Source organism: Rhodococcus sp. NPDC057135, from assembly GCF_042670865.1.
GTDB lineage: Bacteria > Actinomycetota > Actinomycetes > Mycobacteriales > Mycobacteriaceae > Rhodococcus_F.
In genome coordinates this window covers 323251-379784 of record NZ_JBHUUU010000003.1, presented here as the reverse complement: position 1 = coordinate 379784, position 56534 = coordinate 323251, and the positions used below count along the sequence as shown (strand labels likewise).

Genomic DNA, 56534 nt, shown 5'->3' with positions numbered 1-56534 from the left:
TGCTGGGACGAGTGGTTTCCCGAGGTCGCTCGTGCGTACTCCCTCGCCGGTGCACAGGTTCTGGTGTATCCGACGGCGATCGGTTCGGAGCCTGATCACCCGAACTTCGACACCCAGCCACTGTGGCAGCAGGTGATCGTCGGAAACGGGATCGCGAACGGCACGTTCATGGTTGTCCCCAATCGCCACGGCAGTGAAGGCCTCATCACCTTCTATGGTTCTTCCTTCATCTCGGACCCGTACGGACGCATCCTCGTTCAGGCTCCCCGCGACGAATCCGCCGTGCTGGTCGCCGATCTCGACCTGCAGCACCGTGAAGACTGGCTGGCACTGTTCCCATTCCTGGCAACGCGTCGTCCGGACACCTACTCGACTCTGACCGCACCGGTGAACACTGCGGGAGCCAAGCGATGACCTGGCGCATGCCCGCGGAAAGCGAACCGCACGAACGTACCTGGATGGCGTACCCCAGCGCCGGATACTCCCTCGGGGACACCGCGGAAGAACAACACGAAGCTCGCTCGACGTGGGCTGCAGTTGCACACGCCGTCGCCGAATTCGAGCCGGTCACCGTCGTCGTCGATCCCGCCGAGGTCGAAGAAGCGCGAAAGTACCTGTCCGAGAAGGTAGACATCGTCGAGGCGCCTCTCGACGACGCATGGATGCGCGACATCGGGCCGACGTTCGTTCTATCCGACGAGGGCCGCCTCGGCGGAGTCGACTGGGTGTTCAACGGGTGGGGCGCACAGGATTGGGCGCAGTGGGACAAGGACTCGAAGATCGGCAGGTTTGTCGTCGAGCAGTCCGGGGCCCAGTTGGTCGACTCACCAATCGTCAACGAGGGCGGCGGAATTCAGGTCGACGGCCTCGGCACTGTACTGGTCACCGAAACCGTCCAACTCGATCCGGGACGAAACCCCGAACTGACGAAGGCGGAGATCGAAGCCGAACTCGCCCGCACCATCGGAGCCAAGCACGTTATCTGGCTTCCCCGCGGATTGACCCGCGATCAGGAGACCTACGGAACCCGCGGACACGTCGACATCGTCGCGGCAATCTCTTCCCCCGGAGTGGTACTCGTCCACGACCAACGCAATCCGGTGCACCCCGACTACGCCGTCAGCAAGACAATCATCGAGTTGTTCGAACGCTCGACCGACGTCGGCGGCCGGCCGTGGAAGGTCATCCGGGTACCTGCGCCCGAGATCCTGCGCGACGACGAGGGATTCGTCGACTACAGCTACATCAACCATCTCGTGGTGAATCGCGGAGTGATCGCCTGCAGCTTCGGCGATCCTGCCGATGCCGAAGCGGCCCGGATCCTGTCAGCCGCTTACCCCGGGCGCACCGTCGTCACCGTCGACGCGAGGCCGCTGTTCGAACGTGGCGGCGGCATCCACTGCATCACCCAGCATCAGCCCGCTGAACAGAACTAGCGGCGACCTCGCATGTAGTCACTCACGACGGCAGCGCCGAGGCCGTCCAGGTCCGGCGCGATGACGCGCCCACCCACGCGGTGCGCCATCCGGTCGACCACCTTGGCCAGGCCTGGATCGTCACCGAGCCGGAAGAACGTGACCTTGGCGCCCAGCCTGGCCACCGCGTCGAGTGCTCGAACCGTCAAACCGAGGGTTCGCGCACTCGGCGGGTAGTCGAACCTGGCTTCTCCGTCCGCTTCGAGGTGAGCCGTCGGCTCACCGTCGGTGACGATCAGTACCACCGGCTGTGCGTTGGAGTGGCGTCGAAGATGCCTGGCCGCCAACAAGAGTGCATGATGCAGGTTGGTTCCCTGGTCCCACGCGCCGTCCAAACCGGCGAGCTCAGACGGAGTCAGTACGTGCGCGTGGCGTCCGAAGGCGATCAACTGCAGCTCGTCGCTACGAAATCGCGTACTCACCAGGTGATTGAGCGCCAGAGCGGTTCGCTTCATCGGAACCCAGCGATCCTCCATGACCATCGAGAACGACGTGTCCACCAATAGAGCCACGGCAGCCTGACTACGCTGTTCGGTTTCGGCCACCTCGACATCGACGACGCTCAGCCGCACCGGCATTCGGCCCGGGTCACGCAGGACGGCGTTGGTGATCGTTCTCGTGACGTCCCACGGTTCGGTGTCCCCGAATTCCCATTCGCGGGAAGCTCCGGTCGGTTCACCCATCGCACCGGCCCGACGAGTATCGCGTTGACCGGTTCGTGACGACAGTTGCCCGGCGACGTCGCGCAGAGCAGTCTGCCCGAGCTGCCGCATGGCCTTGGGCGACAGGCGCCATTGACCGTCCGGTGCGCGATCGAAGAAACCCTGTTCCTGCAAAGCCTTTTCGAGATCGGCCAGAGTGCGGGCGTCAGCGGCGGCTTCGTCGCCGAGTTGCCGCGCGAGCAGTTCGGGGTCGATGTCGTCGAGCGCTGCGCCTGCGTACTGCTGCGACAGTTGGTCCGCCAACGATTCCAGCTCGGCAATGTCCTGCAGCGCGCCGGTTCCCTCACCCAAACCCATTCCGTTGTCGCCACGGAACTGTTGCGAGCCTTCCCAGTCCTCACCCGGTCGAGCTGCCTGAAGGTACTGGTCGAGTTGCCCCAGTTCACTCATCAGGCTCGGATCACCGAAAGCCTGCTGTGCCAACGCATCCAACTCGTCGCGCTGCTCCTGCGAGAGCGAGTTCCGTAATCGTTGTGCGGCCGCGGCGCGCTGCGCCAACGAATCCAGAAGTTCCTCGACGTTGCGGGGGTTGTCCGGGAAGTACTGCCCGTGCTTGTCCATGAACTCTGCAAACTGCTCCGGAGTGTCGACGCCCCGAGAGTGCGCGTCCAGCAGTTGATTCAGATCTGCCAGCATCTGACGAATCTGCTCGCGATCCTCGTCGGTGGCACCCTCGAGCGCCTGCTTCATGCCTGAGAATCGCTGATCGAGGACCTCGCGTCCGAGCAGATCACGGATCTTCTCGTAATCCGCGCGAGCCTGTTCGCTGCGCCAGTTGTAATCGGCCAGATCTTGCACGGCCTGAGCTGTCGACGGTGGCAACTCCTCGATCCGCATTTCGTTGAACCGTGCGTCGTCGTCGAGAGCACGTGCCAGTTCCTTGCGCTCTTCGAGCACCGCCTTGTCGAGAAGCCTACGAACCTCGTCGAGAGTTCCGTCGAGGTTGTTGCGACGCAGCAACTCACGTCGACGCCGGTTCGCCTGGGCGGCAAGGTCGTCGAGCCCGCGCATGTCACGATTACCTCGCCGCAGCAGCTCCCGCAGGGCATGGCGCGGCGACGTGCCGGACAGGACGTCGTCGCCGATTGCTGCCAAGGCATCGCGCAGATCTACCGGAGGCGCCAGCGGATCGGGACCGCCGTCGTACGGCCCGTACCGCGGATTGTGAATCATCACTGCCCCTTACGAATACACCGAGCGGCCGCCCGGGCCTTGATCTTTGGAGATCCGGCGCGCGAGGTAAAGCCCTTCGAGGGCAAGTTCGGCACCGGCGGCACGCTCACCGTCGGATTGCGCGCCGAGACGTTCGGCTACTTCGTCCAGTACTTCGAGGTCCGGAAGTTCGTCGAGAAATGCCTTGGCCGTGACAGATTCACCGGTGACGATCGTATTGCCCATCTCCACAGCAGCAACCAGCATTCCCAGGTCGATTCCGCCGAGACGCACCCGAACGGTATCGGCCGTCGCGCGACGCAACAGGTGCTCGAGCACCTCCAGTTCGCGGCCCTCTTCGCCGGATTCGAACTCCACCTTGCCGCGAAGAACCTCGACCACGGACTCGAGATCGACCGGCCGTGCAACAGGATCAGCTTCGCCTAGCACCGCCGCGCGTCGTACCGCAGCCGCACTGACGGTTTCTGCGCCGGCGACGGCAAATCGTGCCGACACACCAGATCGCTGGTCCACCGAGGTGGATTCACGAAGCAGGCGTGTGAATCTGGCAAGAATTTCGAGGAGATAGTCGGGCACCTCGGCGGCCAGATGCGCTTCCTGCTCGATCACCGCGATCTCGCCCTCCAGTTCGACCGGATAGTGAGTGCGGATCTCGGCGCCGAAGCGGTCCTTGAGCGGTGTGATGATGCGTCCACGGTTGGTGTAGTCCTCGGGGTTCGCGCTCGCGACCAGCAGGACGTCCAACGGAAGCCGAAGTGTGTATCCGCGGACCTGGATGTCTCGCTCCTCCATCACGTTGAGCAGCGAGACCTGGATGCGCTCGGCTAGGTCGGGAAGCTCGTTGATGGCCACGATTCCGCGATGCGCGCGAGGGACCAGACCGAAGTGAATGGTCTCCGGATCGCCGAGGCTCCGACCCTCGGCAACCTTGACGGGGTCGACGTCGCCGATCAGGTCGGCGACCGAGGTGTCCGGCGTTGCCAGTTTCTCGGAGTACCGCTCGCTGCGGTGGCGCCAGGCGATCGGGAGGTCGTCACCCAGTTCCTTGGCTCGACGTATCGAAGCCGGGGTGATCGGCTCGTACGGGTGCTCCCCCAGTTCCGAGCCTTCGATGACGGGCGTCCACTCGTCGAGCAGGAGCCCGAGAGTGCGAAGCAACCTCGTCTTTCCCTGACCTCTTTCGCCGAGCAGAACCACGTCGTGGCCGGCGATCAGCGCCCGCTCGAGTTGTGGAGCGACCGTGTCCTCGAACCCGACTATCCCGGGCCAGGGGTCACGGCCGTCCCGCAACGCGGCGAGAAGGTTCTCTCGTAGTTCTTCCTTGACACTTCGCTGTACGTGTCCGGAGGCGCGTAGCTCTCCGAGGGTTTTTGCGACAGTCACCACTCCACGCTACGAGTGTTTGCGGGGTTTCGCCTCTCGCCGAGGAAGTTCGGTCGCTCAGCCCTCGATGTTCTCGGGGTTCATCCAGACGATTTCCCAGATGTGGCCGTCGGGATCCTGGAAGCTGCGGCTGTACATGAAGCCGTGATCCTGCGTCGCGTTTCCTTCGGAACCGCCGCTCGCGAGCGCCTTGTCGACGATGGTGTCGACGGCCTCACGGGTCTCGGCCGAGAGTCCGAGCAGCGCCTCCGTCGACGTCGAGGTGTCGGCGATGCCCTTGGTGGTGAAGGTCTTGAAGAAGGGCTCGGCCAACAGCATCACGACGATGGTGTCACTGATGACCATCGACGACGCGTTCTCGTCGGAGAACTGCGTGTTCTTGGAGTATCCGAGGGCCTCGTAGAAGGTGGTGGCCTTGCCCAGGTCCCTGACGGGCAGGTTGAGGAAGAACATCGGCTGCGGGTTTGTCGCCATGGAAGGTCCTTTCCGAGTGCTTGCTGTGCGCCTTTATTAACCGCCGGCGGTTAATAAAGGCGCACAGTAGACCTAAACTCCACCCATGGATACCTGGGTGTTGCCCGCCATGCTCGGCCTTGGACTCGCCGCAGCGTCCGGAATGCGAACCTTCCTGCCGCTGTTGATGCTGAGCGCTGCGGTGCATTTCGAACTGTTCGGGGTCACCGTCGGCGAGTCGATGCGGTGGATCGGATCCACCGGCGCACTGGTGGCATTGGCGATCGCCGCAGTGGTCGAACTGGGTGCCGACCTCATTCCCTTCGTGGACAACGCGTTGTCGGTGATCGGGAACGTCACCGGACCCGTCGCCGGAGTGATCGCTGCCTGGGCGGCTTTCAGCCATCTCGATCCTGCGATAGCCGCGCTCGCAGGCATCATCGTCGGCGCACCGACGGCTTTGACGTTCAGCGCCGCCCAGACCGGAACTCGCGCGGTCAGTACGGCCACTACCGGTGGGCTGGCAAATCCTGTCGTTTCCGTCATCGAGGACGTACTGACTTTCTTCACCTCGTTGATCGCGATGATCTTGCCGTTCCTGATCATTCCGCTGCTCGCCGCACTCTTGTGGTTCAGTTGGCGCGGCTGGCGCCGTGTACGGAGTCTGCGCACCGCCTGAACGTGCGGACCTGGTAGACAAGTCGTCATGTCCGACACCGAGATCTCGTTCCAATCCGGCGACGTCACCCTGTACGGGAGTCTTCGCCTGGCCGCCTCACCCGACGCCCCTGCCCCGGCCGCACTGATTCTGGCCGGCAGCGGCCCCACCGATCGCAACGGCGACAGCGCGCTCCTCGAAGGTGATATCGGAACCCTCCGCTTCATCGCGGATCTCCTTGAGAATCAGGGCATTTCAAGTCTGCGTTACGACAAGCTCGGCAGCGGCGAAACCGCACTCGGCGACTACGAGATCGAAGACATCGCCGATCTCGGCTTCAACACGTTTGTCGACGCCGCCTCCGACGGACTGGACTACCTCGCCGGGCAACCCGGTGTCGATCCCGAGCGCTTGTTCGTGGTCGGACACAGCGACGGTGCCGTCGTCGCGCTGGCTCTCGCCACTGCGAAGGAGGGCACCAGAGTCAGCGCCCTCGCACTCCTCGAGCCACTGAGCGTCAGGCTTCTCGATCTACTCACGACGCAGATTCACCGCCAGCTCGACGCCGTCGTCGGCGCTGGTCAGTTGCCGGTCGAACTGGCTGACGAACTGCGCGTCGCGCTCGCCGACGCCGTCGAGTCGCTGCGATCCGAGGGCACAGTTCCGGATGACCTGCCCGAGCCGCTGCAGAATGCGGGACTCGTTCACGCCAACGCCAAGGCACTCGCCGAGGAAGACGCATTGGACCCGGTTGCGCTCGTGGCGGCGCTGCCGGCGGGCATGCCCGTTCTCACCAGCTGCTCGGACAAGGACATCCAAGTCATTCCCGCCGATGTCGCAGCACTGGATGCCGCGCTCTCACATACAGCGCTGACTTCCGTGCGGATGCGCAACGCCAACTTCGTACTCAAGGACATCGGCGACGAACAGTCCACCGGTGCCGACTACGTCGCGCCGCTTCCGTACTCGGCAGAGTTCTCGGAGCCCTTCACAGCGTGGGTCCGTTCGTTCTCCTGATCACGTACAGACCGAACGTCCTTTTTTTCAGGTAGAAAGTTCCCTCCGCGAAGCATCGCGGAGGGACTTTCGCTTTCTACGCCTGACCTGCAACAGAGGCGCTTTCAATCCCACAAATCCGGGGACAGAAGTCACCCCGTGTTTACGTTCGCGGCGCTTTTTATTGGTGCGAACCCTCGGTCGGTGCTGTACGGTCATCCATTAACCAGCAACGCCACCGAGAAAGGAACGGACATCATGTCGCTACACCCGAACGTCGTATCCGTACTTTCGTGGCGCAGCTGCACCGCAGACAAGCACATTTTTTCGGCCGCAATGTCGGCCGAGCACATGGGCAACAAGCGCGGTGTACCCCGAGAATGATCCCCAGTTTCACCGGATTCGTTCTCGGGCACCCAGGGCAAACGCCTCGGGTGCCTTTTCTTTTACCTTTCACACGCAGGAGCACCACATGAAACTTCGAGTCAACCAACTGTCCATCGCGCCGCCGTATGTCGATCTGCCCGGTGACCTCACCGGATACGCCGTCACCCTGGATCTTTCGCACTCCGACGCTGCCCACGAAGCCACCCTCGGCGCACTGATCAGCGAGATCCGCAGTCGCGGAGCCTCACGCGTCGTCATCACCGGCTCACCCCGCGAACTCCAGGGCACCCACAGCAGCGCTGCCTGAAAGAACCGGGCTGCCTGAAAGAACCGGGCCACCTGAAAGCAGAACGGGCCCCGACAACCTACGAAGAGGAAGTCGAGGCCCGCCAGCGAAGCAGGAATCAGTGCGCGAAGTGACGCGCACCGGTCAGATAGAGAGTGACGCCGGCTTCCTTGGCCGCAGCAATCACTTCGTTGTCACGAACCGATCCACCCGGCTGCACAACAGCCTTGACGCCGGCGTTGAGAAGTACCTGCAGGCCGTCAGGGAACGGGAAGAACGCATCCGAGGCCGCAACCGAACCTACGACGCGGTCACCGGCGCGCTGAACAGCAAGATGCGCTGCATCGACGCGGTTGACCTGGCCCATGCCGACGCCGACGGACGCGCCGCCGGAGGCCAGCAGGATCGCATTGGACTTCACCGAACGGCTGGCGCGCCAAGCAAATTCGAGGTCTGCGAGGGTCTCGGCATCGGCAGCCTCACCGTTGGCGAGAGTCCAGTTGGCCGGGTTGTCCCCGTCAGCGTCGAGGACGTCGCGCTGCTGGAGCAGAGTACCGCCCGAGATCGGACGCAGTTCGATGCCGGTAGCGGTGGGAGCGGCAGCCTTCAGAACACGAATGTTCTTCTTACGCTGCAGAACCTCGACAGCTCCGTCTTCGTACGAGGGCGCGATGACGACCTCGGTGAAGATATCGGCGATCTGCTCGGCCAGTTCGACAGTGACCTCTCGGTTGGCTGCGATCACGCCACCGAAAGCACTGACCGGATCGCATGCGTGCGCCTTGCGGTGAGCGTCGGCGATGTCGGTGCCGATGGCGATGCCACACGGGTTGGCGTGCTTGATGATTGCCACTGCCGGATCAGTGAAGTCGTACGCTGCGCGCCACGCGGCGTCGGAGTCCGTGTAGTTGTTGTACGACATCTCCTTGCCGTGCAACTGCTCTGCCTGAGCCAAACCTGCAGGCGCTGCGGGGTTTTCGTACAGCGCGGCGTCCTGGTGCGGGTTCTCGCCGTAGCGCAGGACAGCGCTGCGGTTCCACGTGGCACCGACCCAGGCCGGGAACTGCGAACCGTCTTCGTCGGCGGCAATCGTGCTCGTCATCCAGCTTGCAACAGCGACGTCGTACGACGCAGTGTGCTGGAACGCCTGCGCCGCAAGCACAGTGCGCTCACGCAGAGTGAATCCGCCACCGGCAACGGCAGTCAGAACGTCGGCGTAGCGAGCCGGATCGACCACGACGGCAACCGACGGATGGTTCTTGGCTGCAGCACGCACCATCGACGGGCCGCCGATGTCGATCTGCTCGACGCACTCGTCCGGGCTGGCGCCCGAGGCAACCGTCTCCGTGAAGGGGTACAGATTCACGACGACCAATTCGAAAGTCGCGATTCCGAGTTCCTCGAGCTGAGCGAGGTGATCCGGCTTGCGGGTATCGGCGAGAACGCCGGCGTGGACGCGCGGATGCAGCGTCTTCACACGGCCTTCGAGGCATTCCGGGAATCCGGTCAGAGCCTCGACCGGGGTCACGGGGATTCCGGCATCGGCGATCTTCGACGCGGTCGAACCGGTCGAGACCAACTCGACACCGGCCTCGTGCAGGCCCGTGGCCAGCTCGATCAGACCACTCTTGTCGTAGACGCTGACAAGTGCACGGCGCACAGCCTTGCGTTCACTCACTGGGGATCACGGCCTTTCGTCCATCGGAAACCACTCCGCGCGTAGCAACAGCGGCGATGACGTCCGCCAACAACCGTCGCTCCACAATTTTGATGCGTTCATGCAACGACGACTCGGTGTCGTCGTCATGCACCGGCACAGCTTCCTGTGCCAAGATCGGCCCGGTATCAACTCCGCCGTCGACGAGATGCACCGTGGAACCGGTGACCTTCACGCCGTACGCCAGAGCGTCGGGAACCGCGTGCGCGCCGGGGAAGGCAGGCAGCAACGCGGGATGAGTGTTGATGATTCGGCCGCCGAAACGCGCGAGAAAGGTGGGGCCGAGGATCTTCATGAAACCGGCACTGACCACCAGGTCGGGTTCGTGCTCGGCCACCGCTGCCGTCAGCGCGTCGTCCCAGGTGGCGCGATCTTCGTAGGCCTTGATCGACACCTTGAAGGACGGAATCTTCGAATCCGCGGCGTGCTCGGCGGCGAGGCAGTCACGATCTACACCGACGGCAACGATCTCGGCCGGGTATCCGTCGGCATGCGAAGCGTCGATCAGCGCGGTCAACAGGGTTCCCGCGCCGGAAGCGAGTACGACTACCCGCGCGATCGAGTCGCGAAATTGGACCCTGTCGGGCATTGTCGGCTGCGGATTGTCGGCCGAGGCAGTCAGCGCACTACTCCTGAGAACTGGAAGATGATGCGGCCGGAGTATCGGCCGCATGACAGCCTAGTCGCTGGACTCCTGCGGCTTCGAGGGCAGGTCGGTCTCCGGCCCGGACTCTGTCTCGGGTCCGGCAGCGGGGTCGGTCTCGGGTGCCGCGACAACTTCGGCGTCGACTACTTCGATCTCGACGGTTTCCTCTGTCACGACCTGCACAGGTTCGCCTGATTCCTCGACGATTTCAGCTTCGACGACCTTGGTGACAACTACCGCAGATTCCTGGGCGAGCACTTCGTCGGTGTTCTCGTCTGCCTCTTCCGGGGTGGCCGCGGCCGTGATCGCGAGTTCTGGCTCGGATGTTCGAGCCGGTTCAGCCTCCGGCGGCGCAACCTCGTCCTTCATGTGTCCGCGATGCGAGAACCACATCGCGAACAGCGCCGAGACGGTTCCGAACAATCCCAGCCACGCAAAAGTCAGAAGACCGAAGCCCCACCACAGGACCTCGACGGTGCCGAACTGCCCGAGGTCTCCCCCGGCAGCAAGGGCAAGCAGAGCCATGACGACGCCGGCACCGGCAGCTGCCGTCAGCACCGCGAGCACACTGTCCTGCCCGGCGATGCGTCGAGCGCAATCGCGGCCGAGCATCACTCCCACCGCCGCCGGAACGATCAACAAGATCGGCCAGATTCCGCCGGCGACGCCTTCCGGAATGGCTCCGAGAAGGGGCAGCGGTGGCAGATCTCCGCCGATGTTGCCGAACACACTGATGGAGACGTTGCCGAAATCGGCCGTCGATCCTGTCATCACCGCGGCAGCGCCGACCACGAGATTCGGAAGATAGAGGAGCGACAACACCGTCAATCCCAGAACGCCGACAAACCCGTTGCCGCGCGCGAGCAGGTCACCGACAGTCGACCACGACACGAGCAGTGACACTACGACGGCCACGGCGCCTGCGGCCAACAGCGCTGCCGACGCGGCCGTTGCCGGGCGGACAGCGGCAGATGCCCACGGCGGAATCTCGGCGACGACACGATCCCAGTGCGCAGCAGCAATACCGACGGACGCGGCGATCAGGTGAATCCCGGCGACCCAGCCGAAAGCAGCCAACGTGTTGGGGCTCGACAGCGGAATCGCCGCGGAAGCGTCGGCGACCACTGCGAGCGCGATCGCCGTGATCGTCAACGGTCCGGCGATCGCGGCCCCCACCAGGCGGAGTGTGTCGTCGCGGGAGTCGGTGTGCACCGCAGTCGACGCGCATCGGCGTGCGACCACCCACATCATGACCGCCGTCGGAAGCAGTGGCAGTACACCGAGTTGGACGCCGCTGATAGTCGCCGGCACTTGGTGGATGACCAACCATGTAGTGGCAATGGCGCCGAAGGTTCCGGTCAGATCGCTGCTCGCCGATACCAAGGTGACCACAACAACGGCCGCGATCAGCAGCATCGTCAGGCCCGACGGCCGGAACGCGACAGTCAGCAACTTGCGTGCCAGGTCCGGGTTGGGTGCCGGGCGACCGCCGCCGACGCGGCCGCCGCCAGTACGACCACGTCCGGGTCGTGCGGACGCGGGACGGGACCGGGTGCCATCAATCAAAGAACTCATCCCCTCGAGGGTTTCACTCGATAGTGCGCCGCGCACTCAGGCGCGCCGTCGGGCTCACGGAATGTGGCCTCCACCCGCAGCGGGTCGGAGGCCACATTCATGCTCGTGAAACGAAGAAGTACTACTGCTGACGCTCGTCAGGGTTCTGGGAACCGAAGACCTTGGTCTCGGCCGCAGAATCGCTGCTGCCCTGCTCAGGTTCCGCGGGCGGCGTCGGTGATTCGAACGTCGGGGGCTCGAAAGTCGGGGGCTCGAAGCCCGTCGGCTGCTCGGTCGAGCCAGTCTGCTGCTGGTTGTACGGCTGGCCGTAACCACGCGGAGCGGTGAACTGGTCCGACGAGTAGCTCGGGTTCGGCTGGCCACCGGGCTGCGAGGTCAGCGGATAGTAAGACGACGTCGTTGCGGACGACGACGAGTCGGCCTGGGTCTGCGTGGGATTCTGCACCGGGTTCTGGCCGTAGGGCGATGCGCTCTGCCCATAAGGCTGCTGCGAAGCAGTCGGGTCGGCGGGGGCGGCGTGCGCTCCCCCGTATCCCTGCTGCTGCGCCTGCCCGTACTGCGGATTCTGCTGGTACTGACCCTGCTGAGGCTGCTGCTGAGCCTGCTGGGGCTGACCGTACTGCCCCTGTCCGTAGCCCTGGGGCTGCCCCGGCTGTTGACCCTGCTGCTGACCGTAACCCTGCGGCTGACCGTACTGCTGGGCTACCGGACGCGGCGCGGGAGCCTTCAGGATTCCGATCTCGAACAGCAAGGCAGCAACTGCGACGACGGTCTGCACGAACGAGAGAATCAGCACGATGATCAGGCCCCAACCGAGCCCGATCTCGACGTAGTCGCTGGTACCGACGGAGAACGCGGCGAACACCAAAGCAAAGAAACCCGTGAGTGAGAGCGCTGCGGCAATGCCTGCGTACGACTGCTTCGGGAGCAGCGAGACGCCCGCGACAACGCCGCCGGCGAAGATGAATCCGAGGCCGTAGATGCTCGACTCGAAGAAGCTCGAACTGGTGTCCAGATCGCTGCCGATTCCGCTGCTGCTTCCACTGATCGTGGTGAAGGGCGCAAAACCGAGTAGGAAGTTGATCAGGCCGAGCGCCGCGACGGCGATGAGCAGGATGAATCCGAGATTCTTGGTTCCACCGCCCGCTGCCGGCTGATTCGGTGGCCCGAAGTTGGGCCCTTGCGGCGTGAACGTCATGACTTCTCCTCGTAGACGGTCTTCGATGGTTACCAGCGTATGTGTCTCGACTTCGCACGCTAACACCGACGGGAGACAATGGGCAGATGCCCTTCACCCTCGCGCCCGGCGCCGACCATGTCGTCGAAACCGAGGTGAAGCACTCACGATTCATCGCCGCGCTTCGCCGGATCGACGACACCGAAGCCGCCATGTCGTTCGTCGCGGAGCAGAAGTCGCTGTATCCCGATGCGCGCCACCATTGTTCGGCTTTCGTGATCGGATACGACGCGAACTCGCGCGTCGAGCGTGCACACGACGACGGCGAACCGGGCGGCACTGCGGGAGTGCCGATGCTTCAGGTTCTCAAGTCTCGAGATCTGGTCGATGTGATTGTGGTCGTCACGCGCTATTTCGGCGGAATCAAGCTCGGCGCCGGCGGATTGGTTCGCGCGTATTCGGGAGCGGTCTCGGTTGCTCTCGATTCGGCCGAGTTGGTGGCCAGGGAGCGGAAAATCCTGCGCACTTTGGCGATCCGGCACTCAGAGGCCGGTCGAGTGGAAGCAGAACTGAGAGCGCGGGGCGTCTCGGTGCTCGGAACTACCTATGGATCGAAGGCGGTCATGACACTCGCCGCCCGTGATGCCGACGATCTCGAATCGGTCGTCGCATCCATCACATCCGGCGCCGGGCAGTTGGAACCCGCCGGATCGATGTGGGTCGATACCACTGTGCGTGGTTAAGGAGTCCGGAAACTCCCTAACCACGCACGGGGGGCGAAGCCCCTTACAGGGACTGAAGGATCTCGCGAGCGAGAGCAGCAGTGGCGGACGGCGTCTTGCCGACCTTCACGCCTGCAGCTTCGAGAGCTTCCTGCTTGGCCTGAGCCGTTCCCGAGGAACCGGAGACGATGGCGCCGGCGTGGCCCATGGTCTTGCCTTCGGGAGCGGTGAAGCCTGCCACGTAGCCGACGACCGGCTTGGTGACGTTGGCCTTGATGTAATCGGCTGCACGCTCTTCGGCGTCGCCACCGATTTCACCGATCATCACGATGACCTTGGTCTCGGGATCCTTCTCGAACGCCTCGATGGCGTCGATGTGGGTGGTGCCGATGACCGGGTCGCCGCCGATGCCGATGGCGGTGGAGAAGCCGAAGTCACGGAGTTCGTACATCATCTGGTAGGTCAGGGTGCCCGACTTGGAGACCAGGCCGATGGGGCCGGTGCCTGCAATGTTGGCGGGCGTGATGCCGACGAGGGCCTCACCCGGGGTGATGATGCCGGGGCAGTTCGGTCCGATGATGCGGGTCTTCTTGCCCTTGGACTCGTTGTACGCCCAAGCGTAAGCGGAGTCCTGAACCGGGATGCCCTCGGTGATGACCACGAGGAGCGGGATCTCCGCGTCGATGGCCTCGACGATGGCGTCCTTCGAGAAGGCCGGGGGAACGAATGCGATGGAGACGTCTGCGCCGGTCTCCTTGATTGCCTCTTCGACCGTCGCGAAGACGGGGAGCTCGACAGGGGAACCGTCAGCAGCAACGTGCGAGACCGTGGTGCCGGCCTTGCGTGCGTTGACGCCGCCGACGACCTGGGTGCCGGCCTTGAGCATCAGAGCGGTGTGCTTGGTGCCCTCGCCGCCGGTGATGCCCTGGACGATGACCTTTGAATCCTTGGTGAGGAAGATTGCCATTGTTCTGTGAGTCCCTTACTTCGCTGCGTGAGCGAGTTCGGCGGCCTTGTCGGCGGCCTCGTCCATGGTTGCGACGACCGTGACCAGCGGGTGGTTGGCCTCGGCGAGGATGCGACGACCCTCTTCGACGTTGTTTCCGTCCAGGCGAACGACGAGCGGCTTGTTGGCCTCGTCGCCCAGGGTCTTCAGTGCGCCGACGATGCCGTTGGCAACTGCGTCACACGCGGTGATGCCGCCGAAGACGTTGACGAACACGCTCTTGACCTGTGCGTCGTTGAGGATGACGTCGAGGCCGGCTGCCATGACTGCAGCGGAAGCTCCGCCGCCGATGTCGAGGAAGTTGGCGGGCTTGACGCCACCGTGGTTCTCGCCGGCGTATGCGACGACGTCCAGCGTGGACATGACAAGGCCCGCGCCGTTGCCGATGATTCCGACCTCACCGTCGAGCTTGACGTAGTTAAGGTCGTTTTCCTTGGCCTTGAGCTCGAGGGGATCGGTTGCGTCGCGATCCTCGAATGCCTCGTGGCCGGGCTGACGGAACGCTGCGTTCTCGTCGAGGGTGACCTTGCCGTCGAGGGCGAGGATCTCGTCGGAAGGCGTGCGAACGAGGGGGTTGACCTCGACGAGGAGTGCGTCCTCGTTGATGAAGACCTCCCACAGCTTCTGGATCGTGACGGCCGCTGCGTCGAGCACCTCTGCGGGCAGCTTTCCTGCCTCGGCGATGCTGCGCGCGAACGCGAGGTCGACGCCCTTGACTGCGTCGACGGGGATCTTCGCGAGAGCGTCGGGGTTCTCCTCGGCGGTGACCTCGATCTCGACGCCACCCTCTACCGAGCACATGGCCAGGTAGGTGCGGTTGGTGCGGTCGAGCAGGAAGGAGATGTAGTACTCCTCGGCAATGTCACTTGCCTCTGCGACCAGCAGCTTCTTGACGACATGGCCCTTGATGTCCAGGCCCAGGATTGCCTCGGCGTTTGCCACTGCGGCATCCACGTCGGGCGAGTACTTGACGCCACCGGCCTTGCCGCGGCCGCCTACCTTGACCTGTGCCTTCACCATCACGGGCTTACCGATTTCTTCGGCAATCTCGCGTGCGCCGGCGACTGTGTCTGTAACACGTCCAGCCGAAGTCGGCACTCCGTGCTTGGCGAAGAGTTCCTTCGCCTGGTATTCGAAGAGATCCATCTGCTCACCGTCTCGTCTGCGTTGTCACCCGCTCGAGGGGTAGGAGCGGGTCTGTTCTGGACTTTAACCAGTTGCCGCGTTCGGTTTGCGCCCGCATTGATGCTATGTGGCCCAAGTCACGCGCAATTGCCCAATGAGGCACGCCTCACCGATTCGGCAAGGTGGCCACACCGAATTTGTCAAGCATCAGTCTCACTGATTCTTGCGCTCGAGAACGCTGCAACGAGAAGCAACACTATGCCCGTGGCTGCTGTGATCGCACCCACCCCCACCGTTGCGTCCGATATGCGCGATGACGTGAGCGGCCACTCACTGACGTACACCAGAGCTGCCACGGCAGATCCGATCAGCAGTACTACGCCCTGCGCCGGCCGCGCAGACGCGGCGATCACCGCGGCGATCACGACGGCGACGCCGACGAGCAGTTGCCCCCAGACGTCAATTCCCCACGGCCACTCCAGAACTGACGCCGCCCTGTACGCGTCGCCTTGATAGAGCGGAAGCGCGGTTCCGATCAGGACCGCGACGCCGCCGATCCCTCCGACGAGAAGTACCAGCCCTCTCGAACCGCCGCCTACCGACGTGTCGACGTCCTCACGTTCGGCGCTTCCTGCCAACCAGACGAGCAGTCCCGTCGCCGCAGCGAGGAGTGCTGCCCCGCAGAGGACGAAGGCTCCGGCTCCCAACCCGACGCCCGGTACGTCCGTCGCGATGACTGCCGACTGCATGACCGCGGCGACTCCCATCACGACCGTTGTCCACAACACTCCGACGGCCGGACGCACCACGGCGGCGCGGCCCGGAACGAAGAGACCCAGCGCGGCGACCAGCAGTACGGCAGCGGCGAGCAGGACAAGTCGAGACGAAAGAATCGACGGTTCCGGGATTCCCTCCGGCAACGACAGAACCGGAAGGACCGCGCCCAAGGCTGCCACTGCTGCCGTGACAACTGCGCCGATTCCGGCCACGCGGTGGAGTCGGTTCACCCGTGCCTGCGCTGCCCGGGACTGAGCCACCATGACTGCTTTGAGCGCCCCCTTCGTCGTCTTCGCGGGAGCGCGGTCCGCACTGGCGGCGGGAATCGCATCAGCTTCGCGTCTGGACGCCAGATAGTGCGCCGAAACTCCGATGACGACGATGACTACCGCTGCCAGCGCCCCGACGACGGAACCCGAGCCGACCCCGATCCGATCACCGGCCGCGAAACCCGCCACCACCCTGGTGCCGCTGACTGCCAGTGCGCCGAGACCGACACCGATCAGCGCGCCGCAGCCAACCGGCAGCGAGATGGACGTCAAAGCCGCCGCGACCGCCACGAGTACCGCGACGCCGACCAATCCCGTACCGACAGCGGTGGCCGCCGCCGAGTCGACGAGTGGTTTCACCAGGAAGATCGGATCCTGCGAACTGAAGGAAGGACCGAACAGGGAGAGCACGAACACCACTGCGGCCAGAATCAGCAGCGCTGTCGGCCACCCGCCGATCCGCCCGCCAACCGATCGCCCGTCGAATTCTGCGGCGCGCGCACTGCCGTATCCGTCTCGTTCCGATTCACGATGGACGACCATGAGCCCGAGAACACCGGCCAAGACAAGAAGTCCGTGGCCGACGAGCGCGAGGTAGGCACCCGGACCCGCATCGATCGAACCCGCAGAAATCGGACGGAAAAGGTCCAAGCGGTTTGCATCGATTGCGTCGACGAACAACTGGACGTCCAGAATTGCCGCCCCGAGCGCCACCGCGCCGATACCTGCCAGGAGTCCACCGGCAAAGGCGGGTCTGCGTCCGGAAGCAAGCACTGCAACCAACGGCACGATGATCGTGCAGACAGCGGCGAAGAGAGCTGCAGAAGCAAGAGCCCCCGTCGTGTCGATCCCTCGGCCACTCCCGACTCCGACGACGGGACCGGCCGCGACTGCGAGGGCTCCGAGCAATCCGGTTGCCGCCGCGAGGGGCGCACCGGACTTCATTCGGGGGTCGTCGAAACGCGCCTGCGACGTAGTTCCAGGTGTTGTGGACACTCGATCGACGGTAGTGCCTGGGTGGACCGGTGATCCGGTTGTGACACGCTTGATCACGAAACGAGATGATTCGTCCGTTTTGCCCGAATCGACATATTCCCAGGTCAAGCTGTGAGGCACGTCACATAATCGGACAGGTTTCCGCTACGGCTTGCGCCCATCGCAATCATTTCGTTACCGTCAGTCGGTCTAAGTCACGGGCTGATCACGAACTCGAGGAGAGAACCGGCATATGCATCACCGCAGCCAGTTCACCGCTAGTAGGTTCTCGAACCCAGCACATGACGAGGTCACGACCACTTATCCAACGCACTCGGCCAGGCGTTACACCGAGACTAAAAGTTCTGAGATCTCTACCGATATGTTCATTCGAAATTCATCCTCCACGTCGTCAGAATCCGACTCTCACGAGTTCGTCGAGTCCGACGTGATCAGCGCTCCCACTTACTCCTCCTCCGCACCGACAGTCGATGTCGAATCTCCGGTTCGCCGCAGCGGTGCCCACCGACTCCCCACTCCTCCCTCCGCCCTCAAGGGCCGCGCCGCCGTTCTGGCCGTTGCAGCCGGCGCAGTTGTCGCTGCGGGCCAGGCAGTCATCAACGACGGTTCCTCTTCCGCCGCCGACCACTCGGAAGTTGCACTCGCCAACGAGTCCTCCGCGATCGGCACCACCGCAGAACCGCAGGCCGCTCAATTCGCTCCGGCCACCTCCACGGCAGCCACCACCGAAGCCGACGCTCCCCAGGTCCTCAACGTCGCAGCGCCGACCGATCTTTCCCAGTTCAGCAACCTGCTTGCCAAGGGCCAGCGTTTCAGTGACGAGCGCGCCGCACGCGAAGCCGCTGCCCGTCGCCCGCTGTTCGTCCTGCCCGCAGTCGGAACCTTCACGTCCAACTTCGGTACCCGCTGGGGCACCCTGCACGCGGGCGTCGACATCGCTGCCCCGATCGGGACGCCCATCGTCGCCGTCGCCGACGGCAAGGTCATCGATTCGGGCCCGGCTTCCGGATTCGGCATGTGGGTCCGTCTGCAGCATGCGGACGGAACGATCACCGTCTACGGCCACATCGACACGTCGACCGTCACCGTCGGTCAGCAGGTCATGGCCGGCGACCAGATCGCCACTGTCGGCAACCGCGGCTTCTCCACCGGCCCGCACCTTCACTTCGAGGTTCACCTCGCCGGCGAGAACAAGATCGATCCCCTCCCCTGGCTCGCCTCGCGCGGCATCAGCCTCGGTATCGAGCAGGACTGATCGCGAACCCATCACTTCTGAAAAAAACTTCCGGCCCGCACCTTTTCAGGTGCGGGCCGGAAGTTTTCGTCTGCCTTCTACAGCTTCACCATCGGCACACCGCCGATGAGCATCAACCGCACCTTGCCCGCGCTACCGAAGTCGATGGTGACCGTCGCGGTGGGTCCGGTGCCCTTGGTTTCGAGAACGGTACCCAGACCGTACTTGTCGTGACTGACGCGATCACCCGTGGTGAGGACCAGAACGTTGTTGCGGCCACGCGCGGCTCCGAAACTGGGAGTCGACGCAGCCTTGCCTGACCCTCCCCCATAACCCTGTCCGCCGCCGTAACCCTGGCCACCCTGGCTGCCGTAGCGGCTTCCGCTGCCGTAACCCGGCCTGCCACTACCGAATCCACCACCGGTGCCCGGATCCTCGCGGCGCCAGTTGATCAGGTCCTCCGGGATCTCCTGAATGAACCGTGACGCCGGGTTCTGGATCGGTTGCCCCCATGCCGAACGCATGATCGCGCGCGTCAGGTACAGGCGCTGCCTGGCTCGGGTGATGCCGACGTAGGCAAGTCGACGCTCTTCGGACAGCTCTGCAGGATCGCCGAGGGCGCGCATGTGCGGGAACTGCCCGTCCTCCCAGCCGGTGACGAAGACGACCGGGAACTCGAGGCCCTTGGCGGTGTGAAGCGTCATCATGGTCACGACGCCGTCGTCGGAGTCCGGTAGTTGATCGGCGTCGGCGACAAGCGATACGCGTTCGAGGAACGCGGCGAGCGAACCCGGATCGGGTTCACCTTCGCGCATGGCTGCCGTTTCCTCGTCGTCCGGATCTATCAGCCCCGCCGCGTTTCGTGCGTCGGAACTGAATTCTCTTGCCACACTGACGAGTTCGTTCAAGTTGTCGAGCCGAGCGCCGTCCTGCGGATCGCTGCTCGCCGCCAGTTCGGCGCGATAGCCGGTTCGCTCGAGCACCGCCTCGGCGACCTCACCGATGTCACCGAGCTCGAAGGGTTCGTCCTCGTCGGCCGCTGCTGTCGGCAGCAGGGCCCGCAGTCCGTCCATCATCTCGAGGAACGACGCGATGGCCTTCTGTGAACGCGTATTGAGCAGCGCCACTTTGCCTTCCGCGCCGTCGCGCAGTGCGGCGGCGAAGCTGATGTTGCGGTGCTCGGAGTGCACGGCGACGCAGGCTTCGGCTCGATCACCGATACCGCGTCGTGGTGTGTTGAGAATGCGTCGCAGGCTCACGGTGTCGTCTTCGTTGGCGAGGACGCGCAGGTACGCGACGATGTCCCGAACTTCCTTGCGTTCGTAGAAGCGAACGCCGCCGACCACCTTGTACGGCACACCGAGTCGGATGAAGATTTCCTCGAGCGCACGTGAGGAGTTGTTGGTCCGGTAGAAGACCGCGATGTCGGCGAACTTGGTCTCGCCCTGGTCCACCAGACGATCGATCTCCGAGGCGACGAACGATGCTTCGTCGTGCTCGTTGTCTGCAACGTAACCGACGATCAGTTCGCCCTCACCGGAATCGGTCCACAGGCGCTTTTCTCGTCGTCCGGTGTTCTTGGAGATCACGGAGTTGGCTGCCGAGAGGATGTTCTGCGTCGAGCGGTAGTTCTGTTCGAGCAGGATGGTTCGGGCGTCCGGGTAGTCGCGTTCGAACTCTTCGATGTTGCGGATGGTGGCTCCGCGGAATGCGTAGATCGACTGATCGGCGTCACCGACGACACACAGCTCGGCCGGTGCAACAGCGTGGTCGGACTCACCGGCTCCACCGACCAGTTCACGCACCAGCATGTACTGCGCGTGGTTGGTGTCCTGGTACTCGTCGACGAGTACGTGACGGAAGCGGCGACGGTAGTACTCGGCGATCTGCGGAAACGCCTGCAAGAGCGCAACGGTCTCGCCGATGAGGTCGTCGAAGTCGAGTGCGTTCGCAGCACGCAGTCGCTGTTGGTAGTGGCCGTAGACCTTGGCGATCAGTCGCGGCAGTTCCGCCGGATCCTGATCGGCCGCGACAACGGCTTCTTCCGGTCCGACGAGTTCGTTCTTGAGGTTGGAGATGTGCGTGGCGAGAAGCCGCGCGGAGAATCGTTTGGTGTCGAGCTCGAGGTCCTTCGAGATCATCGTCAGCAGTCGACGCGAGTCGTCGGAATCGTAGATCGAGAAATTCGAGTTGAGACCGGGCAGGAGCGCCGCCTGTGCCCGCAGGATGCGAACACAACTCGAGTGGAACGTCGATACCCACATGGCGTTTGCGCGCGGTCCGACAAGCGCGGCCACACGCTCACGCATCTCGGCCGCAGCCTTGTTGGTGAAGGTGATGGCCAGGATCTGACCGGGAGTGATACCCCGTTCGGCCAACAGATAGGCGATGCGACGCGTCAGCACTGCCGTCTTGCCCGAGCCGGCACCCGCAACGATCAGCAACGGCGAACCGGTATGGACCACGGCCTCGCGTTGCTGCGGGTTGAGCCCCTCGAGGAGGGCGTCCGAACCCGCGTCGTGTCCCCGCGCGCCGCCCCCGTCGTGATGGGAATGTCCGTCGTGCTCACCGAGTGCTGGGTACGTGTTCATCGCCTGTCCACGCTACCGGCGTCCACCGACACGGTCGTCAGTGCGTCCACCTGCTGGTAGAGGCACTTGGATTCCTTGTGTCGAACATGGCAAACTGGACGCTATGTTCAGCATTTCCGTTCGCGACAACGCGGCCGACCCCGTCGGTCCGCTGTGGCGTTACTTTACGTGCCCCGGACTTCGGTGCACGTGATCTGAACAGCTCACCCGCCCCTGGTCCGAATCGGATCCGGGGCATTTTCGTCAGTGTGCCTGGATCGGTAACGACCCGAGCCGAGACCACGATCCACGCAGTAGGAAGAGGAGACGAATAGCAATGAGCACCCAGGCTGCAGCACCCAATGGAAATACTGTAAATACTGTAAATACTGCTCCGACGGACGTCGAGATCCCCCAGAGTGAGGCGGAGATCGACGAACTACGGAAAGAAATCGACCGTCTCGACGCCGAGATCCTCGCGGCCATCAAACGCCGCTCCGAGGTCTCCCAGATCATCGGCCGCACCCGGATGGCATCGGGTGGTCCGCGTCTGGTGCACAGCCGGGAGATGAAGGTCCTCGAACGGTTCAACGAGCTAGGCCAGGAAGGCCATACCCTCGCGATGCTGCTCCTGCGTCTGGGCCGAGGACGCCTGGGCCACTAGCGCACACGCCGATCATTCACGAACGGCCACATCGGATTGCCTCTGGCAGTCCCGATGTGGCCGTTCGCGTGTGTATCAGCTCTCGAGCGCGATGTACTTCGTGTCGAGGTACTCCTCGATCCCCTCGGTCCCGCCCTCGCGGCCGAATCCGGATTCCTTCACACCACCGAACGGCGCTGCCGCGTCCGAGATCACTCCGCGGTTGACGCCGATCATTCCTGATTCCAGAGCGTCGGAAACTCGAAGTGCACGGTCGAGATCCTTCGTGAAGATGTACGCGGCCAATCCGAATTCGGTGTCGTTGGCGGCCGCTATTCCCTCGGCTTCGGTATCGAAGCCCGTGATTGCGGCGACGGGTCCGAACACTTCTTCCTTCAGAATCCGTGCACTCGCCGGAACGTCGGCCAGCACCGTGGCGGGATAGAAGTACCCTTCACCACCTGGCGCTTCGCCGCCCAGTCGCACCTTTGCCCCGGCATTCACCGCGTCTGCGACCAGCTCTGCGACGGTGTCGAGCTGATTCTGGTTGATCAACGGCCCGAGCTTGGTCTCCGGGTCGGTACCGGGTCCCATCGTGAAAGCCGCCATCTTCTCGGTCAGTTTGGTGGTGAACTCTTCACGCACCGCATTGGCGACGTGGAACCGGTTGGCGGCGGTGCAGGCTTCGCCCCCGTTGCGGAGCTTGGCCAGGACCGCACCCTCGACGGCCTTGTCGACGTCCGCGTCGTCGAACACCACGAAGGGTGCGTTGCCGCCCAGTTCCATCGACGTGCGGAGCAACCGCTTCGCGGACTTCTCCACGAGCATCTTGCCGACGCCGGTGGACCCGGTGAAGGTGAGCTTGCGCAATCGCGGATCGTCGATGAGCGGGCCGGTCACTTCACCGGATTTCGACGTCGGCAACACCGAGAGGACACCGTCGGGTAGCCCTGCCTCGGCCATGAGCTGGGCGAGCAGCAGCATCGTCAACGGGGTCTCCGAGGCGGGCTTGACGATGATCGTGCATCCGGCAGCCAAGGCCGGTCCGATCTTCCGGGTACCCATCGCCAACGGGAAATTCCAGGGCGTGATGGCCAGACACGGTCCGACCGGCGCCTTGGTGACGAGGATCCGGCCGTTGCCCGCCGGCGCCGGTGTGTAGCGCCCGCCGATGCGAACGGCCTCCTCGCTGAACCACCGGAAGAACTCCGCCCCGTACTTCACCTCGGCGCGACTTTCGGCGAGTGCCTTGCCCATTTCGAGGGTCATCAGCAGCGCCACGTCCTCGGCGCGCTCGGTGATCTTCTCGAAGACGGCTCGCAGGATTTCTCCACGCTCGCGCGCAGGTGTGCTCGCCCATTTCGGGGAGACGGCCACTGCTTCGTCGAGGGCGCGCAGCGCGTCCGCGGGGCTCGCATCGGCGACATCGGTCAACGGTTTCCCGGTCGACGGATCCGACACCGGGAAGGTCGCGTTGTTCTCCGCGGGCACGAACCGGCCGCCGACGAACAACTGGGTGGGAACTGATCGAATGAATTCGAATGTGTCCATGGGTTCCATGATGCTCGCCGGAGCCGCCTACGTCTGCGGGCGAGTAAGACTCGCGAGGAAGTTTCCAGCCGGTGCCACTAAAGTCGATGATCGTGAGCACTGATATCACCGGAACCTCAGCCTGGCAGAAACTGCGCGCTCATTACGCCGACATCGAAGGCGTTCACCTGCGAGAACTCTTCCAGGACGATCCAGCCCGAGGGCGAGAGCTGACGATCGACGCCGGTGATCTTCACATCGACTACAGCAAGCATCGTGTCAGCCGCGAGACTCTCGCGCTGCTCGTCGACCTTGCCCGCGAAGCCGGCGTCGAAGCACGACGCGACGCGATGTTCGCGGGCGATCACATCAACACTTCGGAAGACCGCGCCGTGCTTCACACAGCGCTGCGTCTGCCGAAGGATTCTGGTCTGACCGTCGACGGTCAGGACGTCGTCGCGGACGTTCACGAGGTTCTGGACGCGATGGGCGCTTTCGCGGATCGCGTGCGCAGTGGCGAGTGGACCGGCGCCACCGGCAAGCGAATCCGCACCATCGTCAACATCGGCATCGGTGGTTCCGACCTCGGGCCCGTGATGGTTTATCGCGCGCTACGGCATTACGCCGACGCCGGAATCAGCGTCCGGTTCGTCTCCAACATCGACCCTGTCGATCTGGTCGGGCAGCTCGACGACCTCGATCCGGAGACGACGCTCTTCATCGTCGCGTCCAAGACCTTCTCCACCCTCGAGACGCTCACCAACGCGACCGCGGCAAAGCGTTGGCTGTTCGCCGGCCTGGGCAGCGAAGACGTCTCTGCCGTAGCCAAGCATTTCGTCGCAGTCTCCACCCACGGTGACCGCGTGGCGGAGTTCGGCATCGACACCGCGAACATGTTCGGTTTCTGGGATTGGGTCGGCGGGCGCTACTCGGTCGACTCGGCAATCGGCTTGTCGGTCATGTGCGCTGTCGGACCCGTTCGTTTTGCGGAGTTCCTCGACGGTTTCCACCAGATCGACACGCATTTCCGAAACCAACCGCTCGAGCAGAACGCGCCGGTCCTCCTCGGACTCATCGGGCTCTGGTACTCCAACTTCTTCGGCGCTCAGTCCCGCGCAGTTCTGCCGTACTCCAACGACTTGTTGCGCTTTCCCGCGTACCTGCAGCAGCTGACCATGGAATCCAACGGCAAGTCGGTGCGCGCCGACGGCTCACCGGTAACCACGTCCACCGGTGAGATCTTCTGGGGCGAGCCTGGAACCAACGGGCAGCACGCGTTCTATCAGCTCCTGCATCAGGGCACCTGGCTCGTGCCTGCCGATTTCATCGGGTTCGCGGAATCCACCGACGATCTACCGACGGCGGACGGCACGGGATCCATGCACGATCTGCTCATGAGTAACTTCTTCGCTCAGACCAAGGTTCTTGCGTTCGGCAAGACGGCCGAAGAGATCGCGTCGGAGGGCACGGCTCCGGAGTTGGTGCCGCACAAGGTGATGCCAGGCAACCGGCCCTCGAGCACCATCTTGGCGAAGGAATTGACACCCTCGGTCGTCGGTCAGTTGATCGCCCTCTACGAGCATCAGGTGTTTGTCGAAGGTGCTGTGTGGGGTGTCAATCCGTTCGATCAGTGGGGCGTCGAACTCGGCAAGACACAAGCGCTGGAACTTGGGCCTGCACTCTCTTCCGAAAAGGCACCCGGCGACCTCGGCGACACATCTACAGATGCTCTGGTGCAGTGGTACCGCAAGGAGCGCGGACGCGCCTGACTTCACGCGGCGGCGGGGCCGAACCAACTCTCCGTTGTGTACACACGTCCGGATCGGTCGACGAGCCGAGCGCGAAGTTCTTGCTGTTCAACCCATTTGATCGCGCTGATGCCTCGGATCAACGCTGCTTCGCTCGCGGCATACGCCCACACAGCATCGTCCGCGATCACCGAGACCTGCGCCCACTCCGTGGAGGGCCGCTCTTGGTTGGGTTCCCAGGAGGGCAGCTCTACCGCCCGCGCCGTCGCCATCGCCGTTCCGTTGATCAGCTCGACTTCTTCGCTGCCCGGCACCGGAATCTGCCAGCCACCGGCCGGTGCATGGCCGGCAGTGGCGATCACGTCGCCGATCCGGACGGCAACGCCACATTGCAATTCGGCAGCGACGATCTGCGCGGCGCGATCGACGGTGTCCGCCTTGGCAACTCCGGTGATGTCGAACGACGCACCCCACGGCGCGTACACCACGTCACCGTCGAGTTGTACGTCCTCGAACGTCGGGGTCGGGTGTACCGGAGGGATGGATTCGTCCTCGGAGTAATTGTCGGCAAGCGGATTGACTGCACCGCCTGTCATACGGGCCGCCCACAGCGCCGACCGCAGCAGAGCCGACATACGTCGTGTCACTTTGACGGGAGTTCCCTGAGCGAGATTCACGGCGTGAATCTCGGCGTCGCCCCGGCGAAGGTCGCACACCGTCTCGGTTTCGTCGATGGCAGCTGCGATCAACGCGTGCGCAGTGGGCAGCGCAGCGCCCTCGGTGACGTCCACCTCCACGGCGGAATCCCACATCGCCCACTTCTCGACACTGACCATGCCAGTCCTGCCCTTTCAAACACCGCGTTGTAACCAGTATGCGCCGGTCAGCAAGTCCCGTGCCATAAGCAGCTGATCCGGGTCGAGGTAGGCATGGTGCACGATATGCCGCATTTCGACAGCCGAGACAGGGTCGGGACAGGGTCGAATCGGAAGATCTGTGCGACAGAATTGCCGCCGGTCACTGTCACCCTCTGCACCGCCCTGACTGGCGTCTAGCCGCAACGGACTCCGACCACTACAGACGCAACAGGCAATTCCGACTCGAAAGATGCAGAGATGACACTCGACGTGCCCTTCCGGGAGTGCTCCGTCACGAGACCTGCGTGTCGTCGCCGAAGGCTGCCGAACATGTCGGGGCACAGGCCGACGGCGCCGACAGCACCGTATGAAATAGTGGCGATCGACGAGATGTACTGCGCTCCAACATCGATGACATACCAATCGGACGCTTTTCGGAAGGCGCCGACTTCGAACGGAGCCACCGAGGAACACCTGACCGACGGGTCGACGCACCCGACCGCCCACTCGCGAATGACAAAAAGTACGCGCCCGTTACTACTCGCGGGCGTCGAGTCGATCACCGAGTAAGGACGGCGCGCCAACTCCGCGGAACGCAGCGGCCGTCGCCGGCCGACAGTTCTCGCACGTTACAGACAAAGCCGACATGCATCGACCCCCTCGGATAGGACCGGCCGAAAGAACCTGCAGCACAACGGGGTAACCACCACTGTTTTGCTTATACGCCACCCCCTCACCGCTTGGCAAAACGAACGGTCAGTACGCGGTGTAAATCACATACTTTGCAAAGTCTTTGGAATGTCGCCGCACCAAATATCCGCAGGTGAAAGGACTTTCGACCGGAGTCCAGAATAACCGTGTCGTCTACTATGTGAAAACTGCGAAGTAGCTGTGACGCTGGGTCACGCTCGAGGGAGGAATTGTGACCGATTCATTCAAGGACCGCTTGAACGCCTTGTACCCGGCCACAGCCCCTAGACTCACCAACGCACAAGTTGTGGAAGCTCTTTCACAACGAGGATGCAAGATTTCGACACCGTACCTCTCGCAACTTCGAAGTGGTGTGCGCACAAATCCGTCCGAGCAGGTCGTTTTGGCATTGGCCGATTACTTCGGCGTTGCCGCCGAGTACTTCTTCGGTCCGACGCCTCGACACGATCCCGAACTGATTCCGGAAGAAGACCGTTCGGTTGTCGAAGAGTTCCACGACAGCGAATTACGTTCTCTGGCCATCAAAGCGGTCGATCTCTCCCCTGAATCGCAAGATTTGCTCTCGTCCATTGCGGAGAAACTTCGCTCGTCCGAAGGACTCCCGGCCGTCCCTCCGGATTGCAGCACGTACACCCCACCGTTCACGCGCGACTAGTCCAGGGTGAACGTCAGCGAGTCAACCGGCCCAATAGTGCCGAGGCGGTGACGATTCCGAGCAGCGCTGCCCCGATCAGCACGCCGAAGTCGACGGCGTAATCGGTCGGCATTCCGATGAGCAGACCCCGCAGCGCTGACACCTCGTAGCTCAGCGGGTTTATGCGGCTGAGCCACTGAACCCACGTCGGCATGAGTTCGACCGGGTACAGCGCGTTGGAGGCAAAGAACAGTGGCATGGTGATTGCCTGCCCGATGCCCATCAATCGATCTCGTTTGAGCACGATTCCCGCGATCGCGACCGACAAGCAGGCAAAAAACGCGGAGCCCAGGACAACGACGACCACGACTCCGAGCAGTTTGAGCGGGTTCCACGTCAAGCTCACGCCCAACAGTGCCGCCACGATGACGACCACCACTGCCTGCGCGACAGCGCGGATACCGGCGGCAAATGCCTTACCGGTCACCAATGCAGCGCGGGGCGTCGGCGTGACCATCAATTTGGTGAGGACTCCCGCGTCACGCTCCCAGATGATCTGGATTCCGTAGAAGATCGCAACAAAAAGAGCGGACTGCGCGATGATGCCCGGCGCGAGAAAGTCGAGATAAGGAACGTCGCCGGTCGGGATCGCTCGGATATGACTGAACGTCTGACCGAAGATCACCAACCAGAGGATCGGCTGTATTGCGCGCGTGACCAATTCAGATCGATCGTGTCGCAACTTCTGCACTTCCACGAGGCAGAATGTGTAAATTCTCGACAGCAATCGAGCAAAACCGTTGGTAGTGGGATCAGCCCAAGCGGCGCGCTGTGCGACGGGCAGTGCGGACATCGCGGAGACCTCCTGACTTGTCGCCGAAGAGATCGTCGCCGGTGTAATGACGGAAAACGTCTTCGAGAGTGGCGTCCGGTCCCAGTTCGGCGGCCAACTCACTCGGCTCGCCCACTGCGCGAAGTTCACCGTGATGCATCAACGCAACTCGATCACACAACTCGTCGGCTTCTTCCATGTAGTGCGTAGTGAGCAGGACGGTCATGCCGTACTGCTTCTGCATCTCTGTCACTCGCTGCCAGACGGATTCGCGGGCAATGGGATCCAACCCCACCGTCGGTTCGTCGAGTACCAGAAGCGACGGCCGGTTCACCAGTGCCTGCGCAAGTTCGAGCCGTCGCACCATCCCGCCGGAAAAGCTCGACGCGAGACGATCCGCCGATTCGAGCAGATCCACCATCTCGAGCGCCTGGTCGACGCGCTCGCGTCGTTCGGACCGCGGAACGTCGTACAGTCGCGCGAACCAGGTCACGTTCTCGCGTGCGGTCAATGCGCCTTCGATCGAGAGCTGTTGTGGCACGTACCCGAGGCAGCGCCGAATGGTCATTGCTTCGGTACGAACGGATCGACCGAGAATTCGAATGTCGCCCTCCTGCAGGGGAAGCAGGGTGTTGAGCAACCTGATCGTCGTCGTCTTTCCTGCACCGTTGGGACCGAGCAGTCCGAAGCATTCCCCGGCTTTGACGACCAGGCTCAGGTCGTCCACCGCGCGGCGATCGCCGAACTTGTATGTGACCGAGTCGATCTCGACCGCGGGTGCGCCAGGGTCGGGCAGGTGTGCCGCGCGGCTCTTCCACCACTGTGTCAGCATCTCACTGCCCCTCACCTTCTGATCCGGCTGCTGCCAGAGCGCTCGCCAATCGAGACAGGGCCGGTAACGCAGCCTCGATTCTCGCCCTGTCTTCTGCGGTCAGAGTCGACAATGCCTGACCGACAATCACACTCCGACGATCACGCCACACCTCGACGCGGGCGCGCGCCTCGTCCGAGAGCACCAATCGCGCGACGCGGCGATCGGCCTGGTCGGCGACGCGTTCGATCACTCCCTCGTCGACCAGTTGACGAACCAAGGTGGACACCGTATTTGCCGCGACGCCCAATCGCCCGGCAGCCTCGGCCACGGACAGACCCGGGTTGCGCCGTAGCAACCTGACGAGTTCGATCTGGGCGCCGGCGAGCGGTCGTTCCGCAAACGGCCGCCCCGACGCCTTCCTGGTTCCCCGACGCAATTGACCGAGCGCCTCGAGGACGTCATCGGCAAGATCTGCTCCGCTTTCATCCACAACCTCACAATAGCTCTGTCACAGAGCTATTGTCGAGGGATCGATCACCAGCGTTTTCAGCTCGTCCGCAACGGGTATCCCCGATTGCTCGTCCCGAGCACTCCCGCCCAGAACGGAGACGTCATGCGCAGACAGTGGTTGTTCGCGACGGTTGCGAGTACCGCCCTCGTCCTCACCGGTTGCTCGCCCGACGCCCTCGATTCCGGGGACAGCGCGGACAACGTCACCGCCATCTCGACGTCGCTGTCACCACCTGCCGCTGCCGATGCACCCTTGCTGAAGACCGCAGACTCCCCGCTCGGGACGATCGCCGTCGACGGCGAGGGCATGACGGTCTACGTCTACAACCCGGACGAGGAGAACTCCCAAGCCGGCTCGTGCGACGAAGCGTGCCTGCGTTATTGGCCCGCGGTCACCTCGGTCACCGATTCACCGATCGTCGAAGGGATCGACGCGGTGATCGGCACCGTCGACGGACCCGAGGGATCATTCCAGATCACCGTCAACGGCAAGCCCGTCTATCGGTATCTCGACGACAAGGTTCCCGGCGACATGCTCGGGCAGAGCGTCGGCAGCCTGTGGTGGATGATCAACGCTGCCGGGAACCCCGTGTTCGAAACGGAGTAGGCGTCAGTTGTACGGCTGCCGAGCGGTTTCCGGGTCACCGTACGTGATTGCCCGTTCCCGACGAGTTTTCGACGCCAAGGTTGCACCCCAGTTCAGCACCGTGCTGGCGCGGTTGCGGAACCCGGCGAGAAACGCGATGTGGATGATTCCCCAGGACACCCATCCGATGAACCCGGACAACTGAACCGGCCCTGCCTGAAGCAACGCGTGGCGACGCGAGATGTAGGCCGCAGTTCCAAGATCGCGGTACTTGAAAGGCTTTCGGTTGGGTGCACCGTTTTCGACGGTGGCCGCGATCCTGGCCCCGGCGTGCCGGCCACCCTGCATCGCAACCTCGGCCACCCCGGCAAGCTTGTCACGAGACATGAGGTCGCCAACCACGTAGACGTTCGGGTGACCGGGGACGGTCAGATCGGCTTCCACTTCGATGCGGCCACCGCCGACCTGCTTCACACCCAGTGCTGTGGCCAAGGCCTCGGCGAATGGCACTGCTTCGACGCCCGCAGTCCACAGAATCGTCCGAGTCTCGTACTGCCGCTTCTCTTTTGTCTTCTTGTCCGTCGTCTCGATGCTGGTCTCGCACACGTCGGTGACGTGCACACCGAGGTGAGTCTCGACGCCTATCCCGTCGAGAGTGCGTTTGGCTGCAGCCGAGAGCTTGCGACTGAACGAGGGCAACACACGATCGTCCCCGTGGAAAAGCAGCACCCGCGCCTCGTCCGGGTCGATGGACCGGAACTCGTTGGTCAGCGCGTGCATCGCCAATTCACGGATCTGCCCGGCCAATTCGACACCGGTCGGCCCGCCGCCCGCCACGGCGAAGGTCAGCCACGGTCGACGCTCCTCCGCCGTCGGGAGCGATTCGGCCATCTCGAACGCGGCAATGAGACTGCGTCTGATCGCCAGAGCGTCGTCGAGGGTTTTCATCCCCGGCGCCCATTTGATGAACTCGTCCTGACCGTGGTACGACTGCCGCATTCCGGCCGCCACGATCAGATAGTCGTACGGCAATTCGAAGGTCGACCCGTCGAAGCGGCTGGCGGTCAGTATCCCGGCATCCGCGTCCACCGACTTTGCCTCGCCCAGAACGACGTTCGTATTCTTGTTGTCTTCGAGTAGATGACGCAGCGGACTTGCGATCTGCCCTTCGGAGAGCAGGCCGGTGGCGCACTGGTAGAGCAACGGCTGGAAGACATGGCTGGTTCCCCGGTCGATCAGAACCACCTCGACGTCTGCCTTCTTGAGTCGTCTCGCCGCGTACAGCCCACCGAAGCCGCCACCGACGATCACTACCCGGGGCTTGCCGTTCGAGATGTGGATGCTCATCAGACAAACCTCGCTGTCACGGAGTTGGGCAGGAATCGTAGGGCCGCATCTATCCCCTGCCACTTGAGGCCGGGCAGCGCCGCCCGTGTGGTTTCCTTCTCGATGGCGTCGACCATCGCGCTGACGCCTTCGTCCAAACTGGCCATGAGCGCAGCATCGTCGCCGGCGCCGGCGGACATGTCGGTCTTGATGAAGCCTGGCAGCAACGTGGTGACCCGAATGGGTTTGCGCGACAACTCGATACTGAGCGCCTCCCCCAGAGCCGCTACCCCTGCCTTGCTCGCCGAGTAGGCCGCCTTCGGCCCGGGTAGCCCCCGATCCGCGCTGATCGAGGACACGAGAACCAGGTGTCCGGCGTCCTGCGCGCGGAAGATCTCGAGTGCAGCTTCACACTGCGAAAGCGCACCGACAAAATTCGTCTGCGCTGTTGCGAGATTCGCGTGCGCTTTGCCGGTACCGATCTTCGCGCCCTTGCCGAGCCCGGCATTGACGATCACTCGGTCCAGACCGCCCAGCTCGTCGCGAAGCTCGCCGAAAACTCGGACGACGGAATCGTGTTCGGTCACATCGAGTTCGCGCACTGCGACGCTGATCGACGGGAACTGGGCCACCAACTCCTCGCGCAGCGTGTCGAGGCGATCCCTCCGCCGGGCACACAGCGCGAGATCGCGACCTGCTGCGGCAAATCTCCTGGCCATCTCCTCCCCGAGACCCGAACTGGCACCCGTGATCAAAATCTTCTGCCGCGTCATGGGTGCAACTGTAGCCACCATCGAGCTCTCGTACCCGGCAGTAACCGAGCGAACTCGGACCGATCCGGCATACCGTGGAGCAATGACCGACGAATTCGATGTCATCGTGATCGGCGGTGGGCCTGCTGGTGAGAACGCCGCCGCATACGCCATCGCCGGGAGTAATCGCACCGCCGCAATCGTGGAACACGAACTGGTCGGCGGTGAATGCTCGTATTGGGCCTGTATGCCCAGCAAGGCGTTACTGCGTCCAGGGCAGGTCCTCGAAGCGGCCGACGCCTTGCCCGGTATCCCGGCCGGACCGCTGGACGTCGAGGCCGTCCTGAAACGGCGCGACTCGTTCACCCACAACCACGACGATTCGTCCCAGGTCGACTGGGCAACCTCCGTGGGTATCACCGTGATCAAAGGCCACGGAGTGATCGACGGCGAGCGAGCAGTGACCGTCGACGGCACCCGTAAGCTCCGCGCCCGCCAGGCAGTCGTACTCGCCACGGGTACAACTGCCACCGTCCCGAAGACACCGGGATTGCGCGAGGCGCTCCCGTGGACCTCGCGCGACGCCACCAACCTGCACGAGGTTCCGTCGCGAGTGGCGGTCATCGGCGGCGGAGTGGTCGCAACGGAGTGCGCAACGTGGTTGTCGTCGTTCGGCGCTCACGTGACGCTGCTCGTGAGGGGCGATGCTCTCTTGAAATCAGCAGAACCGTTTGCCGGAACGATGGTTGCCGAAGCACTCGGCGCCCGCGGTGTGGACGTTCGACTGAGCACTGACGTCAACTCGGTCTCACGCCCCGATGCCAAGGACACCGGCGAAGGCCACATCCACGGAGGACCCGTCAGCATCGAGACCTCTTCCGGCGTGATCGAGGTCGACGAGGTCATCGTCGCGGCGGGCCGCGGCCCGACCTCTGCCGATCTCGGCTTGTCCGCCATCGGCCTCGAGGACGGCAAGTACGTCACCACCGACGACCACCTCTGCGCCCAAGGTGAGTGGCTCTACGCAGTCGGCGACATCAACGGCCGTTCACCCCTGACCCACATGGGCAAGTATCAAGCGAGAGTGTGCGGAGACGTCATTGCGGCGCGAGCCGAGAGTCGCGGACTGCGCGGACCTCGATACACGGCGTCGGCCGACAACGAGCAGGTTCCCCAGGTGGTATTCACCTCACCCGAGATCGCCTGGGTGGGACGCACCGAGAAGAAAGCTCGCGACGACGGCTACGACGTCGAAGTCGTGGAGATCGAACTCGCCGTCGCGGGATCTTCACTGCTGCGTGACGACTACTCGGGACGCGCGAAGTTGGTGATCGACAAGGCCACCGACGTGATCCTCGGCGCTACCTTCGCCGGGCCCGAGGTATCCGAACTGGTGCATGCGGCGACAATCGCGGTGGTCGGCGCCGTACCACTGGAAACTCTGTGGCATGCGGTGCCCTCCTATCCGACGGTCAGTGAGGTCTGGCTTCGATTGCTGGAGGCTCGCCGCTGACGCGATCCCGAAGTACGTATAGTCGCGACATGGCGTCCGACATACTTGTGACCACGGCCGACGGCATTCTGCGCGGCCGACGGGTGGGAAAACTTCGTGCCTGGCGCGGAATTCCCTACGCCCGGCCGCCGGTCGGAACACTGCGTCTGACGCGGCCGCAGCCGGTCACGTCGTGGTCCGGAGAACGCGACGCGACCAGATTCGGCGACGCGTCTGTCCAGCACAAGAAGGGGCTGCTGCTCGCGCCCGGGAAGTACCAGCCCAGCAGCGAAGACTGCCTGACGCTCAACGTGCTCGCTCCCGCGAACACCGGAAGTACTCCGCGTCCCGTCATGGTTTTCATCCACGGCGGGGCCAACACCATCGGAACCTCCGCCACCGGCCTGTACTCCGGTGTGTCCCTCGTCGAACGCGGCGACGTCGTCTACGTCTCGATCAACTACCGGCTCGGCGCTCTGGGCTACCTCGATTTCACCCCGTTCTCCACATCCGAGCGCGTATTCGACTCCAACCTCGGACTGCGCGATCAGGTAGCGGCGCTGCAGTGGGTGCAACGCAACATCGCCGCCTTCGGTGGGGATCCCGACAAAGTCACGATTTTCGGTGAATCCGCCGGAGCCACTGCCGTCACCACCCTCATGGCTACTCCGGCCGCCAAGGGACTCTTCGCCGGGGCTATCGCCGAAAGTTCGGCTCCGGATCTGGTCTCGAGCACTCAGCGATCGCACGCCTGGGGTGCGCGTTTCGTCGAGATCCTCAATTCCGTTCTACCGCCCGCGAAGGCCCTGACCTCGGCGACAGCCGTCGAATTGGGCCGAGCCGGAAGCAGACTGGGCGCCGAGGTACTCGCGAACACACCTGGACTACATCCCTTCGGACCGGTCGTCGACGGCGACTTCCTTCCGCGTTCACCCTTGGACGCATTCAAAGAAGGTTCGGCACACCAGGTTCCGATGATCATCGGAACCAACAGACGAGAGGGAACGCTGTTCCCGAAAGTGCTCGACGCACTCCCGACCAACCCGTCGCGCATCGACACCATGTTCGCCCTCACCGATCCCGAAGCCGGGAAGCGCATCCTCGCAACCTATCCCGGGTATCCCGACGAGCAGTCCGCGATCGACGTCGGCGGCGACGTCACGTTCTGGCACCCGTCCGTGGAGTTGATGCAGGCGCACGCACAATCGGCGCCCACGTACGCCTACCGATTCGACTTCGCGCCGACGATGATGCGTTGGCTCGGCCTCGACGCCACCCACGGATTCGAGATGTTCGCGGTCTTCGGTATCGGCGACACCATGATCGGGCGTGGCCTCACTCTTCCCGGTGGTCGGCGCGGACTGCGCGCAGTCACCGAATCCGTTCAGGGACACTGGCTTCACTTCGCCACGCACGGCTCTCCGCGCGGATCGTGGCCTCGTTACGACGCACAGGAGCGTCGGACCATGATCTTCGACCAGATCGTGCGCGTCGAGAACGATCCCAGACGTGAACAACGCTTGGCTTGGGCGGGATACAGCGGTTACCGCAGCCACGGCACCGACATCCCTCTACCGTGACACACGCTCTCGAGGTCGAGCTCGATTCCGGCGTCGTGCGCGGCCGCCTCGATCGAGGACTGCGCACCTGGCGGGCAATCCCCTACGCAGCGCCCCCGATCGGTCCCTGGAGATTTCGCGCACCGCAGGCGGTCGAGGCCTGGAATGGCGTCCGCCCCGCGGAAGCATTCGGTTCTCCGTCTCCGCAGCGCAAGAGCAACTTCGACGAGAACTCTCTGTTCGTGAACGTCGTGGCCCCTCGGCTACGTTCCGATTCGCTGCGACCGGTCATGGTCTTCATTCACGGCGGCGCGTACAACGGTGGGAATCCGTCGACGCCCATGTACCGCGGAACGACCCTGGTCGAGCGAGGCGACATCGTCTACGTCTCTGTCCAGTATCGACTGGGCGTCTTGGGTTACCTCGATTTCAGCGAATATTCCACTGCTGAGCAACCATTCGAGACGAATCTCGGATTGCGTGATCAGATCGCGGCACTGGCGTGGGTCCAGCGCAACATCGCCGCGTTCGGCGGTGACCCGAACGCGGTCACCGTGTTCGGTGAATCTTCCGGCGCCAACGCGGTGACAACCCTGATGGCAACGCCGACGGCTGAAGGGTTGTTCGCTCGGGCCATCGCGCAAAGTCCGCCGGCCGCTTCCGCATACGGAAAAGAGCGAGCGCACCGCTGGGCACGCGAGTTCCTCGAGATCGCACATGCTCCGGAAACCGATCCGGCATCGTGGCTGCGCTCCGCTTCGGCGAAGGAACTGGTCGATGCCGGCGAAGAACTTGCGCGCCGCGGCGCGGACGAAGAACCCGGAACCCGGGCATTTGCTCCCGTAGTGGGTGACGACGTCCTTCCCGAACACCCGCTCGACGTGTTCGCAGCGGGAAAAGCCCACCCCGTCCCGTTGCTGGTCGGTTCGAATCTCCATGAGGGGCGGATCTTTCCGCGCGTTCTCGACATCTTGCCTACAAATCCGATACGGATCGAGAAGATGTTCTCCCACACCCCGCCGGACGTGAAAGAACGCGCGCTTGCGGCCTATCCCACGTATCCACACCGGTTCGCTGCCGCAGATCTCGGCGGCGACATCACTTTCTGGGAACCGGCGATACTGTGCGCCCAGGGCCACTGCCAGGTGGCTCCGACCTACAGTTACCGCTACGACTTTGCGCCGCGACTGCTCCGACTCGTCGGCATGGGCGCTACCCACGCCACCGAATTGCTTGCGGTCTTCGGGCGTTCGGATGCACTCACGGCGGCCTTGACCGCAGTCGGAGGGCGCCGCGGACTGACCGCGGTGACCTCCACCATGCAGCGCCACTGGATCCACTTCGCCCGCCACGGAGTGCCGGACCGAGATTGGCCCGTCTACTCCGTGCCGGAGCGGCAAACGATGATCTTCGACGAGACGTCCCGGGTGGAGGACGACCCGATGGGTGAGCGTCGACGGGCTTGGATCGGCTACGAGCACAGGCGCTGAAACCCGATCAGAAGAACTGGCCTTTCACGAATCCTGCGAGTAGAACGGCGAATCCGCCGACCTCTCCGAGAATCAGCAGGAACATTCCGAGGTGCAGGGGCGGACCGGCGGACTCGAATTGGTTGTCGGTGTCTTTCATCGCACCGTGAGCGATGTAGCTGAATATCGCTGCAAGAAAAAAGAACACGACCACTGCTGCGCTGGTCAGGTTGATCCACGTCGGCCACGCACTGAGTTCGACGAACACCGCGATCAACAGCGTTGCGAACGAGTACATCAGTGCTGCGCGGTGTGCGATGTCGACATACGGATGGGCGAGGTGATTGTCCGAGGTCGCCATCTGTTGGTACTTCCAGATGCCCAGGCACAGGGAGAGCAGGAAGATCAGACCCGCCGCGAGCAGCGTGAGTGTCGTATCGATCCCGAGCGTCATCTGCTCACCCCGCAGTGAGCTTCCAGTGAGTCACCGCTGGGAGATCCAGCCGAGGGCTTGTCGTAGACGACAACCAACACGGTCGCGCCACCAGTCGACACCGACCGCATCCGGTGGGGCGTGTTCGCGTCGAAGTAGAGGCTGTCGCCGGCGTCGAGGTGCATCGTCTGCCCGGGGATTTCGAATTCGACGGCTCCGGAGTGCACGAACACGAACTCCTCCCCCGTGTGATCCATGAACTTGGGGCCCATCACCGAGGCCGGGTGAACCACGAACGGCTGCATGGCCTTTCCGACCAGAGCCGGAGCGATCGGATCGTAGACAGAAGACTCGGCCGAGGCAGCCGGGTCGATCACCCGGTCCTTGGCGCGCGCGATCGTCATGACGTTGCCCTCCATGCTGTCCGAGAACAGTTGCCCCACATCGGCATCGAGTACCCGTGCAATCTTGAGTGCCACCGCGATCGACGGCGTGCTGATGCCCCGCTCGACCTTGGAGAGGTAACTCTTCGTCAGACCGGTCTGCTCGGCCAAGCCCTCGAGCGTCAGACCGGCACGACGCCGATGTGTCCGCAGAAACGCTGCCATTCGATTCCCCTCACGAGACTTTGTGTCATCACCCTAGCAACACATTGACCTGCGATGACCAGCACCATACGAACCAAGGGTTGCGCAATTCCGCCCTATATGACACTTTGTGTCCTATAGGTGACTGAATGTCATCTACTCCTGGGCCCCGAGAAAGGCACACCCCATGACCGACACGATGCATGCGAGCAAGCAAGAACTCATGGCCACCGCCGAGACGAAGATGCTCACCGAAGTAACCACAGGTAGTTGGACCCTTCGACAGAAGATCGCGTTGACCTGCAGGGCACTGTCGGACGCCGGCCACGATTCCGGCCTTGCCGGCCAGATCTCCGCCCGCGGTGAGCAGCCCGGCACGTTTGTCACCCAGCGACTCGGCCTCGGGTTCGACGAGATCACCGAGGACAACCTCCTGCTTGTCAACGAGGATCTCGAGGTTCTGGACGGGGAGGGAATGCCGAACCCCGCCAACAGGTTCCACAGCTGGATCTACCGCGCCCGACCCGACGTCAACTGCATCGTCCACACGCACCCATTGCACGCGACGGCGTTGTCGATGCTCGAGATTCCCCTCGTCGTGTCCCAGATGGACATCGCACCCCTCTACGACGATTGCGCATTTCTTGCCGACTGGCCCGGAGTTCCTGTGGGAAACGAGGAGGGCGAGATCATTTCGGCTGCACTCGGCGACAAGCGGGCAATTCTGCTCGCTCACCACGGCCAACTCGTCGTCGGTAATACCGTCGAAGAGGCCTGTTCCCTCGGGCATCTGATCGAGCGAGCCGCGCGGCTGCAGTTGCTGGCGATGGCGGCCGGCGACATCAAGCCGCTACCGCCTCGCCTGGCGAAAGAGGCACACGATTGGACGCTGACTCCTCGGCGCAGCGAGGCGAACTTCGCGTACTACGCCCGCCGCGCTCTCCGCAATCACCCAGACACGCTGACCAACTGAATTTCGTTTCGCACCAACAGAATAGAGAATCTCATGAGCAGCACCATCAAGGGAATTGTCGCCTATCCCATCACCCCGTTCGACCGCGATACCGGAGCGTTCGATCCCAAGCCGCTACACACGCTCCTCGACAACATGATCGGCAGTGGTGTCGACGCGATAGCCCCGCTCGGCAGTACCGGCGAGAGCGCCTATCTCGACGACGCGGATTGGGAGACAGTCGCCCGGGAGAGCCTCGACTACGTCGACCGCCGAGTCCCCACCGTCGTCGGCGTATCGGACTTGACCACGGCGGGAGCACTTCGCCGAGCATCGATCGCGGCAGACGCCGGCGCCGACGCAGTCATGATCCTTCCCACGTCGTACTGGCATCTGGGTGAGCAGGAGATTCGTGAACACGTCACTGCGGTAGCCGATTCCGTCGACATTCCGACGATGATCTACAACAATCCGGCCACCACCGGTATCGACATGTCGCCGGAGTTTCTCGTCGATCTCGTCTCCACCGTCGACGGCATCACGATGATCAAGGAATCCACCGGCGACATCACCCGGATGAACCGCATCAACGAACTGAGCGGTGGCACGATCCCCTTCTTCAACGGCAGCAATCCTCTTGCACTGCAATCTTTCTCTGCCGGCGCAAGCGGGTGGTGCACGGCAGCCCCGTGTCTGGCCCCCGAACAGGTGGTGCACTTCTGGCGTCTACTCGAATCCGGTGATCGGTCGGGCGCCGCCGCTGTGTTCGAACAGATCGAGCCACTACTGAAGGTCCTCGTCAGTCGCGGACTGCCGTCGACGGTCAAAGCCGGGTTGGAATTTCTCGGCGTCGACGCCGGCCTTCCCCGCCGGCCCCTGCTGCCCCTCGACGACAACACCAGGACTGCTCTGTCCGATGCGTTGTCGGTGGCTCGCGGTGTAATCGTCGCGTCGTGACCTGACGTGGGGGTGGGTTCCGGCAAGATGGAATGCACACCGACCGAAGGAGGGGCACCATGTCCGTAGATTCACGGTCTGCGAGGATCGCCGTCACCGGCGCTACCGGTCATATCGGCGGCCTGGTGGCCGCGTCGTTGGCCGACGCCGGTGTCCCGCAGCGGCTGATCGCACGTTCGGTCAATCGATTGCCGCAGCTCGCCGGTGCCGATTCTGCCGAGACCACATACGGGGATCGCGAGCGCGCTCTCGCGGCTTTGGCGGGAATCGACACCCTTTTCATGGTGTCGGCGGCCGAAAGCGCAGATCGCCTGGATCAGCATCGCACCTTCGTCGACGCCGCAGCGGCGGCCGGGGTCAGGCACATCGTGTACACGTCTTTCCTCGGCGCCGCCCCGGACGCAACGTTCACGCTCGCACGCGATCACTGGGTCACCGAAGAACACATCCGTGCTTCCGGACTCGCATTCACCTTCCTGCGCGACAGCTTCTACCTCGATTTCCTACCTGCTCTCGCCGGCGAAGACGGCGTGATCCGGGGCCCCGCCGGGGATGGTCTCGTCGGCGCTGTAGCGCGATCCGACATTGCGGCCGTCGCTGTCTCGGTCCTGAAGGATCTGGATTCCCATGTCGGACAGACATACAACCTGACCGGACGGGAGGCGCTGACGCTCTCCGAGGCGGCGAGCATCATCACCGAAGTCACGGGCAAGCAGACCACGTACGTCGAGGAAACTGTCGAGGAAGCTTACGAATCACGGGCGTCGTACAACGCACCGGCCTGGGAACTCGATGCATGGGTGTCGACGTACACCGCAATCGCGCAGGGTGAACTGGCGCTGATCACGGGCACTGTCGAAGAACTTGTCGGCCGGCCTCCAGTCACGCTGCGCGAATTCCTCACGGCAGAGACCGACACCACCGAGGTCGACACCGCCTGATGCCGCCACGCAAAGCAACCACGGCGCGCAAGGCTGCACCGAAGAAGGCTGCACCCAAGAAGAGCACGACCAGAAAGACCGCGCCAAAGAAGACTGTCGCAAAGAAGAGATCACGCGCTGCGATGCCGGATGTGCCGACTGCAGGTCCTGGTGAAAGAGTCTGGCTCCTCGACGTTCCCTTTCGAACACCGGCGCCTGGCGCTCAGTTCGTCAAGAAATGGAAGAGCTACGCGTGGGTCGGTGCTGAACTACCCGCAGAACTCGCACCGTTCAAGGCACTCCCCTTCTCATATCAGCAGTGGGTCGAGGACGACATCAATGACGGCATCGGTGAACGTCCAGTGGCCGCACCCAAAATTCCGCGGCCCGAGCAGGTTTCGGGAGCGGGCGCCGTCGTCGACGCTGCTCGCGCCGGCAAACGCGGATTTCTGTTGGCAGACAATGCCGGCCTGGGTAAAACGCTCATCGCGGTGATGGCAGCCAAGACGATTGCCGAGGAGCGCGGCGAAACCAACATCCTCGTGCTCGTCGATCGACCGGCACAGATCACCATTCCGCATTGGCGCTATTCCATCGCCTCGGTGGGCGACGGCGGCTTCCGCTGGTTGATCATGTCGCCTGATCAATTGAAGAAACTGATCGCACGAAACGGGCGTCCCAAGTACACGTTCGGTGTGGTGATTGCGGACGAAGCCCAGCTGTACAGCAACGACACACAGCGCACCGCTGCTTTCGAGAAGGTTGCGCGCTTTTCGAATGCGCACGAGCAGGCGCCCTTCGTCCTGTCCGTGACAGCAACTCCGGGACATACTCCAGCCGATCAGCGTTACCTGGCACCACTTTTTGCGCAGCTGCATTCGGAGCCCTCCGAATACTGGTCGGACCTCGGCGCCAGGCTTGTCGAGTCCGGTCTTCCGCTGGACAAGTCCTACGGGAAGTGGACGTGGAGCGCTGAGGCGAAGGAATCACCGACACTGCAATCCCAGGCGCTCGAGACCGTACGAGGGTGGATGTCGAACAACAATCCACCCTTGATGATTCATCGACCGACGCCGTGGGGACCCGTTCCACTGGACGGTATGCCGATCGACCTCACGCATGCCCAGCGCGCCGAGTACGAGACGGAGTGGGCCGAGTACGCGTACGAGATGGGCTTGGCCCGTAAGAGCCGCAACATTGCTCGGGGTCGTGCGCTGGTTCTCCGCTATCGGCAAAAGGCGGGAATGATCCGTGCCGAGTCGACAGCTCAGTGGGCGCAAGCCCAGGTCAAGGCAGGCAAGCAGGTGTTGGTGGCCGTCGAGTTCGTCTCCACGGCAGGCGATCCGCTGGTCGAGATGATCGAAGACGCCGGGATCTCGGTCGCGAAACTGTTCGGCGCGGTAGCGGACAAGGAGGGTCAGCGTCTGCGATTTCAACGCGGGGACGCACCCGTCATCGTCTTCAATGTCACGACCTCGATTTCGCTCCATGCCAACGAAGCGCTCCCCGACGGCACTCACGCATCCTCGATGCCACGGACGGGGATCTTTCATCAACCGCGATACTCGGGAATCGCGGCAGAACAGACATTCGGTCGCTCACACCGCGACTACCAGACGTGTCCGTGGGTCATTCCCTTCGGCGTGGGCACCAAGGAAGAGGACGTCGCCACTGTCATGTTGCGCAATCTCAATTCCGTGACCGGCCTGAAGGGCGGCGACCGATCCGGTCTGCGGTCGCTGTCCGAATTGCTCGGTGTCGAATGGCTCGAGCCCGACGTCTTGACGTCGGAGGCCTGACCTTCCGGCGAACGTCCGACGGCCACAAACGAGCGGTTTCGGAGATTTGCCCCAATTCTGCTCCGCTAAAACCGAATTCGCTTGACCGCTTCCTTCCTTTCGGGACTTTGGGACTCAGGTATCTGTGATCTGACGTGGCAGACTCTTTTTGAGTCGGAGTACACCAACCCCGAAACGGCGCCGAGAAAGCGAGGATTTCGATGCGCAATATCTACCGTTCGTTGATGCGCAATGTCGGTCACACACAATGGTTCTCGGATCTCGGCAAGGATCTGGTTCCGCTCGATCGAGCAGTACAAAAGGTGTCGGGTGGCAAGCTCTCCCTTGTCGGGGAGAACACCGTGACTCAGCTACTGCTCACCACGACGGGCCGTAAGACCGGCCGCTCTCGTACTACGCCACTCCTGTACGCGCCCGACGGCGACGCGTTCGTCGTCGTCGGATCCAACTGGGGGCAGGATGCGCATCCAGCGTGGACACTCAATTTGATGGCCGACCCTACTGCAATCGTGACGGTGAAGGGCGTCGAAATACCGGTCGGGGCAACCCTGGCGGAGGGCGCCACGCGTAAGAGACTGTGGACGCTCGCGACCACCGCGTGGCCGCCGTACGAAACCTACGCCGATCGAGCATTCGGGCGCCAGATCCGCGTATTTCGACTCCACCCTGTCAAATAGCTGCTGCCGGGCGCAGGATGGGAAGGACCAACCTGCCGAATCTCAGGAGCATTCGCGAATGTCCACAGCACTGACTCACGCAGAAGACACACAGATCAAAGCTTCCAACGGGCGGATCGCACTCGAGCCGAACCCCCGCCGAATTCGAGCATTCTTCGCTGGTCAGACCGTCGCGGACACCACTCGTTCGGTTTATCTGTTCGAACGCGGTCGCCTGCCGATGTACTACATCCCCCTCACCGACGTTCGCACCGACTTCCTCGTCCCGACGTCGACGACCACCCATTGCCCGTGGAAGGGCGACGCCACCTATTGGACGATCGAGATCGGGGATCGCCGCGCCGAGGACGCCGTCTGGTCCTACCCTCAACAGTTCGATGGTTCCCTGGACCTGAGTGAGTACGTCGCGTTCTACTGGGATCGCATGGACGCCTGGTTCGAAGAAGATCAACAGGTCTTTGTCCACGCCCGCGATCCATACGTACGTATCGACGCACTCCCCTCGTCCAGGCACGTCCAGGTTTTTGTCGGCGACGTGCTGGTCGCGGAGACGACACGACCCCGACTGCTCTTCGAAACCAGCCTGCCGACGCGGTACTACATTCCGAGAATCGACGTTCGCAGCGAGTACTTTGCGCCGTCTCCGACCACCACGGCTTGCCCGTACAAGGGCACCGCGTCGTATCTGTCCTTCACCGGCACAACCGAACTCGCACCGATTGAGGATCTGGCGTGGTTCTATCCGTTCACCACCGCCGAAGCGTCCGGGATCGACGACCATGTGTCGTTCTATCCCGAACGCGTCGGCAAGATCCTGGTGGACGGGGCCGAAATCTGAGAAGGTGCAGAAATCTGAAAGGTGCAGGGGTCCGATAAGGTGCGGCGCCTATCCCACCGCGACAGGGGATTCCGGGATTCGCAGTTCAGCCGTCTCCAGTCGGCGATCGTGCATCCACACCAACACCGTTACAAGGGAGAAGACCAACCCGGCGATGCATACTCCGTTCCAGCCGTACGACTTCCACACCACTGATCCCACTGCCGAACCCACGGCAGCACCGACGAAGTAGGTAGTCATGTAGACGGAGTTCACACGCGAACGCGCTTCGGGGACAAGGGCGTAGATCACATTCTGGTTGCTGACGTGCACTCCCTGCAGCGCGAGGTCGGCAAGAACGATGGCGACAAGAAACCACACTATATGCGCGGCTCCGCCGAAAAAGGGAAGCCACGAGACCAACAGAATCGCAATGGCGCCGCCGGTTGCCACCTGACCCAATCCCCGATCGGCCAGTCTGCCTGCCACTGTCGCCATCAATGCTCCTGCCACACCGAGAAGTCCGACGAGGCCGATTTGAGTGTCGCTGTAGCCGAATTCGTCGGAGAGCAGAAAGGCCATGGTTGTGAAAACAGTGCTGACGGCAGCAAAGGCCAACCCGCCCATAGCCGATCGAGTTCTCAGTCGCGGCAACGTCGCAGCCAACCTCCCTACCGAAGCAAGCGTGGCGCCGTAACCGGCCTTCGGGCGATCTGCGGAATCGGAAGGCAAAGATCGCCACAATGCCACGGCCATTCCCACCATCAGCACCGCCGCCACCTTGTACACCGTCGACCAACCTCCCAGTCCGGAGAGCACGCCGGCAACGCTGCGCGCCAACAGGATTCCGATCAGTAGTCCGCTCATGATCGTGCCGACCACCTGACCGGACCTCTCAGGTTCGGCCAGTGAGGCGGCAAACGGGATCAGTACCTGCGCGGCGACCGAAAAGACTCCAGCGACTGCGATTCCCACTGCCAGCGTGGCAAAGTTCGGCGCAAATCCGCTGACCGCTTGACCGGTCGCCGCCAGCAGCATGAGCCCTACCGTCAGCTTGCGTCGGTCCACCATGTCGCCCACCGGAACCAGGAGTATCAATCCGAGTGCATACGCGACCTGTGCAATGGTCACAGTCGCGGCCGCGGTGGAGGCGGACACATTCAGGTGCTCCGAGATGGAATCGAGAAGTGGCTGATTGAAATAGTTACCGCCCGCGCACAGGCCCGTCGCCGCGGCCATGAGGAGCACTATCGGTAGTCCGAGCCTCGGACGCGCGTCGCTTGAGATCATGTCGTCAAGCATGACCGCACACACCGGCGTGCGTCCAATAGATGGATACGCATGATCTATCGCCGAGAACGATAGATTGACGTAATGGAACTACGTCACATTCGCTACGCCCTTGCCGTCGCGGAAGACAGACACTTCAGCCGGGCGGCCGCGCGGTTGCACGTTTCCCAGTCCGCCCTGAGCGCCCAGATCAGAGACCTCGAAAAGGAACTGGGAGTAGAACTGTTCAACCGGAACAGTCGCAACGTCGGCCTGACTGCTGCCGGCGAGGTTTTTGTCGCGCGCTCCCGTGAGGTACTCGGCGCCATGTCGAGACTGGTCAGCGATGTCTCAGCCCGGAGCAACGAGCAGGTGCGGCTGACGGTCGGCACCATCACCTCGGCAGGACGCGTCGACGTCGGCCGCGCCCTGGCAGATCTGACACGCCGACACCCTGCCATCAACATCACCGCGCGGCCGTACGGCAGTGAAGTCGTGATCGAGGGAGTTCGGTCCGGCGCGATCGACGTCGGCATTGTCGGATTGGCCGCCGGCCGCCTACCCAAGAGCTTTGCCGCGGCACCGTTGTGGAGTGAACCGACCGCAGCGTTTGTCGCTCCCGACCATCCCTTTGCCCAGGCCTCGTCGATCAGGCTCGAAGACCTACGAGATCACACTCTCGTGGACTTCGCCTCGGGCAGCGAGGCCCGTGTCCAAACCGACCAGGCCTTCGCCGAATCACAGGTCCCTCGCGGAAAAACTCTCGAAGCCAACTCCGTGGACCTGATCTGTTCACTGACCGCCAACGGTTTGGGCGTCGGCCTGCTCCCCCAATCCATGAGCGCCCTACATCCCGAACTGATCTGCATTCCGATCACCGATGCACCACATCGGATCGTCCACGCAATTACCGAACCGACCCATTCGTCTGCCCTCGCCCGAGAGTTCGTCGAACTGCTCGCGGCGCAGTTCGCTACTTGAGTAGTTTCGACATTCGCCTGTCCGCCAACGGTTTACCACCGGTCTGGCACGTTGCGCAGTACTGAAAAGAGCGTTCTGCGAACGACACTTCGCGTACGACGTCACCACACACCGGGCAGGGAAGTCCGGTGCGCGCGTGTACTCGCATTCCCGAGCGTTTTTCACCTTTGAGTCGGGCCGCATCCTGACCCTCCGAGCGCTCGATCGCGTCGGCCAGCGTGGATCGCATCACGGCGTACAGAGCCGAAATCTGCTCCGGTGTCAGACGCGACGAGGTCGCGAACGGCGAGAGTTTCGCGGTGTGGAGGATCTCGTCCGAGTAGGCGTTCCCGATCCCGGCGATCAGCGACTGATCGACTATCGAGTTCTTGATCCGCGCCGACGTGCCGCCCAGAATCTCAGCGAACTCGGCTTCGGTCACAGCCATCGCGTCCGGACCCAATCGGGCGATCCCAGGAACCTCCTGCGGATCGTTCACCACCCAGACCGCGAGGCGCTTCTTGGTACCCGCCTCGGTGAGATCGAATGCCGGCGTCAACCCTTCGGGGGTGAAGAAATGAACGCGCAGCGCCAATGGACCCTTGCCCGGCTTCGGCGGTGTCGCGGACGGGTTGTCGAGCCACCGCATCCAACCGGCACGGGAGAGATGCGTGACCAACCACAACCCGTCGCAGTCCAGCGCCAGGTGCTTTCCGAAGCGCGCAGCGCCCGTCACGTCGCGCCCTTGCAAAGCCGTGATCGGCGGATCGAAGGTCTTGAGCACACTCAGTGCGGCGATGTCGACGCGTCCCACCACTGCGCCGACCGCGTGCTGACGAAGGAACCCTGCCAGCGCTTCCACCTCGGGTAGTTCAGGCATGGCAACAGACTAGCGCCGACCACGGACACTCACAGTGCGCTCAGTCCGATTCCGTCTGCAGAACCACCGAGTGCCCACCGCGCGCCTTCGCGGAATACATCGCCCGATCCGCTCGCCGCAGCAGGGTCGGGTAGGCGACCAGCGCATCATCCGCTGACGCGAAAGGCCCTGCGATCTTGGCGATTCCGATGCTCATGGCCACCTCGGGATGATCGGGCGAGTTGATCGTCGACCGCACAAGGTCATGTTCGAGTCGATCGAACGAGCGTTGATCGACCGAATCGACGATGACGAACTCGTCGCCGCCTATCCGTGCGATCAACGCCGTCGGGCCGGCACATTCGACCAGTCGCGATCCGACTTTTTCGATAACAGCGTCGCCGACGGAATGTCCGTACTCGTCGTTGATGGCTTTGAATCGATTGATGTCGACAGCAGCGACAACCAAGAGCGCCGAGTGCGTGTGCGACCGCTCCAGCAACAGTCGCACCTCGTCGGCCAGTCCCCTCCTGTTGAGCAGTCCGGTCAGTGGGTCCAATTGCGAATTCAACGCGTCGGTGCCGAGGATGGAGAAGATGAACTGACAGGCAAAGGGAATCACGTAGATCGCCGCGCCGACCAGAACTACCAAGGCGACCAGAACCGGAACATCCGAATAGTTTTCGACTACGGAAATGCGTGTCACGATTCCGATGACGACAACGAATACCCACAACATGTGCAGGCTCTGCATTCGCGCATTGTGAAAAAACGCGATATAGCCGCCGATTACGGAGAACATGACTGCATGCGCCAATGCAGCAAGCGGATTGGAATACAACAGCATTGCGGCCGCTATTCCCACTTCCGAGTAGAGCACAAAAGCGTATGACCAGGAGCGGGACAAACTGCGCCTCGTCGAGAGCACGACGGCCATCATCACGGTTACGACAATGATGACGGCATTCGCGGTGCGCGCGTGGGAACTGGTCGGCCCCTGCGAACTGAAGCGAGTCAGGAACATGATGACCGTGACCAGCACCAACGAGCAGACGACAAGAACTCGCGAAGCGACGGTCAGCCCCTTGTCCGCGAGATAGCGGTTGAAGGTGTCGAATTGGTCCGGCCGTCGATACCAATCGACCAGTTGAGATGAGATCAGCCGGAATGCAGGAACCGAGAGCGGTCGTTGCGACGCAACGGCGTCCAAACGCTCCACATTCCCGGTTGATCCCATGAGATCAGACTAAACCAGTCAACTCCCCGCAATCAGACAATTCTCACAGTTTGCCGTCCCAGATCACAACCTGATTGCCGCCGGCAGCTTTCGCCCGATACATCGAGGCATCGGCTACTCGAAACAGTTCCGTCAACTCCTCGTCGGAAATGATCGCTGACCATTCGGCAGAGGTGATCGCGACTCCGACGCTGGTCGTCACAGCCGGATCATGATCATCGATTCGCAAGTGCCTTCGCAGATTGCCTTCGAATGCAGACGCTGCACCGACGTCTATCGTGTCGACCAAGACGAACTCGTCCCCACCGAACCTGGCAAAAAGCGCGTTCTCACTGCCGCACCACCGCAGTCGGTCAGCAATCTGCCGAAGTACAAGATCTCCTTCTTCGTGCCCGAGTGAGTCGTTGACGCTCTTGAACGAATCGACGTCGACAATCGCGACGACATAAGACGATTTGCTCGACGCACGTCCCGTTGCCCCCATTTCGACAACGGCTCGCTGCAGCCCGCGCCGATTCAGAAGGCCGGTCAACGGATCGACATCCGAGCTGTCGGCGTCGGATCCGAGAAGTGAGAGGACGAACTGGCAGGCAAACGGGATGACCACGATCCCGGTGGCGATGATCAGACACAGTGCAGTGGCCAGCGCAGGATCCGCATATACCGCGACCTTTCGGCCGACGACTGCCAGAACCACGATCGACAACGCCATGTGCAGCGCTTGAAGTCTCGCGTTGTGGAAGTAGGCGATGTACCCGCCGATCAACACGAAGAGCACACACTGGATCAACCCGATGAACGGATCGCTGTTCAGGAACACGCCGACGAATACGCCGACCTCGCAGTAGGCAACGAAAAAATACGACCACCGACGCGTGATTTCGGGCAGAAGACAAAAGAGCACGATCGTCGCGACCGTGACAGCGATGATCACGGCGTTGACGACACTGGTGACATGGTTGTGAACGCCCGCGTCGCTGAAGCGCAAGAGAGTCATCGCGATGACGACCGTCGTCAGGGAACCGATGACCAGCAATCGGACGGCTAGTTCCAATCCCTTCGTGGCGAGGTATCGGTTGAAGCTGTCGAATTGATCAGGACGCCGATACCACTGAACGAGAAGGTCGAAAGCCGACTTCACAGCTGATCTTTCACGACCACGCGGCGCGGGCAGGATCGACTGCAGTCGGTCCTGTCCGAACGATGTCATGCGCAGATCATAGGTGCGCAGACCGTCATTCGGGATCAAGAGCGCAGGATCGACCGGTGCAATCTGTGACCGGTCGTCAGCGCCGAATGAGGTACGTATCCATGATCCAGCCGTGCTTCTCTCGCAGCTCCGCTCGACGCGCGACGATCCGATCTTCGACGTCGCGCAGTTTGCCGGAAATCAACTCCTCAACCGAGGTTCCGAGGTACGCACCCCACCAGATCTCGGCGTCGTCTTCGCTCACCTGAGTGAACGTGCAATGCGCGTCGAGCATCACGACGGCGTTGTCCACTCCGTCAGGTAATCCCTCGGCCAGTTTGCGGCCGGTCGTGATGTGGATGGGTTCGCCGATTCGGTTCAGGACGATCCGGTGTTGTGCAGCCAGCGACTGCACGCTCGTGATCCCCGGGATGACGGAGTAGTCGAACGACACTCTCCCGCGAGCGAGCACGCGCTCGACGATCCGCAGAGTGCTGTCGTAGAGGGAAGGGTCACCCCAGACGAGAATCGCTCCCACTCCGGGTTCGGCCGCGAATTCCGCTTCGAATTTCGCTGCCCGTCGCTCGTGCCAGTCCTCGACGACACCTTCGTAATCGGTCGGGGTTCGGTCCCGCGGTGGGTCCGTGATCTCGACCACCTTGTAGTCGAGATGAACGTGCTCGTCGAGGATGCCGGTTCGCAGGTCGAACAGAGCCTGCTTCTCGTCGCCCTTTCCGATGATGAAGAAGGTATCGGCCCTGTTCATGGCCTTGATCGCCTGGACAGTCACCTGGTCGGGATCACCCGCACCGATACCGATCACCAAGAGTTCGCGCATGCGCCGAGGCTATATTGCTGTGCGCCTTTATTAACCGCCGGAGGTTAATAAAGGCGCACAGCAGGCTAGGCCCTAGACTGATTGCCGTGACTGTCTCCACTGCTTACGAAGACCTCCTCCGGCTCGTCATGGAGACGGGTACCGCCAAATCCGATCGCACCGGAACCGGTACCCGCAGCATCTTCGGTCACCAGATGCGCTTCGATCTTTCCGACGGCTTTCCGCTCGTCACCACCAAGAAAGTCCACCTCAAGTCGATCGTCAACGAGCTCCTGTGGTTCCTGCGCGGCGACTCCAACGTGGCGTGGCTGCACGAGCACGGCGTCTCCATCTGGGACGAGTGGGCCGACGAGAACGGCGAACTCGGCCCCGTTTACGGCGTCCAGTGGCGTAGCTGGCCCACCCCCTCGGGCGAGCACATCGACCAGATCACGCAGACCGTCGAGACCCTGCGCTCGAACCCCGATTCGCGGCGGATCATCGTCTCGGCGTGGAACGTGGCCGACATTCCGCAGATGGCACTGGCGCCCTGCCACGCTTTCTTCCAGTTCTACGTCGCCGACGGCAAGCTCTCGTGCCAGCTGTACCAGCGCAGCGCCGACATGTTCCTCGGCGTTCCGTTCAACATCGCGAGCTACGCGCTACTCACTCACATGATGGCCCAGCAAGCCGGACTCGAAGTCGGTGAGTTCGTCTGGACCGGCGGCGACTGCCACATCTATGACAATCACGTCGATCAGGTCACCGAGCAGCTCGGTCGCGAGCCCCTGCCGTTGCCGACCCTGAAACTGAACAAGCGCGATTCCATCTTCGACTACACCTTCGAGGATGTGGAGATCGTCGACTATCAGCACCACCCCGCGATCAAAGCGCCGGTTGCGGTCTGACGATGACCGATCGCACAGTCACCCTCATCTGGGCACAGGCTCATGACGGCGTCATCGGCGCCGACAACACGATCCCGTGGCGCGTGTCCGAAGACATGGCCTACTTCAAGCGCGTCACCATGGGGCATCCGGTGATCATGGGGCGGCGCACCTGGGACTCCATTCCACTGAAGTTCCGGCCGTTCAGCGGGCGCCGGAACATCGTCGTCACACGCGATCCGCAGTGGCACGCCGAAGGCGCCGAGGTAGTCCACAGCCTGGACGACGCTCTGGCGTTGCCGGACGGCGACGTCTTCGTGGTCGGCGGCGGGCAGATTTATTCGGGTGCACTGCCATTCGCGACGCATCTACTCGTGACCGAGATCGACCTCGATATCGCCGGCGATGCCTTCGCTCCCGAGATCGGCTCCGAATGGAACCTGAAGTCCGACGAGCCCTGGCAGACCTCGGAGAAGAGCGGGCTGCGCTTCCGCTGGCTGGAATACACTCGCTGACCGACTTCCGCCGATAACGAGGCACCTTGCGAGTGAGTCGGTCATACTCCAAGAACGACATTCACCGCTTTCGAGAGGTCTTCGATGGACAAGAAGTCACTGACCGCTCTCGCTCGCCAACAGTTGAAACTGGCGGGCTCGGCGACCAGCGGTCGCAGTTCACAAACCGTCTACGGCGGCCACCAGCGCAGCCTGCGGCAGACGGTGATCGCGCTGAGCGCCGGCAAGAGCCTCGCCGAACACGACAGTCCGGGCGAAGCCACGCTGTTGGTCCTGAGCGGGAAGCTGAATCTTGTGTGTGGGAGCGACCAGTGGAAAGGATCCACCGGTGATTTCCTTGCCGTTCCGGCCGACCGGCACAGTGTCGAAGCGCTCGAAGACGTCGCATTTCTGCTGACCGTCGCCATGAAGGGCTGAAGTCGGTAGCGTCTTCCGGATGAGCGAAACCGTGATCGAGGTGTCGATCGTCGCAGCCCCGTCCGTACTCTGGCCCGCGCTGCGTGATCCGTCGCTGATTCGTCGTTGGTTCGGCTGGGAGTACGAGGGACTCGACGACGAAATCACCCAGATTTACTCCACCGCTGAGGCCGACCCCGAAGCGTTGACGCTGAGACTCGGAAACGGTGACCGTTTCTCTCTGTTCGAACAAGACGGCAAGACGGTCGTCCGCATCGATCGGCCGGCAAAGTCGGCGGAAGACGACTGGTACGACGACATCACCGAGGGGTGGACGACGTTCCTCCAGTTGCTCAGATTCGCCGTGGAACACCACGGACTGGCCGAGCGGAGAACCATTTATCTCGACGGCCTTCTGCTCCCCGGCGAGAACGTGGCGACTGTCCTCGGGATCACCGAAATCGATCTGGCAGAGGGAAGTCGATACGCGGCGACGATCGCTCCCGGCGACTACTTCGAGGGCGTCGTCGACTTCGTCACCGACCACCAATTCGGCTTGACAGTCGAAGATCTCGGCCCTGGCCTGCTGTCCGTCGCCGCGCAGTCCGTGACTGCCCAGCGACCCGACGGAGGTATGTCGATCCTGCTGACCACCTACAACCTGAGCGATGACGAGTTCGACGAAATCAAGCATCACTGGTCTTCGTGGTGGGAAGGTCGCCGTCAAGAGGGCTGACGTTCCGCGAGGCGATATGCTTCGACCATGGTCGAAGCTTCGGGTCACAGTCCGGCACGCACGTTCGGCGAGTTGCTCGACCGCCTGGGCGATTCCAACGCAGACATCCCCACGCTCCACCGTCTGCTCGAGGCGGTCCTGGTCGTCGGTTCAGGCCTTGATCTCGACCTGACACTTCAACGGATCATTACTTCTGCGACAACGGTTCTGGACTGTCGCTACGGCGCCCTGGGGGTTGCAGCGCCAGGGGGCGGGCTCTCCGAATTCGTCTACGAGGGAATCCCCGGGTCCCAACGCGCGATCATGGGACATTTTCCCGAAGGGCATGGCGTTCTGGGTGTTCTGATGAATCATCCGCAGACTTTGCGCGTGGCGCATCTCGGCGACCATCCCGAATCGGTCGGATTCCCCGCAAACCACCCACCGATGGAGAGCTTCCTCGGAGCGCCGATCATGATGCGAGGAAAGGTGTTCGGCAGCATCTATCTGACCGAGAAGCGAGGAAAAGCCGAGTTCACCCAGGAGGACGAGGTCATTCTGGAGGCTCTCGCCATCGCCGCCGGTATCGCCGTGGAAAACGCCCGACTGTTCGAGCAGTCTCGAACTCGTGAAAGATGGCTCACCGCAACATCTGCCATCCGCTCGCGGTTGCTGGCCGGTGACTCGCTCGAGGACGGCTTGCAACTTCTTGCCAGCCGCGTTCGGGATTTGACCGGGGTCGAGGACGTGATCGTGGTGATCTGCGAGAACGGGTATGCCCAGGTCCATGCTGCGGCCAGCGCCCGAACCACTTCTCGTGGGGTCAGAATTCCAGCGACGACCTATCCGTTCGACGTCGTACGGAGTACGCGAAAGCTACAGGTGCTCACCACCTTAGGTGCGCTCACTGAACTGGTGCCGTCGGCCGGTAGTGCGGTCGTTGCACCGATGTGCGTCGCCTCGGGTGTAGTCGGCGCGGTCATCGTGGCGTCGAATTCCACCAACACGCACTGGGACCACGACGAACTGACCCGGATCGAGTCGATGGCCGAACTCGGCTCCGTTGCAATCGAGTTCGACGAGAAACAGAAGGCGCAACGCCTGTTGTCGGTTCTCGCGGACCGCGACCGCATCGCACGCGACCTGCACGACAACGTCATCCAGCGACTGTTCGCGAGTGGAATGAGCCTGCAGAGCACGCTTCCGGACGAGACCCTCCCCGAGTCGGCGCGCGCAATTGTCAAACGATCTCTCGAACAATTGGACAAGACCGTCCGCGAGATCCGGACTACCATCTTCGATCTGCAGACTCCCACGGCCACCGATTCGTCGAGCCTGCGGCGACGCCTCCTCGACGTCATCGGCGACGCCACCGCACAATCCGCCGTGACCCCCAGCGTCCAATTCTCCGGCGCCATCGACACTCTCGTGAATCCCGGCATCCACCAGCACGCCGAAGCTGTACTGCGAGAAGGACTGAGCAACGTCCTCCGGCACGCACATGCACACCACATCACCATCGCAGTCACCGCGGATGTCGAATTCGCGATCACAATCGAGGACGACGGCGTCGGACTCCCCTCCGACTTCCACAAGAGTGGGCTTCACAATCTCGAGCGCCGTGCCGAACACTGCGGCGGTACATGCACGATCGTCAACCACGATCCGAGCGGTGCACGTCTACTTTGGCGAGTGCCGCTAGGTCGCACCAGCTCGAATCGACCGAAGTCCGGTCGGTAGACCTATCGACTGCCGCTGCGGATTTCGGTGGCCAGCACTGCAGCCTGAGTACGACGCTGCATGCCCAGCTTCGACAGCAGACGCGTCACGTAGTTCTTGACCGTCTTCTCCGCGAGGAACAATCGCGCGCCGATCTCCCGGTTGGTGAGTCCCTCTCCGATGAGGTCGAAGACTGCTCGCTCCTGATCGGATAGCTCGGCCAACGGATCAGCTGTGCGGTCGCTACGGATCCGCTGCATCAGCGCCTCCGTCGCCCGACTGTCGAGCAGTGAACCGCCGCGCCCGACTGTGCGGACCGCAGCGACCAGATCGGTTCCCAGGATCTGTTTGAGGACGAACCCCGAGGCGCCCGCCATGATCGCGTCGAGCAACGCCTCGTCGTCGGCGTACGAGGTGAGCATCAGGCAGCGCAGGTCGGGAAGCATGGAGCGCAGTTCGCGGCACAGTTCGACACCGTTGCCGTCAGGCAGCCGTACGTCCAGAACCGCGACGTCGGCATTGCTCTGCGGTACCGCAGCCAATGCTTCTCCCACGGATGCGGCCTCACCCACCACCACGAAGTCTTCGACCCCGCCGAGTAGGTCGAACAAACCGCGCCTGACGATCTCGTGATCGTCAACCAGGAATATCCGCGTTGTCATCGAACCCCTCCAAAAGACATCTCGAGTCGAACGGTACCGGAGATGGTGGACTCAGAACTCATTGAATGCATTCTCTTCACTTGTTGACGTGCCGGACTATGAGAACCGGGCAATCCGCAGTGTGCAGGAGCGCCCGACTGGTCGACCCGAGGAGCATTCCCGCGAATCCGCCGCGCCCACGGCTACCGACGACTATCAATTGCGCCGTCTCCGCGTATTCGCTCAGAACTCGCACCGGACGGTCACGCGCGACGACCCTCTCGACGACGACGTCCGGGTAGCGCTCGGTGAATCCGGCCAATTGCTCGGCGAGGACAATTTCCTCGCCAGTCTGGATACTGCTCCACAGTGGGTCCTCAGGGGTGGCGCCCAGCGAGGGCTGCACACTCACGTCACTCCACACGTTGACCGCAATCAAGGTGGCGCCCCTCGCGGAAGCCTGCTCGAAAGCATGCTCGACTGCCTCGATGCTGCTCTCGGATCCGTCGACGCCGACGACGACGGGGCCTTCGGTCGGCGGTCGCCCGTCGAGGGTCCGCCCTCTGACCACTGCAACCGGCGATTCGCCGTGCGAGACCACGGACACCGTCGCGGAACCGACGACCAGTCCGGTGAATTCACCGTGTCCGCGGGGTCCGAGCGCAATGATGTACGCACTCTTGGACAATTCGATCAGCCGATCGGAGACACTGCCGTCGAGAAGTTCGGTGACGATCTCGAGGTCGTCGTCGATGCTCTGGCGCGCGAGGATCTGTGCGCTGTCCAGACGAGCGGTAGCAGTGCGGCGCAGTTCGTCCTTGAAGCTCTCGGCGAGGTACGGCTCGGAGTAGTAGAAGGCGGGGATGTGCACCACCGTCGCGATGTGGAGAGGACGACCGAGCGCCACTGCCGTTCGAGCCGCCCAGACGACAGCCGACGACGCCGATTCCGAACCGTCCACTGCTACGACGACGGGTTTGGTTGCACTCATGTTCGTCCCTCCACAATCGACCACAGAATCTCTTCGCCCCCACACTATTGCCCAATGACGGCAAAAAGGATTCATCGGCTGACGCGAGTCCCGAATCGGACATTCGACCTCTGGGTGGACTGCGGCAACGGCCCCGCCAACATCCCGAACGGGCGTCAACGAGGCCACCGGTGCCGGACTCGCACGCGAACCCTGGCTACCCGATCCACGTTAGGCGAAGAAGCCGACCGGTCAGAAGTGCAGAAAGTCCTGTCAAGAAGCGCCCAAAATCAGGTTTCGTGCGCAAGAGATCCGGAACACCTGCTGTGCGCCTTTATTAACCGCGGGCGGGTTATAAAGTCGCACGGCACGGTCAGTGGCAAAAAATGCGGACCATATAGATCAGCA

54 protein-coding genes (1 of these 54 running past the window's edge) are annotated in these 56534 nt (G+C 62.9%); 26 read left to right on the top strand and 28 right to left on the bottom strand.

Features of this window, described 5'->3' with window-relative positions; all coding sequences use genetic code 11:
• Nucleotides 1-414 carry the 3' end of a nitrilase-related carbon-nitrogen hydrolase gene (locus tag ACFT1A_RS07240; RefSeq protein ID WP_378446418.1) on the top strand. The gene continues 534 nt to the left of window position 1, outside the view, so 414 of the gene's 948 nt are visible here — the last part of the coding sequence; its start codon lies beyond the left edge, outside the window; its stop codon occupies nt 412-414.
• Nucleotides 411-1436 (top strand): agmatine/peptidylarginine deiminase, encoded by a 1026-nt coding sequence (locus ACFT1A_RS07235; protein WP_378446417.1) that lies wholly within the window; start codon nt 411-413, stop codon nt 1434-1436. The genes ACFT1A_RS07240 and ACFT1A_RS07235 overlap by 4 nt, the downstream gene beginning before the upstream one ends.
• On the opposite strand, the gene ACFT1A_RS07230 is transcribed toward ACFT1A_RS07235, so the two are convergent.
• Genes ACFT1A_RS07230 through ACFT1A_RS07220 form a run of 3 tightly spaced genes read right to left on the bottom strand, consistent with a single transcriptional unit; the run spans nt 1433 to nt 5227 of the window.
• Nucleotides 1433-3370, bottom strand: coding sequence for a VWA domain-containing protein (locus ACFT1A_RS07230; RefSeq protein ID WP_378446416.1), 1938 nt, complete (start codon nt 3368-3370; stop codon nt 1433-1435). The genes ACFT1A_RS07235 and ACFT1A_RS07230 overlap by 4 nt on opposite strands.
• A gap of 9 nt (nt 3371-3379) precedes the next feature.
• Complete coding sequence (locus ACFT1A_RS07225; protein ID WP_378446415.1) at nt 3380-4756, bottom strand: ATP-binding protein; 1377 nt, start codon at nt 4754-4756, stop codon at nt 3380-3382.
• A gap of 54 nt (nt 4757-4810) precedes the next feature.
• Nucleotides 4811-5227, bottom strand: a complete 417-nt coding sequence (locus tag ACFT1A_RS07220) for a VOC family protein (RefSeq protein WP_378446414.1) — start codon at nt 5225-5227, stop codon at nt 4811-4813.
• Nucleotides 5228-5312: 85 nt separating this feature from the next.
• Here ACFT1A_RS07220 and ACFT1A_RS07215 point away from each other — a divergent pair, with 85 nt between their 5' ends.
• The 3 genes from ACFT1A_RS07215 to ACFT1A_RS07205 all read left to right on the top strand — a co-directional run bounded on the left by ACFT1A_RS07215 (nt 5313) and on the right by ACFT1A_RS07205 (nt 7554).
• On the top strand, nt 5313-5885 hold the full coding sequence (locus ACFT1A_RS07215) for a DUF4126 domain-containing protein (RefSeq protein WP_378446413.1): 573 nt from the start codon (nt 5313-5315) through the stop codon (nt 5883-5885).
• A 27-nt stretch (nt 5886-5912) separates the two neighbouring features.
• A complete protein-coding gene (locus ACFT1A_RS07210) occupies nt 5913-6881 on the top strand; it encodes an alpha/beta fold hydrolase (RefSeq protein ID WP_317827313.1) in 969 nt (322 codons plus the stop codon).
• 451 nt (nt 6882-7332) lie between these two features.
• A complete protein-coding gene (locus tag ACFT1A_RS07205; RefSeq protein ID WP_003946391.1) occupies nt 7333-7554 on the top strand; it encodes a hypothetical protein in 222 nt (73 codons plus the stop codon).
• 97 nt (nt 7555-7651) lie between these two features.
• On the opposite strand, the gene purH is transcribed toward ACFT1A_RS07205, so the two are convergent.
• From purH to ACFT1A_RS07185, 4 genes are all read right to left on the bottom strand, one after another.
• Complete coding sequence (gene purH, locus ACFT1A_RS07200) at nt 7652-9211, bottom strand: bifunctional phosphoribosylaminoimidazolecarboxamide formyltransferase/IMP cyclohydrolase (RefSeq protein ID WP_378446412.1); 1560 nt, start codon at nt 9209-9211, stop codon at nt 7652-7654.
• Complete coding sequence (purN, locus tag ACFT1A_RS07195; RefSeq protein WP_378446411.1) at nt 9204-9923, bottom strand: phosphoribosylglycinamide formyltransferase; 720 nt, start codon at nt 9921-9923, stop codon at nt 9204-9206. The genes purH and purN overlap by 8 nt, the downstream gene beginning before the upstream one ends.
• A gap of 6 nt (nt 9924-9929) precedes the next feature.
• Nucleotides 9930-11471 carry a DUF6350 family protein gene (locus tag ACFT1A_RS07190; protein WP_378446410.1) on the bottom strand — a complete coding sequence of 514 codons (1542 nt, stop codon included), beginning with the start codon at nt 11469-11471 and terminating at the stop codon, nt 9930-9932.
• Nucleotides 11472-11592: 121 nt separating this feature from the next.
• Entirely contained in the window at nt 11593-12669 is a 1077-nt protein-coding gene (locus ACFT1A_RS07185; protein WP_378446409.1) for a DUF5336 domain-containing protein, read from the bottom strand.
• Nucleotides 12670-12755: 86 nt separating this feature from the next.
• Here ACFT1A_RS07185 and ACFT1A_RS07180 point away from each other — a divergent pair, with 86 nt between their 5' ends.
• A complete protein-coding gene (locus ACFT1A_RS07180; RefSeq protein WP_378446408.1) occupies nt 12756-13391 on the top strand; it encodes an IMPACT family protein in 636 nt (211 codons plus the stop codon).
• A 43-nt stretch (nt 13392-13434) separates the two neighbouring features.
• Here the strand turns inward: ACFT1A_RS07180 and sucD are convergent, their stop codons facing one another.
• The 3 genes from sucD to ACFT1A_RS07165 all read right to left on the bottom strand — a co-directional run bounded on the left by sucD (nt 13435) and on the right by ACFT1A_RS07165 (nt 17543).
• Nucleotides 13435-14337 carry a succinate--CoA ligase subunit alpha gene (gene sucD / locus ACFT1A_RS07175; RefSeq protein WP_003946432.1) on the bottom strand — a complete coding sequence of 301 codons (903 nt, stop codon included), beginning with the start codon at nt 14335-14337 and terminating at the stop codon, nt 13435-13437.
• Nucleotides 14338-14352: 15 nt separating this feature from the next.
• Nucleotides 14353-15522: an ADP-forming succinate--CoA ligase subunit beta gene (gene sucC, locus ACFT1A_RS07170; protein ID WP_378446407.1), complete on the bottom strand. Its 1170-nt coding sequence runs from the start codon at nt 15520-15522 to the stop codon at nt 14353-14355.
• 179 nt (nt 15523-15701) lie between these two features.
• The gene (locus tag ACFT1A_RS07165) at nt 15702-17543 is read right to left on the bottom strand and encodes a hypothetical protein (RefSeq protein WP_378446406.1); all 1842 of its coding nucleotides are present in this window, start codon (nt 17541-17543) and stop codon (nt 15702-15704) included.
• Nucleotides 17544-17775: 232 nt separating this feature from the next.
• Here ACFT1A_RS07165 and ACFT1A_RS07160 point away from each other — a divergent pair, with 232 nt between their 5' ends.
• Nucleotides 17776-18798, top strand: coding sequence for a M23 family metallopeptidase (locus ACFT1A_RS07160; protein ID WP_378446405.1), 1023 nt, complete (start codon nt 17776-17778; stop codon nt 18796-18798).
• A gap of 77 nt (nt 18799-18875) precedes the next feature.
• Here the strand turns inward: ACFT1A_RS07160 and pcrA are convergent, their stop codons facing one another.
• A complete protein-coding gene (gene pcrA / locus ACFT1A_RS07155; RefSeq protein ID WP_378446404.1) occupies nt 18876-21368 on the bottom strand; it encodes a DNA helicase PcrA in 2493 nt (830 codons plus the stop codon).
• Nucleotides 21369-21684: 316 nt separating this feature from the next.
• On the opposite strand from pcrA, the gene ACFT1A_RS07150 reads away from it, so the two are divergent.
• Nucleotides 21685-22011, top strand: coding sequence for a chorismate mutase (locus tag ACFT1A_RS07150; protein ID WP_019744757.1), 327 nt, complete (start codon nt 21685-21687; stop codon nt 22009-22011).
• Between the two features lie 75 nt (nt 22012-22086).
• Here ACFT1A_RS07150 and ACFT1A_RS07145 read toward each other — a convergent pair whose 3' ends face one another.
• Nucleotides 22087-23541: an NAD-dependent succinate-semialdehyde dehydrogenase gene (locus ACFT1A_RS07145; RefSeq protein WP_378446403.1), complete on the bottom strand. Its 1455-nt coding sequence runs from the start codon at nt 23539-23541 to the stop codon at nt 22087-22089.
• Between the two features lie 92 nt (nt 23542-23633).
• Between ACFT1A_RS07145 and pgi the strand changes: the two genes are divergently transcribed.
• Complete coding sequence (gene pgi / locus ACFT1A_RS07140) at nt 23634-25289, top strand: glucose-6-phosphate isomerase (RefSeq protein WP_378446402.1); 1656 nt, start codon at nt 23634-23636, stop codon at nt 25287-25289.
• A gap of 2 nt (nt 25290-25291) precedes the next feature.
• Here pgi and ACFT1A_RS07135 read toward each other — a convergent pair whose 3' ends face one another.
• Both ACFT1A_RS07135 and ACFT1A_RS07130 read right to left on the bottom strand, forming a co-directional pair.
• Nucleotides 25292-26104 (bottom strand): FAD:protein FMN transferase, encoded by an 813-nt coding sequence (locus tag ACFT1A_RS07135; RefSeq protein ID WP_378446401.1) that lies wholly within the window; start codon nt 26102-26104, stop codon nt 25292-25294.
• A gap of 215 nt (nt 26105-26319) precedes the next feature.
• Complete coding sequence (locus tag ACFT1A_RS07130; RefSeq protein ID WP_378446400.1) at nt 26320-26589, bottom strand: hypothetical protein; 270 nt, start codon at nt 26587-26589, stop codon at nt 26320-26322.
• Between the two features lie 458 nt (nt 26590-27047).
• On the opposite strand from ACFT1A_RS07130, the gene ACFT1A_RS07125 reads away from it, so the two are divergent.
• On the top strand, nt 27048-27491 hold the full coding sequence (locus tag ACFT1A_RS07125; protein WP_378446399.1) for a helix-turn-helix domain-containing protein: 444 nt from the start codon (nt 27048-27050) through the stop codon (nt 27489-27491).
• A 13-nt stretch (nt 27492-27504) separates the two neighbouring features.
• Here the strand turns inward: ACFT1A_RS07125 and ACFT1A_RS07120 are convergent, their stop codons facing one another.
• Genes ACFT1A_RS07120 through ACFT1A_RS07110 form a run of 3 tightly spaced genes read right to left on the bottom strand, consistent with a single transcriptional unit; the run spans nt 27505 to nt 29606 of the window.
• Nucleotides 27505-28323 carry an ABC transporter permease gene (locus tag ACFT1A_RS07120; RefSeq protein ID WP_378446398.1) on the bottom strand — a complete coding sequence of 273 codons (819 nt, stop codon included), beginning with the start codon at nt 28321-28323 and terminating at the stop codon, nt 27505-27507.
• The gene (locus ACFT1A_RS07115; protein WP_378446397.1) at nt 28283-29134 is read right to left on the bottom strand and encodes an ABC transporter ATP-binding protein; all 852 of its coding nucleotides are present in this window, start codon (nt 29132-29134) and stop codon (nt 28283-28285) included. The genes ACFT1A_RS07120 and ACFT1A_RS07115 overlap by 41 nt, the downstream gene beginning before the upstream one ends.
• Nucleotide 29135: 1 nt before the next feature.
• Nucleotides 29136-29606: a MarR family winged helix-turn-helix transcriptional regulator gene (locus ACFT1A_RS07110; protein ID WP_378446396.1), complete on the bottom strand. Its 471-nt coding sequence runs from the start codon at nt 29604-29606 to the stop codon at nt 29136-29138.
• Nucleotides 29607-29729: 123 nt separating this feature from the next.
• Between ACFT1A_RS07110 and ACFT1A_RS07105 the strand changes: the two genes are divergently transcribed.
• Entirely contained in the window at nt 29730-30233 is a 504-nt protein-coding gene (locus tag ACFT1A_RS07105; protein WP_317827324.1) for a hypothetical protein, read from the top strand.
• Between the two features lie 3 nt (nt 30234-30236).
• Here ACFT1A_RS07105 and ACFT1A_RS07100 read toward each other — a convergent pair whose 3' ends face one another.
• Both ACFT1A_RS07100 and ACFT1A_RS07095 read right to left on the bottom strand, forming a co-directional pair.
• On the bottom strand, nt 30237-31559 hold the full coding sequence (locus tag ACFT1A_RS07100; RefSeq protein ID WP_283302126.1) for an NAD(P)/FAD-dependent oxidoreductase: 1323 nt from the start codon (nt 31557-31559) through the stop codon (nt 30237-30239).
• Nucleotides 31559-32311, bottom strand: a complete 753-nt coding sequence (locus tag ACFT1A_RS07095) for an SDR family oxidoreductase (protein WP_378446395.1) — start codon at nt 32309-32311, stop codon at nt 31559-31561. The genes ACFT1A_RS07100 and ACFT1A_RS07095 overlap by 1 nt, the downstream gene beginning before the upstream one ends.
• Before the next feature lie 82 nt (nt 32312-32393).
• Here ACFT1A_RS07095 and ACFT1A_RS07090 point away from each other — a divergent pair, with 82 nt between their 5' ends.
• Genes ACFT1A_RS07090 through ACFT1A_RS07080 form a run of 3 tightly spaced genes read left to right on the top strand, consistent with a single transcriptional unit; the run spans nt 32394 to nt 36831 of the window.
• Nucleotides 32394-33803, top strand: coding sequence for a dihydrolipoyl dehydrogenase family protein (locus ACFT1A_RS07090; protein ID WP_378446394.1), 1410 nt, complete (start codon nt 32394-32396; stop codon nt 33801-33803).
• Between the two features lie 29 nt (nt 33804-33832).
• Nucleotides 33833-35362 carry a carboxylesterase/lipase family protein gene (locus ACFT1A_RS07085; protein ID WP_378446393.1) on the top strand — a complete coding sequence of 510 codons (1530 nt, stop codon included), beginning with the start codon at nt 33833-33835 and terminating at the stop codon, nt 35360-35362.
• Entirely contained in the window at nt 35359-36831 is a 1473-nt protein-coding gene (locus tag ACFT1A_RS07080; protein WP_378446392.1) for a carboxylesterase/lipase family protein, read from the top strand. Before ACFT1A_RS07085 ends, ACFT1A_RS07080 begins: the two co-directional genes overlap by 4 nt.
• Before the next feature lie 7 nt (nt 36832-36838).
• Here ACFT1A_RS07080 and ACFT1A_RS07075 read toward each other — a convergent pair whose 3' ends face one another.
• On the bottom strand, nt 36839-37264 hold the full coding sequence (locus ACFT1A_RS07075) for a hypothetical protein (RefSeq protein WP_378446391.1): 426 nt from the start codon (nt 37262-37264) through the stop codon (nt 36839-36841).
• Nucleotides 37261-37851 (bottom strand): helix-turn-helix domain-containing protein, encoded by a 591-nt coding sequence (locus ACFT1A_RS07070; RefSeq protein ID WP_378446390.1) that lies wholly within the window; start codon nt 37849-37851, stop codon nt 37261-37263. The genes ACFT1A_RS07075 and ACFT1A_RS07070 overlap by 4 nt, the downstream gene beginning before the upstream one ends.
• Nucleotides 37852-38017: 166 nt before the next feature.
• Here ACFT1A_RS07070 and ACFT1A_RS07065 point away from each other — a divergent pair, with 166 nt between their 5' ends.
• The 6 genes from ACFT1A_RS07065 (at nt 38018) to ACFT1A_RS07040 (ending at nt 43973) form a co-directional block, all read left to right on the top strand.
• On the top strand, nt 38018-38803 hold the full coding sequence (locus tag ACFT1A_RS07065) for an aldolase (protein ID WP_054831664.1): 786 nt from the start codon (nt 38018-38020) through the stop codon (nt 38801-38803).
• 33 nt (nt 38804-38836) lie between these two features.
• Nucleotides 38837-39739 carry a dihydrodipicolinate synthase family protein gene (locus tag ACFT1A_RS07060; protein ID WP_378446389.1) on the top strand — a complete coding sequence of 301 codons (903 nt, stop codon included), beginning with the start codon at nt 38837-38839 and terminating at the stop codon, nt 39737-39739.
• A 59-nt stretch (nt 39740-39798) separates the two neighbouring features.
• On the top strand, nt 39799-40680 hold the full coding sequence (locus ACFT1A_RS07055) for an SDR family oxidoreductase (protein WP_378446388.1): 882 nt from the start codon (nt 39799-39801) through the stop codon (nt 40678-40680).
• On the top strand, nt 40680-42458 hold the full coding sequence (locus ACFT1A_RS07050; RefSeq protein ID WP_378446387.1) for a DEAD/DEAH box helicase family protein: 1779 nt from the start codon (nt 40680-40682) through the stop codon (nt 42456-42458). Before ACFT1A_RS07055 ends, ACFT1A_RS07050 begins: the two co-directional genes overlap by 1 nt.
• A gap of 200 nt (nt 42459-42658) precedes the next feature.
• Complete coding sequence (locus ACFT1A_RS07045; protein WP_378446386.1) at nt 42659-43135, top strand: nitroreductase/quinone reductase family protein; 477 nt, start codon at nt 42659-42661, stop codon at nt 43133-43135.
• A 58-nt stretch (nt 43136-43193) separates the two neighbouring features.
• Nucleotides 43194-43973, top strand: a complete 780-nt coding sequence (locus tag ACFT1A_RS07040; RefSeq protein ID WP_378446385.1) for a DUF427 domain-containing protein — start codon at nt 43194-43196, stop codon at nt 43971-43973.
• Nucleotides 43974-44021: 48 nt separating this feature from the next.
• Here ACFT1A_RS07040 and ACFT1A_RS07035 read toward each other — a convergent pair whose 3' ends face one another.
• The gene (locus tag ACFT1A_RS07035; RefSeq protein ID WP_378446384.1) at nt 44022-45254 is read right to left on the bottom strand and encodes an MFS transporter; all 1233 of its coding nucleotides are present in this window, start codon (nt 45252-45254) and stop codon (nt 44022-44024) included.
• A 72-nt stretch (nt 45255-45326) separates the two neighbouring features.
• Between ACFT1A_RS07035 and ACFT1A_RS07030 the strand changes: the two genes are divergently transcribed.
• The gene (locus ACFT1A_RS07030; RefSeq protein WP_378446383.1) at nt 45327-46202 is read left to right on the top strand and encodes a LysR family transcriptional regulator; all 876 of its coding nucleotides are present in this window, start codon (nt 45327-45329) and stop codon (nt 46200-46202) included.
• Here ACFT1A_RS07030 and ACFT1A_RS07025 read toward each other — a convergent pair.
• The 4 genes from ACFT1A_RS07025 to cobF all read right to left on the bottom strand — a co-directional run bounded on the left by ACFT1A_RS07025 (nt 46195) and on the right by cobF (nt 50304).
• Nucleotides 46195-47061 (bottom strand): Fpg/Nei family DNA glycosylase, encoded by an 867-nt coding sequence (locus ACFT1A_RS07025; RefSeq protein ID WP_124567478.1) that lies wholly within the window; start codon nt 47059-47061, stop codon nt 46195-46197. The genes ACFT1A_RS07030 and ACFT1A_RS07025 overlap by 8 nt on opposite strands.
• Nucleotides 47062-47101: 40 nt before the next feature.
• A complete protein-coding gene (locus ACFT1A_RS07020) occupies nt 47102-48277 on the bottom strand; it encodes a diguanylate cyclase domain-containing protein (protein ID WP_378446382.1) in 1176 nt (391 codons plus the stop codon).
• A gap of 43 nt (nt 48278-48320) precedes the next feature.
• Nucleotides 48321-49487, bottom strand: coding sequence for a GGDEF domain-containing protein (locus tag ACFT1A_RS07015; RefSeq protein ID WP_378446381.1), 1167 nt, complete (start codon nt 49485-49487; stop codon nt 48321-48323).
• A gap of 76 nt (nt 49488-49563) precedes the next feature.
• Complete coding sequence (gene cobF / locus ACFT1A_RS07010; RefSeq protein WP_378446380.1) at nt 49564-50304, bottom strand: precorrin-6A synthase (deacetylating); 741 nt, start codon at nt 50302-50304, stop codon at nt 49564-49566.
• 86 nt (nt 50305-50390) lie between these two features.
• Between cobF and ACFT1A_RS07005 the strand changes: the two genes are divergently transcribed.
• From ACFT1A_RS07005 to ACFT1A_RS06985, 5 genes are all read left to right on the top strand, one after another.
• The gene (locus tag ACFT1A_RS07005) at nt 50391-51191 is read left to right on the top strand and encodes a thymidylate synthase (RefSeq protein ID WP_378446379.1); all 801 of its coding nucleotides are present in this window, start codon (nt 50391-50393) and stop codon (nt 51189-51191) included.
• 2 nt (nt 51192-51193) lie between these two features.
• Nucleotides 51194-51685 carry a dihydrofolate reductase gene (locus tag ACFT1A_RS07000; protein ID WP_378446378.1) on the top strand — a complete coding sequence of 164 codons (492 nt, stop codon included), beginning with the start codon at nt 51194-51196 and terminating at the stop codon, nt 51683-51685.
• 84 nt (nt 51686-51769) lie between these two features.
• Entirely contained in the window at nt 51770-52102 is a 333-nt protein-coding gene (locus tag ACFT1A_RS06995; protein WP_230814377.1) for a cupin domain-containing protein, read from the top strand.
• Between the two features lie 19 nt (nt 52103-52121).
• Nucleotides 52122-52817: a hypothetical protein gene (locus ACFT1A_RS06990; protein ID WP_378446377.1), complete on the top strand. Its 696-nt coding sequence runs from the start codon at nt 52122-52124 to the stop codon at nt 52815-52817.
• Nucleotides 52818-52844: 27 nt separating this feature from the next.
• On the top strand, nt 52845-54536 hold the full coding sequence (locus ACFT1A_RS06985) for a GAF domain-containing protein (protein ID WP_378446376.1): 1692 nt from the start codon (nt 52845-52847) through the stop codon (nt 54534-54536).
• 2 nt (nt 54537-54538) lie between these two features.
• Here the strand turns inward: ACFT1A_RS06985 and ACFT1A_RS06980 are convergent, their stop codons facing one another.
• Together ACFT1A_RS06980 and ACFT1A_RS06975 are read right to left on the bottom strand one after the other, a co-directional pair.
• The gene (locus ACFT1A_RS06980) at nt 54539-55177 is read right to left on the bottom strand and encodes a response regulator transcription factor (protein WP_003946380.1); all 639 of its coding nucleotides are present in this window, start codon (nt 55175-55177) and stop codon (nt 54539-54541) included.
• A gap of 76 nt (nt 55178-55253) precedes the next feature.
• A complete protein-coding gene (locus tag ACFT1A_RS06975; RefSeq protein ID WP_378446375.1) occupies nt 55254-56147 on the bottom strand; it encodes a universal stress protein in 894 nt (297 codons plus the stop codon).
• Nucleotides 56148-56534 lie beyond the last annotated feature (387 nt).

Coding starts and splice junctions, on each gene's coding strand:
- ACFT1A_RS07235 (WP_378446417.1), top strand. CDS start 411: ATGACCTGGCGCATGCCCGCGGAAAGCGAACCGCACGAACGTACCTGG.
- ACFT1A_RS07230 (WP_378446416.1), bottom strand. CDS start 3,370: ATGATTCACAATCCGCGGTACGGGCCGTACGACGGCGGTCCCGATCCG.
- ACFT1A_RS07220 (WP_378446414.1), bottom strand. CDS start 5,227: ATGGCGACAAACCCGCAGCCGATGTTCTTCCTCAACCTGCCCGTCAGG.
- ACFT1A_RS07215 (WP_378446413.1), top strand. CDS start 5,313: ATGGATACCTGGGTGTTGCCCGCCATGCTCGGCCTTGGACTCGCCGCA.
- ACFT1A_RS07210 (WP_317827313.1), top strand. CDS start 5,913: ATGTCCGACACCGAGATCTCGTTCCAATCCGGCGACGTCACCCTGTAC.
- ACFT1A_RS07205 (WP_003946391.1), top strand. CDS start 7,333: ATGAAACTTCGAGTCAACCAACTGTCCATCGCGCCGCCGTATGTCGAT.
- purN (WP_378446411.1), bottom strand. CDS start 9,923: ATGCGGCCGATACTCCGGCCGCATCATCTTCCAGTTCTCAGGAGTAGT.
- ACFT1A_RS07190 (WP_378446410.1), bottom strand. CDS start 11,471: ATGAGTTCTTTGATTGATGGCACCCGGTCCCGTCCCGCGTCCGCACGA.
- ACFT1A_RS07185 (WP_378446409.1), bottom strand. CDS start 12,669: ATGACGTTCACGCCGCAAGGGCCCAACTTCGGGCCACCGAATCAGCCG.
- ACFT1A_RS07180 (WP_378446408.1), top strand. CDS start 12,756: ATGCCCTTCACCCTCGCGCCCGGCGCCGACCATGTCGTCGAAACCGAG.
- sucD (WP_003946432.1), bottom strand. CDS start 14,337: ATGGCAATCTTCCTCACCAAGGATTCAAAGGTCATCGTCCAGGGCATC.
- sucC (WP_378446407.1), bottom strand. CDS start 15,522: ATGGATCTCTTCGAATACCAGGCGAAGGAACTCTTCGCCAAGCACGGA.
- ACFT1A_RS07160 (WP_378446405.1), top strand. CDS start 17,776: ATGCATCACCGCAGCCAGTTCACCGCTAGTAGGTTCTCGAACCCAGCA.
- pcrA (WP_378446404.1), bottom strand. CDS start 21,368: ATGAACACGTACCCAGCACTCGGTGAGCACGACGGACATTCCCATCAC.
- ACFT1A_RS07150 (WP_019744757.1), top strand. CDS start 21,685: ATGAGCACCCAGGCTGCAGCACCCAATGGAAATACTGTAAATACTGTA.
- ACFT1A_RS07145 (WP_378446403.1), bottom strand. CDS start 23,541: ATGGACACATTCGAATTCATTCGATCAGTTCCCACCCAGTTGTTCGTC.
- ACFT1A_RS07135 (WP_378446401.1), bottom strand. CDS start 26,104: ATGGTCAGTGTCGAGAAGTGGGCGATGTGGGATTCCGCCGTGGAGGTG.
- ACFT1A_RS07120 (WP_378446398.1), bottom strand. CDS start 28,323: ATGTCCGCACTGCCCGTCGCACAGCGCGCCGCTTGGGCTGATCCCACT.
- ACFT1A_RS07115 (WP_378446397.1), bottom strand. CDS start 29,134: ATGCTGACACAGTGGTGGAAGAGCCGCGCGGCACACCTGCCCGACCCT.
- ACFT1A_RS07105 (WP_317827324.1), top strand. CDS start 29,730: ATGCGCAGACAGTGGTTGTTCGCGACGGTTGCGAGTACCGCCCTCGTC.
- ACFT1A_RS07100 (WP_283302126.1), bottom strand. CDS start 31,559: ATGAGCATCCACATCTCGAACGGCAAGCCCCGGGTAGTGATCGTCGGT.
- ACFT1A_RS07095 (WP_378446395.1), bottom strand. CDS start 32,311: ATGACGCGGCAGAAGATTTTGATCACGGGTGCCAGTTCGGGTCTCGGG.
- ACFT1A_RS07090 (WP_378446394.1), top strand. CDS start 32,394: ATGACCGACGAATTCGATGTCATCGTGATCGGCGGTGGGCCTGCTGGT.
- ACFT1A_RS07085 (WP_378446393.1), top strand. CDS start 33,833: ATGGCGTCCGACATACTTGTGACCACGGCCGACGGCATTCTGCGCGGC.
- ACFT1A_RS07075 (WP_378446391.1), bottom strand. CDS start 37,264: ATGACGCTCGGGATCGATACGACACTCACGCTGCTCGCGGCGGGTCTG.
- ACFT1A_RS07070 (WP_378446390.1), bottom strand. CDS start 37,851: ATGGCAGCGTTTCTGCGGACACATCGGCGTCGTGCCGGTCTGACGCTC.
- ACFT1A_RS07065 (WP_054831664.1), top strand. CDS start 38,018: ATGACCGACACGATGCATGCGAGCAAGCAAGAACTCATGGCCACCGCC.
- ACFT1A_RS07060 (WP_378446389.1), top strand. CDS start 38,837: ATGAGCAGCACCATCAAGGGAATTGTCGCCTATCCCATCACCCCGTTC.
- ACFT1A_RS07055 (WP_378446388.1), top strand. CDS start 39,799: ATGTCCGTAGATTCACGGTCTGCGAGGATCGCCGTCACCGGCGCTACC.
- ACFT1A_RS07050 (WP_378446387.1), top strand. CDS start 40,680: ATGCCGCCACGCAAAGCAACCACGGCGCGCAAGGCTGCACCGAAGAAG.
- ACFT1A_RS07045 (WP_378446386.1), top strand. CDS start 42,659: ATGCGCAATATCTACCGTTCGTTGATGCGCAATGTCGGTCACACACAA.
- ACFT1A_RS07040 (WP_378446385.1), top strand. CDS start 43,194: ATGTCCACAGCACTGACTCACGCAGAAGACACACAGATCAAAGCTTCC.
- ACFT1A_RS07035 (WP_378446384.1), bottom strand. CDS start 45,254: ATGCTTGACGACATGATCTCAAGCGACGCGCGTCCGAGGCTCGGACTA.
- ACFT1A_RS07030 (WP_378446383.1), top strand. CDS start 45,327: ATGGAACTACGTCACATTCGCTACGCCCTTGCCGTCGCGGAAGACAGA.
- ACFT1A_RS07025 (WP_124567478.1), bottom strand. CDS start 47,061: ATGCCTGAACTACCCGAGGTGGAAGCGCTGGCAGGGTTCCTTCGTCAG.
- ACFT1A_RS07020 (WP_378446382.1), bottom strand. CDS start 48,277: ATGGGATCAACCGGGAATGTGGAGCGTTTGGACGCCGTTGCGTCGCAA.
- ACFT1A_RS07015 (WP_378446381.1), bottom strand. CDS start 49,487: ATGACATCGTTCGGACAGGACCGACTGCAGTCGATCCTGCCCGCGCCG.
- cobF (WP_378446380.1), bottom strand. CDS start 50,304: ATGCGCGAACTCTTGGTGATCGGTATCGGTGCGGGTGATCCCGACCAG.
- ACFT1A_RS07000 (WP_378446378.1), top strand. CDS start 51,194: ATGACCGATCGCACAGTCACCCTCATCTGGGCACAGGCTCATGACGGC.
- ACFT1A_RS06995 (WP_230814377.1), top strand. CDS start 51,770: ATGGACAAGAAGTCACTGACCGCTCTCGCTCGCCAACAGTTGAAACTG.
- ACFT1A_RS06990 (WP_378446377.1), top strand. CDS start 52,122: ATGAGCGAAACCGTGATCGAGGTGTCGATCGTCGCAGCCCCGTCCGTA.
- ACFT1A_RS06985 (WP_378446376.1), top strand. CDS start 52,845: ATGGTCGAAGCTTCGGGTCACAGTCCGGCACGCACGTTCGGCGAGTTG.
- ACFT1A_RS06980 (WP_003946380.1), bottom strand. CDS start 55,177: ATGACAACGCGGATATTCCTGGTTGACGATCACGAGATCGTCAGGCGC.
- ACFT1A_RS06975 (WP_378446375.1), bottom strand. CDS start 56,147: ATGAGTGCAACCAAACCCGTCGTCGTAGCAGTGGACGGTTCGGAATCG.